This window comes from Oceanicaulis sp. (genome assembly GCF_051859625.1).
Classification (GTDB): Bacteria; Pseudomonadota; Alphaproteobacteria; order Caulobacterales; family Maricaulaceae; genus Oceanicaulis.
Genome location: NZ_JBHYFH010000003.1, coordinates 441,015 through 486,880, shown reverse-complemented (window position 1 = coordinate 486,880; position 45,866 = coordinate 441,015). Strand labels below are relative to the sequence as shown.

Genomic DNA, 45,866 nt, shown 5'->3' with positions numbered 1-45,866 from the left:
GGGCGCGACGACGTTTTCCGGATCGTCGACATGACCCCGGTCGAGGCGGGGGAATGATGGTGCGCACTCTTACCGCTGCGGTCGCCCTGGTGAGTTTCACTGCGGCCGCCCACGCCCATGCCGGCCTCAGGTCCTCCTCGATCGAGGATGGCGCGACGCTGGTAACGGCGCCGAGCGAGATCACACTTGAATTCACCACGGAGGTCGGGTTGGCGTCGGTGCAGTTGGAGACCGCCGACGGCAGTTCGCTTGAAACCGGGTTTTCGCCAGACCGGTCGTTTGCGGCGGAGCACGCCGCGCCGCTTCCTGAACTGCCCGAAGGCGCATACGTCCTTGAATGGCGAGCGCTTGCACGAGACGGCCACGTCATGACAGGAGAGATCAGCTTCTCCGTGACCGGCGGCGATGCCTGACGCGTTTACGCTGGCTGTCTTCGCGGCGAAGCTCTGCGTCCTCGCCGCTGCGCTGACAGCGGCGGGGCTGGGCTGGGCGATCGCGCTCGGCGGCGATCTAAGCCGCCGCGTGAGGTCGAGCGTTGTCGCCGGCTCCGCCCTGGCGGCAGCTCTTTGCTACGCGGTCCTCCTTCTTACGACCAACGCCCAGCTCGGCGGCGCGTGGGCCTCTGCGCTCGATCCTATGACGTTCGCCTGGATATGGCCTGGCCGGCAAGCTCAGGTTCTGGTGCTCAGCCTTGGACTTGTGGCGGCGGTCGCGGCCTCCCTCGCCAAGCTGCGCTTGCTCGGTCTCACCGCGGCGGTACTTATCGGCGTGTCGTTCTCCCTGAGTGGCCATGCCGCGGGTCTGGAAGATGGGCTCTCCGCCCAGATCGGCGTGGCGATTCATGGGCTCGCCGCGTCGTTCTGGTTCATCGCCCCGCTGCTCCTTTGGCCTCGGGGCGATGGCTACGACGCGAGCGTCGTCAGCCGCTTCAGCGAAGCGGCGGTCTGGATCGTCTCGATGGTCTTCGCTGCAGGCGGATATCTCGTCTGGCGCCTCGCCAGTGGGCTGGCCGAACTCTTCACCACCGCGTACGGCCAGCTCCTGACCGCCAAACTCGCTGTCGCCTTGGTCGCGCTCGCACTCGGCGCCGTCAACAAGCATCTAGTGAGCCGAATACTCGCCGCCGATCTGCCTCGTGGACGCCGTCTGCTGCAAATCACGCTTGGTGCTGACGCAGTGCTGTTCCTGTCAGCGCTCGCCCTCGTCACGTGGGTGACGACGGTCAGCGGTCCAGCTTCCTAGCTCGAGCTTTCATCTTCCGGCCTACCCTCAGCTTGAACGCGGCGCAGGAACCAACTTTCAAATGCGAAGATCGCGACGATGCCTCCGAGCGAGATCAAGATGATCAGCGGGTCGTTCAGCGCCTTCACCACGATGAAAGCGGTTAGAGCGACGGCGTCGAGAATGATTGCGCTGACCAGGATGACCGGGTTCGCGTCGACCTCCTCGCGCATGCGCCGGAGCACGCCCCAATGGATGATGATGTCCATCACCAGATAGAAGATCGCCCCCATCGACGCGATGCGGCCCAAGTCGAAGAAGGCGGCCAGGACGCCCGCAGCGACCACTGTATAGACCAAGGTATGCTTCTGGATGTCGCCGGGCATCCCGAAATGCTTGTGCGGTACCAGCTTCATGTCGGTCAGCATGGCGATCATGCGCGAGACGGCGAAGATGCTTGCGATGACGCCGGACGCGGTCGCAATGATGGCGAGCGCCACGGTGAACTGGACCCCGAGATCCCCCACAGCCGGCCGAGCAGCTTCAGCCAGCGAATAGTCTCGCGCGGCGATGATTTCCTCAATGGAAAGCGTCGAGCCGACCGCCCAGGCGACCAGCATGTAGACCACGAGGCAGATAGCGAGCGCGATGATGATCGCGCGGCCAACATTGCGGTGCGGATTTTTAAGCTCCGAGCCGCTGTTGGTGATAGTCGTGAAGCCCTTGTAGGCGAGAATGGCGAGAGCGACGCTGGCGAGAAAGCCGCCGATCGAACCCGCTTGCGCCGGTTCATCGCTTGTCGCCGGCTCGAAATTGAATCCGGCCGCGGCCAGCGCGACGATTGCGAAGATCAGAATGCCGCCGATCTTCACCACCGCTGCGACCTTGGAAAGGCCTCCAACGAACCGGTTGCCGGCGACGTTCACGATGAAGGCGAACATGATGAGTCCGACCGCCAGAACCGGAATGAGCACAGACGGCGTGTCACCTTGAAAGAGCTGCAGCGTGTAGGTGGCGAACGTGCGCGCCACGAGGCTCTCGTTGATGATCATGGAGAAGGCCATGAGCAGAGCTGATCCGCCGGTCACGGCGACAGGACCATAGGCCTTGTTGAGGATCATCGCGATGCCACCCGCCGAAGGGTAGCGGTTGGACACCTTGATATAGGTGTAGGCGCTGAAGCCGCTGATGATGGCGGCCACGAGGAAGGCGAGAGGGAACCAGGGACCGGCGAACTCGGCGATCTGGCCGGTCAGTGCGAATATCCCCGCGCCTATCATAACCCCGGTTCCCATCGCCACTGCGCCGGCGAGGGTCAGACTGTTTGCAACGTATCTCGCCGAGCGTTCGTCGTTCTTCAAGGGAAGGCCTCCTGCTTCTGCCTAGAGCCGAACGCTGCGAAGACGCAGCGCGTTGCCGATCACGGAGACCGAAGACAGGCTCATCGCCGCGGCTGCTATCATCGGGCTGAGGAGAACGCCGAAGACGGGATATAGGAGCCCAGCAGCCACCGGTACGCCGGCCGCGTTGTATATGAAGGCGAAGAATAGATTCTGGCGGATATTGGCCATCGTGGCGCGGCTAAGGCGGACTGCTTTCGCGACACCGCGCAAGTCACCGCTCATCAGGGTGACGCTCGCGCTTTCCATCGCGACGTCAGCGCCGGTGCCCATGGCGATGCCCACATTCGCACCGGCGAGCGCAGGTGCGTCGTTCACGCCGTCGCCAGCCATGGCGACGATGAAGCCCTTCGCCTGAAACTCTTTGACGATGCGGCTCTTGTCCTGAGGCAAGACATCGGCGTGAATTTCGTCAATACCGAGCTTGGCGCCGATGGCTTCGGCTGTGCGCCGGTTGTCGCCTGTCAGCATCACCACACGGATATCCGCGCCATGGAGGTCGGCAAGCGCCTCGCTCGTCGTTTCCTTGATCGGATCGGCGACGCCTATCATTCCGGCGACCGTGCCGTCGATGGCGGCGAACATCACTGTCTGGCCCTCTGCTCGCCAGGAGTCGGCCTCTGCAGCGATTTCGGCGGACATTCCGCCGAACGCCTCCATCATCGCCGCATTGCCAACCGCGACCGTATGCTCACGAACCTCGCCGGCCACACCCTTGCCGGTTGTGGACTGAAACCCAGAAACATCGCTGATAGAGGCGCCACGCGCTTGGGCGCCAGCAACGATCGCGGCGGCGAGCGGGTGCTCGCTGCCTTGCTCGAGTGAGGCGACAAGGCCCAATACTTCATCCTCTGAAAGCTCGCTGAAACACTTGATCGAGGTGAGCTTGGGGCGGCCTTCTGTCAGGGTGCCGGTCTTGTCGACGACGAGAAGGTCAACCTTCTCCAGAGTTTCAAGGGCCTCTGCGTTCTTCACAAGGACGCCGCGCTTCGCCCCCTGACCGGTCGCCACCATGATCGACATGGGTGTAGCGAGCCCGAGTGCGCACGGACAGGCGATGATGAGGACGGCGACTGCGTTGACCAGCGCATAGGTCATCGCGGGTTCAGGGCCGAAGGTCGACCAAGCAATGAAGGAGATCACTGCGACTCCGATAACAGCTGGAACGAACCAGCCCGATACCGTATCGGCCAGTCTCTGGATCGGTGCACGGCTTCGCTGTGCTTCGGCGACCATCTGAACGATCTGTGAGAGGGTTGAGTCTTCGCCAACCCTTGTAGCTTTGATGATCAGCCCACCGGTCTGGTTCACGGTGCCTCCCGTGACTGCATCGCCATTCTGCTTGGCCACAGGTATGGCTTCGCCGGTGATCATGGATTCGTCGACCGTGCTGGAGCCGTCCTCGACTGTCGCGTCCACCGGAATTTTCTCGCCAGGGCGCACCCGCAGCCGGTCGCCCTCCGCTAGTTCGTCGAGAGACACTTCCGCTTCCGATCCGTCTGTTTCGATCCGCCGCGCGGTCGGCGGTGCAAGTTCCAGGAGCGCGCGGATCGCCCCCGAAGTCGCGTTGCGTGCTCGAAGCTCAAGCACTTGCCCAAGGAGAACCAGCGTCGTGATGACCGCTGCGGCCTCGAAATAGACCCCGACCTCGCCGTTGGCGTGACGGAACGCGTCTGGAAACAAGCCTGGCGCCACGGTGGCGACGACGCTGTAAATATAGGCGACAGAAACACCCAGCCCTATGAGGGTGAACATGTTCAGGTTCATGGTGCGAACCGACTGCGTTCCGCGCACCAGGAAGGGCCAGCCGCCCCACAGGACGACGGGAGAGGCCAGAAGAAGCTGTAGCCATTGGGCTGACGCGCCCCTGATCAGCGCGTGTAACGGGCTGCCTGGCACCATTTCGGCCATAGTGTAGAGGAACAAGGGAAGTGTGAACGCCGCGCTGACCCAGAAGCGCCGGGTCATGTCAGCCAATTCCTCGCTGTCCTGCTCGCCCCCGGCGACCGCGCTCTCGGGCTCAAGCGCCATACCGCAGATCGGGCAGGGTCCCGGTTTCTGCTCACGAACGCCTGGATGCATGGGACAGGTGTAGACCACGCCGTCAAAGTCGTTGGGGATGCGATCGTACTTCCCGCCGGGCTGCTGCCCCGGATCGCGCTTGTCAGACGGGGCGTCGTGCTCATGACATTGATGATCCAACTTTCCCTCCCATGGGCGTGCAGCGCTCTTATCCTTCATACGCGGCGCAACCGGCCCTCCCTCAGGATTGCTGAAACGCCTATCCGGCAGGCTCTCTGCGTTGCCGCTGGCCCGTGAAACGAAAACAGGCAGAGGAAAGGCGCGTCATGCAAACCGCACCCGGACCCTGTCGGCTTGAGGACAGAGCCAATAACTTCACCGCCATGCGGATCGGGTTCGCCGTCCTGCTTCTCTACGGGCACGCGCTCATGCTGCCGCAGGGACTGCCCACGACCGGGGCTTGCGCCCCGGTCTGGACGGTGTGCTCGCGCTGCGCCGCGCCCGCTCGCTTCAGAGCTGAACCCCGAAGCGTGACACGATTGCGGCTGTGATCAGGTAGAGGACGACCGTGAGCGCAAGCCCGGCGCCGAGGGAGGGATAGAAGTCCACGCCCCGCCGGATCAGGGCCGGGATCAGCAGGAACATGGGAAGGCTCGGCAGGACGTACCAGAAGGTCGCCTCGGCATGGGCGGCCATGCGCTGAGGGTCGGGGGCGTCACGCCACAGCCAGATCATGCCCAGAACCGAAATAAGCGGGAGCGAGGCGAGGAGCGCCGCCATGGCCGGGCTACGCTTGGCCAGTTCGGATACGGCGACGATGATCAGGGCCGAAATGACCGCTTTGACCGCCAGATAGACCATGGCGTGCGCTCCTTTATCGCTACTCCGCGACGACGAGCGTGAAGGGTGCGGTCACCAGCTCGCCGTCATGGCGGATTTCGACGAAGAGACGATGCACGCCCCGCTCTTCGAACCCGACTTCGAAGGCCAGGTCCGGCCCCGCGCGCTCGTCCGCGCTCAGCGGCGCGTCGCCCAGGGGATGGGCGTGGGCCATGCTCGTCGCGGCCGGACCGAATCCGACAATGTGGGCGTATGCGCCGAGATGAGGCTCGAGGCTTCCGTCCGCACCGGCGACCGACAGCGCCATTGAAACCGTCCCCCCGGCGCGGGCATCGCTCTGCGGGGACAGGGTGAAGGCGAGGCCGCCGGCGTCCGCGGTCAGCACGTCTGCAGGGATGATGAAGGGCGCGGCTTCATCGCCGACCCGGACCCAGTCGGTGGCGCGCACCGCACCCTCGCCATGGGCTTCATGATCACCGTGGCCGTCTTCATGCCCATGATCCTCATCGCCGTGATCGGCGTGGTGGTCACCGCCATGATCATCATGGCCGTGCCCGTGATCGTCGTCGTGTCCGGCGTCGTCATGATGGTCGGACTGCGCGGCCGTCATGTCGAACGGTTCGGCGAGCCGGCCGTCCACCCAGACCCGGTAGATACGGGCATGAGCGGGCGTGAAGCTGAGCGTAGTGCGCCCCTCGGCGTCCGGCTCTACATGCAGGTGGTGGAAGTCCTCAAGACCTTCATCAACGATCAGCACGTGAACCAGGCGCTCATGACTGTCCACGAAGTCCGCGGCAGTCACCGGCGCGCCATCAGGACCAGAAAGCTGCAAGCTCAACGTCGCCGAACGGCCTGGGACGAGATCGCCGGCCGGTTCCACATCGAGACGAAGCCCGCTCGGGTGATGCTCGTCTTCATGGGCGTGAGCGCCATGGCCCTGATCATCGTGGGCGTGGCCATGATCATCATGCTGGTGTCCGTGATCGTCGTGATCATGGCCATGCTCCTGAGCGATGGCCGGAGCCGCGAGAAGCGCTGTGCTAAGAGCGGCGAGGCTGATGAGAGAAAGACGCATGGGGTTTAGCTCCGTGAGGGATCAGGGATCGGGTCAGACGGCATGTCGCGCGTGTCGGCGCCGAGATGGCGCACGGCGCCGAAGCGGGCGTAGAGCGCAGGCAGGACGATCATGTTGAGCAATGTGGAGGATACAAGGCCGAATAGGATCACCACCGCCATGGGGGCCTGGATTTCGCTGCCCGGTTCACCGCCGCGCAGAGCGAGCGGCACGAGCGCAAGCGCCGTGGCGAGCGCGGTCATCAGGATCGGCACCAGCCGCTCCATTGCGCCGCGGCGCACAGCCTCATCGAAGCTCTTCGCTTCTCCGCTCAGGGTGAGATGCCGGATATGGGAGACCATCATCACGCCATTTCGGGTGGCGATGCCGAACAGGGTGATGAAGCCGATGATCGAGGCGACCGACAGCACGCCGCCGGCTGCAAAGACGCCGACCACGCCGCCGATGAGAGCGAACGGCAGGTTCGCCATGACAAGTGCGGCGTCACGACCTGAACTGAACGCCATATAGAGCAGCAGGAAAACGCCCACCACCACCCCGGCTGACAGGATTGAGAGCCGGGCCGTGGCTTCATTGGCGCTCTCGAACTGACCTCCGTACTCGATAAAATAGCCCTGCGGCAGGGTCAGGTTGGTCGCGACATTGTCCTGAATGTCGCCCACCACACCGAGCAGGTCGCGCCCTGCTACGTTGGACATGATGACGATCTTGCGCTGGACGTTTTCACGGCTGATCGTGTTCGGTCCGCGGTCGCGGCGAATATCCGCAAGGGCTCTTAAAGGCACTTCCGCTCCGGATGGCGTGAGGAAGCGCGTATCACCCACCGCCTGGAGGTCTTCCCGATTTTCCTGGGCATAGCGCACGACGAGATCGTAGGCGGCTCCGGCTTCAAGCACCTGGCTGACCTCGGCTCCGGCGAAGGCGGCTTCCACAGCCTCAGCGACATCGCGGACCTGCAGCCCGTGCCGGGCGATTGCGTCGCGCCGGAAATCTACCGTCAAAACGGGCACATCGGCCTGCTGTTCGACCGACAGGTCGACAACGCCGTCCACGTTTTCCATCTGCGCGCGGACCTGCTCGGCGATCCGGCGCAGCTCGTAGAGGTCCGGGCCGAAGAGTTTCACAGCGATATTGGCTCGGGTGCCCGAGAGCATGTGGTCGATCCGGTGAGAGATCGGCTGGCCAATGGTGATGTTCATGCCCGGAAGGACGCTGAGCGAGGCGCGCAAATCTTCAAGGAAGGCGTCCTTGGAACGGTCTCCCATAGAGAGGGTCACTTCGATTTCCGACGCGCTCACCGCCTGAGCGTGTTCGTCCAGCTCTGCGCGGCCGGTGCGTCGGGCGGTCGCCACGACTTCCGGCTGGTCAAGCAGGATGCGTTCCACCATGGCGCCCAACGCGTCAGATTGCTCGAGCGATGTGCCGGGCAGGGTGACGGCGCTGACGGTCAGGCTGCCCTCGTTGAAGTCGGGCAGGAAGGCGCGCCCCGCGCTCGCCAGCAAGGCCAACGCCCCTAGAAGAGCGACCAGCGACAGCCCGCCAAGGGTCGCCCAGCGCTGGAGAGAAACGTCTAGGACCGGCCGGTAGGCCGCCTGGGTCATGCGCGCCAGCCAGGGTTCGCGCTCGGATCGGATAGTCTTCGAGCCCGGCATCAGGATGGCGGCAAGCGCAGGCGTGACCGTAACTGCGACGAGCAGCGAAGCTGCAAGGGCGATTACATACGCGAGACCCAGGGGCTGTAGCAGGCGGCCCTCCACGCCCGACAGGAAGAAAAGCGGCAGGAAGACCAGCATGATGATCAGGGTCGCAAACACGATTGACCCTTGAATTTCACGTGTGGCCTCTTCGACTACCTTCAGGACCGGTTGCGGTTCGGATTTCACGAGATTGCCGCGCAGGCGGCGCACCACGTTTTCCACCACGATGATAGCATCGTCCACCAGAGCGCCGAGCGCGATCGCCATGCCACCGAGCGTCATCGTGTTGATGCTCGCGCCCAGCAGGCGCAAAGTCAGGATGGAGACGACCAGCGAGAGCGGAATGGCCAGTAGCGAGATTAATGTCGCCCGCCCGCTCATGAGGAAGGCGAAGACAATCACTACGACGAGGATCGCCCCGTCGCGCAAGGCGTGGAGCACATTGGTGACCGCCACCTCGATGAAGTTCGCCTGACGGAACAGATTAGTCTCGATGAACATGCCGTCGGGCAGGCCCGCCTCGACCTCGCCGATGACGCGGTCCAGCTCTTCAGTGAGGGTGAGCGTATTGGTGTCTGGTTGCTTCTGTATGCCGATGACTACAGCCGGGTCGCCGTTCTGAGAACCTGTCCCGCGCGTGATCGCTGCGCCCATGCGCACCTCGGCCACGTCGCGCACCAGAACGGGCACGCCGTCCACCTGACCCACCGCAGTAGCGGCGATGTCGTCCAGGGATTCAATACGCCCCAATCCCCGGATCAGGTATTCTTGCCCGCCTTGGGAGACGAAGCCGGCTGCAGAGTTGGCGTTCGTCTCGGACACCGCCTCTATCACCGCTTCCAGGGTGACGCCAAAAGCGGCGAGGCGTTCGGGGCGGACATCCACTTGATACTGACGCACTTCGCCGCCGATGGGGATGACCTGGGCGACGCCTGGAACGGCTAGCAGCCTTCTGCGCAAATTCCAGTCCGCTGCGGTGCGTATGTCCATCTCGCTATGCCGGTCTGAGCCGAGCGCAATGAACATGACCTCGCCCATGATCGACGAGACTGGGGCCAGCACCGGGGCGGGTACATCAGGGGGCAAAGTCTCGCGCACCAGCTGAAGCTTCTCTGCAACGATCTGGCGGGCGCGGTAGATGTCTGTTCCCCATTCGAAATCGGCCCAGACCACCGCGCTGCCCACTGAGGTGGACGACCGGACGCGGCGCACTCCCGATGCGCCGTTCAGCGCGGTTTCGATGGGAAGGGTGATGAGGGTCTCTACCTCCTCAGGGGCCATGCCGTGCGCTTCGGCGACCACCGTCACGGTGGGTGCAGTCAGATCGGGAAATACGTCCACCGGCATGCGCGTGGCTTCCCATGCGCCCCATAGCAGCATTGCGAGGCCGCCGATTAGCACGAAGGCGCGGTTCAGAAGCGAGAAGCGTATGGTCTGATGTATCATGATCGTCCCGGTTCAGTGTGCATGGCCGTGGCCGGCTTCCGCCGGACCACTGGCGGCCAGGTGAACCAGGTAAGCGCCCTGGCTGACGACCCTGTCTCCAGGCTCAACGCCGGACGCCACACCGATGAGGTCACCGTCTCTGACGGAAATGCGGATGGGCTGGCGGCGCCAGTTCTCTCCATCCTCCATCACGAAGACAACGCTCACGCCGGCCTCGTCCACGATGGCGCTCGCTGGAATGACCGGTCCGTCAAAACGCCGAGATGTGCGTACGCGCGCGGAGGCCAAGGCCCCCGCGGCGAAGCCGGACGCGTTCTCGAACTCGAAAATCACGGGCATGGTGCGTCGGACCGTGTCCACCGCGCCGCCAGCCGCGACCAAACGGCCGCCATAATCAGCTAGGTCATAAGCGGCGTCTTGTCCAAGTAGGGTGAACCACGCGCCTTGCGGCTGGCCAAGGTTGGGCGCGTCTATTTCAGCGACCTGGGCAACAAGCCGCATACGGCTCGGATCGACAATCCGGAACAGCTGTTCGCCTGCCTGAGCGTAGCTTCCGGGGCCCACATTGACCCTTGCGATGCGTCCGGCGACAGGGGCGCGCACGGCGACGCCGCCTTCCAGGCTACCCTGCGAACCTTCCAGACGAGCCTGCGCGGCGGACAGGCGCGCGCGCGTTGTTTCGAGATCGGCGCTGGCTTGTTCGACCCTGCTTTGCGCCACCGCACCCGCCTCGAACAGGCCTTCAACACGTTCAAACTCGGCCTGAGCCACCGAATAGGCGGCACGCGCAGCGTCGCGCTCGGCGAGAAGGCTCGCGAAGTCGCGCTCGCCGCCCAGATTTGGGGCGATGCGTGCAATCACTTGACCGGGCTCGACGCTGTCACCGATTTCAGGAAACCCGTCTTCTGCGGCCAGCACGCCCCCCTCGGCCTGTGCGGTGAGTGTGGCGTCGCCGCCGGGGGCGGGCTCAAGAGTGGCTGGCGCGCGGACAGAGTGGAATAGGACGGCCTCACGCACAGGGGCGGTCGCGAAACCGACCTGCCATTGCTGCTCTTTCAGGAAGGCGATCAGGCCTTCTCCCGCCGCCTCGTCCGGCAAAGAAGCGTCTGCGTCTGCGACCGTTTCAAAAACCTGAAAGTTCCCAAGCTGATGCACGGATACCAGGTCGCCTGACTGAAGGATCACGGTCACTTCGCGCATGGCGGCATGTCTTGGCCTCGCGATTGGTCTAAATATGCCCGCCGTGGGCGAGGGGCCTGCGGTGAAGATTTCCTCTGGCGCGCCTCCTCCCGCCAGTCGAATCATGACGCTTCCTTCGGCTACAGGCGTGAAGTCATTCAGCCGTGTGAAGTGGGCCGCAAAAGGCGACTCTCGTCCCACAGCGAATGGCGGAAACTCGACGAACAGCTCGGTCGCATCGGTGAAGTCAGTGACGACAACGCCGCCACCATGGCCGTGCTCGTCATCTCCATGGTCGCCATCGCCATGACCATGATCGTCCGCGCCATGGCTGTGCCCGCCATCTTCGTGATTATGTGTCTCGCCGGAACCATTGCAGCCGGCGAGGAGGCCGGAGAGAAGTCCCGTCAAAAGCAAAAAGTCGCGGCGCATCATTCGGTCTCCGCAAGAAGGGCGTGAAGCGCAATTTCAGCTTCGCGCATGCGATGTTTAAGGGAAATGGCCTGCCGCTCGGCTTCAAATGCCGCGCGCATGGCGTCTATGGCTTCAAGCGCGCCTATCTCGCCGGCGCTGTAGGAAACAAGCGCGATCCGGCGCAGCTCGCGTGCCGAGGTCAGCGCTTCAGCTTCATAGTTCTGCGCAGTCTCATGCAATGCGAGGGATCGGCGGGCAAGAAGCGCGGCCTCCGCCTCCAGGCGACGGCGCTCGCGGCGCAGACGAGCTTCGGCCAGCCTAGCGTCAGCCGCACGCGCGTGTTGCTCGCCCCGGTTCCTGTTGAACAAGGGAAGCGGAACGCTGGCGCTCATAAGGACGCCGGTCTCCTCGCCCATGCCTTCAATATGACGCACGCCCACACCCAGCGTTACCTCAGGGGCGATCCTAGAAGCCGCGTCTTCTCGGGCCTCAGCCGCTGCGACTTCGGCTTCCAGCACGCTAAGCCGCGCCGAGCCGTCCAGCGAGGACAGTGCTTCAGCTGAAACCGTTTCCGGCAGTAAGTCGCCGACCGGATTAGCTGTAGTGACGAGGTCCGCTCCGGTCGCCACGAAAAGCGCGTCGCGCGCCGCCTGCACGGCGAGCCGCGCCTCTGCGGTCAAAGCCGGAAGGCGCAGTGTCTCCTGACGCACTCGCTCAAGCTCCAGACGTGACGCGTCGCCCGCATCGACCCTGCGCCGCGTTGCGTCTTCAAGGGCGGACAGCTGGTCGATAAGCGCAGTGACCGCCGCCTGTTCGGCTTCGGCCGCGAGTACGGCATAGAACGCGGTGAGCGTTTCGGCCCGAAGCTCTGCGAGCGTGATCCGCCCTGCATTTCGTGCGGCGAGCAGTTCAGCCTGGGCGCTGCGGATTTCCAGAGTGCGACGACCTGAAAAGTCGAAATCGCGTTCAATGGACACTGAAGTCTCCGACCCGTCACCGCCAAAGCCGTCCTCGCCTTCCCGGTCCACAGATAGCACCGGATTGCGCCAGGTCTCTGCGGAGATTACCGCACCCTGCGCTGCTTCAGCCGGGGCTTCTGCGAACACTCGGTTCTCTGCATTCTCTAGGGCCAGCTGAACGGCCTGCTCGGCGGTCAGCGTCTGGGCCGTGGCGACGCTCGTCCAGATGAGCGTCACCGCTGTAGCAGCGAAACACCGAGCCAGGATCGGCCTTTTCAACACGGGTTGTCGGTCTGGGGAACGCACGGCTTAGCCTCCAAGCATGAGGAAAAGGGCTTCGATCTTGTGGTGAAGCGGCTCCAGCGCCACAAAAACTGCTGCGATCAAGACGGCGCTGATCGCGCTGGTGCGCATCATCGAGCGATTGAGAGGTTCGAAATCCGGCTCAAGCAATGCGCGGACTCGCAGGGCGATGTCCGCATCCTGAAAGCCGGCGCAAAGATGAGAGCGCACACCCCGGTTCCGCTCCATGCGCACAAGCGTTTCTGCGATCTCCAGACGCGAATGGCTGTTCGAGATGGCGGCGTCACAGGCCTGTTCCTGGGCCAGGATCAACGCTTGCTGGAGCGTGGCCACGACCCGGTCGGGATACAGCCCGCAGACCACGGTCATCGCGAAGCGCGCCCAGAGGTCGCCGCGGGCAAGGTGGGCCCGCTCATGTGCTTCAACGATTTCGCATCCATCAGGACCCAGGTGCTCCGCCACGGCGTTGCTGATGAAGATAGAGGGCCGAAACAGACCGACGGCTAGCGCGATAGGCTCAGCGTAAGGCACATTCCAGCGCCCCGAAGCAGTTCGGGTCGCGCTACGCTCCAGGAGCCGCCTGATGCGGCGCATCGCAAGAATGCTCTCGGTGGTCACCTGCACAAGACGCAGCATCAACAGGGACGCCGTGATCAGCGTAACCCATGCGATCACGCCAGAGCCGGTGAATGCCCGATGGGTCGACCAACCTGCGAGGCTGTCGTGTCGATGGACCGGGGCGAGGTCCAGGGGAGATGCATGCGGGAACAGAATGACGCCCACCAGTCCGAACGCGCCGAACAGGAAGGGGGTTGTGGCCAGAAGGAGCACCATGACGGCCCGGAGATCAGGGCGGGTACGGGTCAAATTCCGCGTCACAGGTTCGGCCATAATCGACACCGCACCCCATCAGACCGCGAAGACAAACATGCCTGCGGCAAGCGCTATGATCGCCTCGCCGCCGGTCACCGGTCTTCTCCAGCGATCATGCGCTTATGTTTCGCTATGAGCGCCTCAAGCTCGTCGAGCAGATCGGGGTCGGCCTGCGAGGCGTAGCCGGCGAACGCCGCCATAAGCCCGCCCTCATGTCCGCTGCTGAAACGGCTGAGCGAACCCTCTATGAGGCGCGCCATGACCGCCTCGCGGGTTTCTGTCGACCGATACACATAGGCATGGCTGACCCGCTCACGTGCCAGCAGTCCCTTGCGATGCAAGCGCTCCAACGTCGATTGAATCGTCTGAAGCGAGTTGCCGCGCTGCGTTCCTATGCGTCTGTGAAGATCGCGCGCTTCGACCTCGTCATGGCGCCAGATATCCTCTAGCACCGCAACTTCCAGCTCACCCAGATTCAACTCCGAACACGACATGCCGGTCTCCTTGAAGTCTAGGGGATACCCGCTGAAAGACCGACTGGCAATCGGTGTTTCGCTCAAATCCGAAACTCATATGGGTCAAATCGATTTCTGGGGTGGTTTACACCCGAAGGACCCGGGTTATTGAGCCGGTTTTTTTCTAAGACTTCTCTGTTCTGGGCGCGCGGTCATCAGGAACAGACCCGGCACGGGCCGGGAACAGGGCTGGCGGGAGCATGCTGCACGTATGCTGCATGGAACAGTTAAGGTGTTGAAATTATTGTCTTGAAGTCAGACTGCGAATCTGGGGGTCGGGAGTTCGAATCTTCCCCGGCGCGCCATCTCTCCCAAAACCCATATCTATAATCTTTGATCTTCCCGTTCGCCATCAGCTGACGGGCTCAATGCCGTTAGAGCCTGTGCAGTCTGTTTGCCCCGCCTTGCCCGAGCGCGCACCTCTGTCTAGTTTCCTGATCATGATGGTTCGTGCGCTCAAACTGGTGTTCGTGTCGCTGGCGCTGATGTTGCTCAGCGCCCAGCTGGCGTGTGCGGCGGACGATGCGGTGACCGAAGCGGGAACCGGGCATTCCATCCATCACGCCGAAGAAGAGCATGACGCGGATGGGCCGTGCGCGGATGTGTGAGCCACGCACCATCTGGTGATTTTTCCCGATCTGGCCGCCACGGAAGCGCGCGCGGCTCTGCCGATCCGTCGGGTTTTGAAGCCTATGGCGTTCACTTCCATCCCCGCTGCGCCGCCATTCTCACCGCCCCGGAGCGTCGTCGTCTGATCCGTTTGAAGACGCACTGACCTCCAGGGACTGACATGACATTGACTTATGAACGGGGGCGCTTGGCCCTCTTCCTCGCCGCGTGCAGCGCAGCGTGGAGCCTGGCTTTGACCGGTTGCAGCGATGCGGCGCCGGGCGAGCTGTCACATTCGCATGCGACTGAGAATGATCACGCCGATGGCCATGCTGACGACGATCATGATGGCGGCGAGCATGACGGTGAGGCGGGGGAGTCTGATCCGTCCGGCCGCGCTGACTCTCACACCGAAATCGCGCTTACCGACGCCGAGCGCGACGCGCTGGGCGTGGTGCTGGGCGCGGTCAGCCGCGGGCCGGTCGACGGCTGGGTCGAGCTGCCCGGCGAGGTGCGCTTTGATGAGAACCGCATCGCTCTGGTCTCGGCGCCGGTTGAGGGCGTGATCCGGGACGTGTTCGCCAGCGTCGGCGATCAGGTGCGGCAAGGCGATGTGCTGGCGGTGCTCGACAGCCGCGAGCTGGCCGAAGCTAAGGCGGCCTATCTGTCCACTTTGGCGTCGATGGAGCTGGTGCGCCCCGAGTTTGAGCGCGAGCGCGCCTTGTTTGATCGCGGCGTGTCCACCGAAAGCCGCTTCCAGACCGCGCGCCGGGAACTGGAAGAAGCCCGCATCGCCGTCAGGAGCGCGCAATACCAGCTCGACGCGCTGGGCGTGGATGAGACCGCCCGCGACGCCTTGGCGGATACCGAGACGGGGGCGCTCAGCCGTTACGCCTTGATCGCGCCCATGGACGGCGTGATCACCGAGCGCCATGCGGTGCGCGGTGAATTCGCCGAGGCTGGCGATGTGGAGCCGACCTTTGTCATCGCCGATTCCCGTCAGGTCTGGGTGGATGCGGCGATCTACGGACCGGACATGTTGCGGGTCCGCCAGGGCGCCCGCGCCCGCATCCGGCTCAATGACGCCGGGCTGATCCGTTCAGAGGTCAGTTTCGTGGCGCCCCAGATCGGCGAGGCGACCCGGACCGGTCTGGCGCGCCTGATCGTGGACAATGAGGACGGGCGGCTGATGCCCGGCGCCTTCGTGACGGTCGAGCTTGAGGACGCGGCGGCGGCGCAAAGCCTGCGGGCGCCGGCGAGCGCCATCCAGATGCTGGAGGGCGAGACGGTGGTGTTCATCCCTGAGGGCGACAGGTTTGAGGCGCGCCCGGTCCGTCTGGGCCGGCGCGGGCCGGACTATGTCGAGATCGTTGCCGGGCTCGCTGTGGGCGATGCGCTTGTGGTGGAGGGCGCCTTTGCGCTCAAGGCCGAACTTCAAAAAGGGGAGTTTGGTGATGGCCACGCCCATTAACGCCGCGCCTTCGGCGGCTTTCAGCCTGGTTCGAAACATTGTCTCGGCGCGCAGCCTTGCGGCGCTGGTTTTCCTCGCCGTGCTGGCGGCGGGCGTCTGGGCCTGGCGCACCACGCCGGTGGACGCCTTTCCCGACATCACCCCGCCGTTGGTGCAGGTCTTCACGACGACGGACGGGCTGTCGCCTCAGGAGGTGGAACGCTATGTGACCTTCCCGGTGGAGACCGTGATGAGCGGCCTGCCGGGCGTGCGGCAGGTGCGCTCCAATTCCAGCTTCGGCCTGTCCGTGGTGACTGTGTATTTCGAGGATGGGACGGATTTGTATCTGGCGCGCCAGCTGGTGTCTGAACGCCTGTCCGCCGCCCGCGACGCCATTCCTGACGGCTTTGGCGAGCCCGAACTCGGGCCCATCGCTTCGGGGCTGGGCCAGGTTCTGTTTTACTATCTCGACAGCGAGGACGGCGATCTGATCGGGTTGCGGACTTTGCAGGACTGGCTGGTGAAGCTTGACCTTCAAACCGTGCCGGGGGTCGCTGAAGTCTTGTCGCTGGGCGGGTTTGAACGCCAGTACCAGGTCAATGTGCGCCCCCAGGCGCTGGTTCAGTACGATCTGAGCATGAGCGAAGTCGTATCCGCGCTCGAACGCGCGAACCTGAACGCCGGCGCGCAATACATCGTGGAGAATGACGAGCAATACACGGTGCGCGCCGAAGGCCTGTTGCGGGGCGAGGCGGATTTGCGCCAGGTGGTCGTCAAGGCTGTGGACGGCGTGCCGGTGCTGATGAGCGAGATCGCCGAGATCGCCGTGGGCGGCGCGCCCCGGCAAGGGCTCGCCACCATGAATGGCGAGGGCGAGATCGTCGCCGGGCTGGTGCTCAAATTGATCGGCGCCAATACGACCGCCGTCATCGAGGGCGTTCAGGCGCGCCTCGACGCGGTCAATGCGGCCTTGCCCGACGGTGTCGTGGCGCGGCCCTATTATGACCAGTCCGAACTGGTCGGGCAGGCGGTCTCCACCATGACGACGGCGCTCTGGCAGGGCGCATTGCTGGTGGGTCTGGTCCTCATGCTGTCCATGGGCGGTTGGCGGCCTGGACTCATTGTCGCCGCCTCGATCCCGTTTTCCGTCGCCTTCGCCCTGATCGCCATGCGGGGTTTCGGCGTGTCGGTGAACCTGATGTCTCTGGGCGGGATCGCCATCGCCATCGGCATGATGGTGGATGGCGCCGTGGTGATCGTCGAGAACGCCCGACGGCATGTGTCCGAGACGGCGCACAGCGATCGCGCGGGCGTCATCGCCGGTGCGGTGACAGAGGTGCTCAAACCCTTGAGCGTCTCCATCGCCATTGTGATGCTGGTCTTCCTGCCGATCCTCACCTTGCAGGGGGTGGAGGGTAAAACCTTCCGGCCGCTGGCCTTCGCTGTCATTCTCGCCATGGCGGGGTCTTTGGTGTTTGCGCTGGTGATCGCGCCGTCCGCATCGCGGTTTTTGAAAGTATCGCGCTCTCAGGCGGTCCGCGCAGGACGGATCGACCGGCTGATGGGACGGGCGATCGGGTTTTTCGTGGGACGGCGCGGTCTGGCCGCCGGCTTGGCGGCGGTGATGCTGCTCATGGGCGGTGCGGCGTACACCCGGCTCGGCTCGGAGTTCTCGCCGCGTCTGAACGAGGGCGACATCCTGGTGCGTCTGACCATGGCGCCGTCGATTTCACTGGAAGCGGCGGGCGAGACGGTCACGCGGTTTGAACGGCAAGTGCTTGAGCGCTTTCCCGAGGTCGAGCGTGTGGTGACGCGCGTGGGCCGCGGCGAAGTGGGCGCCCATGCCGATCCGGTCAACAACGCCGAGGCCTTTCTGGCGCTCAAACCGCGGTCAGACTGGGTGACGGCCCGCAATCAGGCCCAGCTGCTTGATGTGATGAGTGAAGCGTTCGAGGATTTCCCCGGCGCCCAGTTCAACTTCACCCAGCCGATCGCCGCCGCGACCGATGAGCTGTTGACGGGATCGCGCGCCGAGATCGCCATCAAGCTCTTTGGCCCTGATACGGACGTGCTGGCGCGTCAGGCGAGCCGCATCGCTTCGGTGGTGGGCGGCGTGCGCGGCGCGGCGGATGTGCAGGTTGAACAGGTCACCGGCGCGCCGCAGATCAGCATCGTGGTGGATCGCGCAGCCATCGCCCGCTACGGACTGCAAGTCGCAGACGTGCTGGAGACGGTGCGTGACGCGGTCGGCGGCGCCCGGGCCGGGCAGGTCTATGACGGCGTGCGCCGGTTCGACATTGTCGCCCGCTATGCCGAAGCTGATCGGGACACGCCCGAACGCATCGCGCGCACCTTGATTGAAGGGCCCGATGGCGCGCGCATGCCGCTGGGCGCCCTGGCGCGGGTGGAGCGGATCGAAGGCCCTCGTCAGGTGACGCGCGAGAACGGACGGCGTTTCATCACCATTCAGAGCAATGTGCGGGCGCGTGATATCGGTTCCTTCGTCGAGGAGGCGCGCGCCGCCGTAAAGCAAGAGGTGGATCTGCCGCCCGGCTATCTCGTGGAATGGGGCGGCCAGTTCGAGCTGCAGCAACAGGCGAACGCCCGGTTCGCCATGATCATTCCGGTGACTTTGGCGCTGGTCCTTGTCCTGCTGATGCTGGCGTTCAATCGCCTCAAAAGCGCGGTGCTGATCGTGCTGAACATCCCGCTGGCGCTGGTCGGCGGGCTGGTGGCGCTGTGGCTGTCGGGGCTGAATTTGTCGGTGCCGGCCTCTGTGGGCTTCATCGCCCTGTTCGGCATCGCGCTGGGCAACGCCATGGTCCTGGTGTCCTTCCTGGACCGTCTGGCGGTCACGCAGCGCGATCGGAGCGCGCTGAGCGTGTCGGGCGCGCTGTTGCGGGTGCGGCCCGTTCTGATGACGGCGTCCACCACCTTGCTGGGATTGGCGCCGTTACTGTTCGCCGACGGCGTGGGCTCGGAGGTGCAGCGCCCGTTGGCGGTTGTTGTGATCGGCGGGCTGGTCAGCTCGACGCTGGTGACGCTCTTCATCCTGCCGGCGGTTTATGCCTGGTTTGCGCCAAGCTATCGCGAAAACCCGCAAGATGTTGAAACACAAGGGAGGTCGACAGGATCGCAAAAAACCGCGCCAGAATTAGGGTAAATCTGGTATTCTGGCGTCGGGAGGCGCGCATGTCTGACGGGCGCAGTCGAGGATTGGGGGCCATGATGGCGGGGCTAAGTCTCGCCATGTTCTCTGTTTGCGCAGCGCAGGCTCAAACGGCCCAGACCGCTCAAACGGCACAGCCCGCCCGTCTCGCCCAGCCCCAGCCTGTGAGGCGGACGCCTCAGCCTGATCAGCCGGTCGCGGCCGAGGTGGATTGGGAGGCCGTGCGCGCCGATGTCGCCCGAAGCCAGAGCGCCGGGCGGTTGACGGCGGCGCGAGCTGTGAGCTTTCCGGTGCTGCCGCGCAATCTTGAGGCTGGCCAATCCATCGAGACTGAGGTTCCGATCCTGACGCCGGGCACAACGGTGTTGGGATTTGAGAGTCAGGCCGAGGTCTTGCTGTTCGCGCGCGGAGACTTTTACACGCTCGTCATCCAGGGCGAGGGCGTCATCATCGAGGTGTTCGGCACTCGTCTGGCCCATGCGCAGGTCGAGGATGCGAGAACCGCGCGCTTCTTGCGTGGATCAGGTCCTGAGGGCTACCGGACGACGCGCACGCGTTCGGGGCGAGAGCTGACCTTCAACCGCTATAACGTGGCCTATTCCATCATGATCGAGTGTGATGCTCCCGAGCAGGACGTGCGCTGCGTCGAGCCGGAGTATGGCGAGCGTTTGATGCAATCGCTGCAAGTCATGCCGGGAACACGAGGACGGGAGGGCGCGGGATGAACCGGCGTTCGGTCGACTATGTGCTCGCCCTTCTGGTCGCTCTATGCGGCGGTGCAGTGCTGGTGTTCTGGCCGCACGCTTCAGACGCGCCGTCACCGGAAACGCCGCCCGAACAGGACACGCCAGCAGAGCCTGCAGACACGTCGGACGATGTGCCTGCGGTGGAGGACCAGCCGCCCGCAGAAGAGGCCGAGCCGCCCGAGGACGAGACTGAACCTCCCGCCGAGCCGCTGGAAGAGCCTGAACCAGAGCCGGAAGGGCCTCTTGTTGATGCGTCCGGGGACCCGGTTTCTTTCATGCCGCCAGGCGATCTGACGCCGGGCAGCGGGGCGGGGCAAACCCAGCAGATCAATTATGCCCCGGGCATGCGCTTTCCGCTGGAGGCCGGACAGGCCTACGCCAATTCCCAGGTCCATGGGCATGGCGGTTATCTGGGCCCCGGCGGCGGGCAATGCGACGCCGCGAATTATTCGTATGCCTGGCGCGATAATTTTTGCGAAACGCGATCATACTCCGCGCCGCTCTGTCCGTCAGGCACGGGGCACCAGGGGCAGGATATCCGCCCCGCCAGCTGTCAGGACGCCGTGCACTGGGCCGTGGCCGCCGATGACGGCGTGATCACGTCTGTGGGCAGTTATTCCGTGCGGCTGATGAGCCCGGACGGCGTTCGCTACACCTATCTGCATCTTGAGCGCGACAGCTTGCAGGTGGCGCCGGGAGACACCGTCAGCAAAGGCGAGCGGTTGGGGTTCGTGTCGAACGAGTTTGGCGGCACGCCTACCACCATTCACCTGCACTTCGAGATCAAGATGGCGATCGAGACGCCTCAGGGCCTGCAGAACGTCAATGTCCCGCCCTATCTCGCGCTTGTGGAGAGCTATCAGCAGCTCTTGTCAGAGGGCGAGTCTGGTCACGGATAAGCGCCTGACGCGTATGATTAACGCATCCACAAGTGGAATGGTGGTCCGCTCCAAGCCTCTGTGACCAGGAGGTAAAGATGGCGGCGGCGCTCTCAAGTCAGGCTATTACGAATCCGGACCCGAAAGGGGATGCGGCGTCGGGACGGCAATTACTGAGCTTTCTGGACAAGGCCGACCCCAATGGGAGGCGGGCCAAGGCGATCTGGTCGCAACTGGAACCAGCCTTGCCGCGCATTCTGGATCATTTTTACGCCCATATTCAGAACCAGCCGCATCTGAGCGCGATCCTGCAAGGGTCCCAGCAGGGCGTGGCCAAGCTCAAGGCGTCACAGACCGAGCACTGGCGCGCCATGTTCTGCAGTCCGGTCGATGACGCCTTTGACGCGCGCGCCCGCAAGGTCGGTGAAGCGCATGTGCGCATCGGACTGACCTCAGACTGGTTCATCGCCGGCTACGGCGTGGTGCTGATGGAGGCGATCCCGGCGATCTTGCAGGCGCACCGCTTTACGCCGCAGCGTGCGGCGGGCGATTTGCAGATCCTGATTTCGCGCATGTTCCTGGACATGGGGGTGGCGGACGCGACCTATTCCATGGGCGTCAATCAGCAAGAAAGCCAAAGCTGGCGCGAAGAGAACGACTATACGAGCCTGAGAACCGTCGCCAGCACGATTGTCGAACTCAATGAGGTGATGCTCAACCTGGCGGTGCTCAGCAGCTCGACCGCGAAAACCACCACGGGAAGTCATGCGATTTCAGACTCGGTGGGGCAGCTGGTCCAAGCCATGCAGCAGATCGCGGAGACCTCGCAATCGGCTTCCAGCGAGGCTGAGCAGACCCATGAAGCGCTCCGCGAAGGCGTGCAGAGCATGATGCAGGCCAAGTCCGCCATCACAAGCGTGACGGGCGCGGCGCAACGATCCACTGAGAGCCTCAAGGCGCTGCAACAAGCCTCCCAGGAGATCACCGACTTTCTGGGCGTGATCCAGTCGATTTCTGATCAGACCAATCTTCTGGCGTTGAACGCCACGATCGAGGCCGCGCGCGCTGGTGAAGCGGGCAAGGGCTTTGCGGTCGTGGCCAGCGAGGTCAAGGCGCTCGCCAGCCAGGCCGCGTCCGCCACCGAGGATATCGGCGGCAAGATCGAAGCGCTCCAGCGCGGCATTGAAGCGATCAGCGCCGGATTTGCTGAAACCCATGAGGCCTTGCAGACCGGCGAGAGCACGCTGGATGAAACCAGCGTGCAGATCGAGGAAGCGGGCAGCCGCATGGGATCTGTGACCCGCGGGATGAGTGAAGTCGCCGGCATTCTTGATCAGCAAAAGGATTCAAGCACCCAGATTTCTGAACATGCGGAACAGATGTCTGACCTGACCGAGGATAACGCCGAGCGCCTGTCCGCCATTGCAGAGGCCTTGCGGGCGAGCAATTCGCGCTTCGCCGGCACCGCGGCTCAATGGCACCGCAACGCCTCTGACCGGTCCTTGTGCGAAATGGCGAAAATCGACCATGTCCTGTTCAAGAAGCGTGTGGTCGAGGTCGTGCTCGGCAAGGAGACCTGGCCGTCAGCCGATGTACCGGACCACCATAGCTGCCGGTTGGGTCGGTGGTTTGATACGGCCGCGGATGAGGCGCTGAAGCGGATCGCGCCCATGCAGGCGCTCGAGGCGCCGCACGCCAAGGTCCATGAAACGGCGCGGTCGGCCCTGAAGGCCTATGAAGCCGGCGATCAGGATCGCGCCATTGAAGAGCTCAAAGCGCTTGAGAGCGCCAGCAGCGAGGTGGTTCGCTTGCTTGAAGAGGTGGCGAAACATCTCAGCGCAGGCGAGACCCGGACAGACCGTCGCAAGGCTGACCGGACGCCCGCAACCGGCGACACAGTGGTGCTGATCAATGGCGATGAACGGCGTGACGTGAAGCTGGTGGATCAGAGCGAAGGCGGGTTCAAGGTCAAAGGTTTGACATCGGCCGATATCGGACGCCATTTCCAGCTGGAATATAAAGGAAAAACAATGTCTTGCCAGGTGCGCTGGTCAGACGGCAAAGGCGGCGGATTACAATTACGGTTTTAGCGATACACGCTTAGGTAAATTTATTCACGAGCCTCGGAAACACCCGTTTCCGGGGTTTTTTGTACTTAATTCAAAGGCTTGGGCGAGGTCTTAGAGTTATTTGCATATAACTCAGGAATCGTGGAAATAGTTCATTAAGACAATTCGGCGAATCTATTTAATAGATGAACTCAATATATGCATTCAATGTTGAGCATCGCTTGGATAAATAGGGGGCAGACATGCCAGCTTTCGCCGAACGGACGGACTTTACCCTGCGTGACCCTGCGTGACCCTGGTGCTCTGGGGGCGTTGCTCGTTTATGATTGGCGTTTGCGAAAACTGCTCACAGATGACGAAGTGATCACCGAAGCGGTGGATCGGCCTGTCTCGACCGGCGTGCTGCGTCATCTTCAACGCCTGGGGTTCATCAAAGCTGTGCACGGCGTACGCCCCCATGGCGGACGCATGCGGCTGTGGCCGATCGTGGAAGTGCTCAAGCTTCAGATTGTTCTGGATTTGCGTCACCTCACTGGCGCGCGATTGTCCGCCTGTGTGGATGCGCTCAATCTGGACCCGACCGCCATTGAACTGGCGATTGATGATTGGGAGCGCCATGTCGGCGCGACTGCCGATGAGCGCAGCGCTGTCAGCCGATCGTCCGCCGGCGCGCACCCGCTCGCCGATCAGGCTTTCATCACGGGCCTGGCGGCCGCATCCGTTCAGGCGTTTATCAGCCGCAGTGGTTTTGACACCGTCTCTGAACCTGCGTTTCTTTTATAGCTTAAGTAGCTTGCGCGGCGCCGCAGCAATTGCTTTCCTGATCAAAACCGGTTCGCATGAGCGAAAAGACCGATTGATCAGGGAGGCATATTGCCATGAGCGATATTCGTTTTGACGGACGCGTAGCGATCGTCACGGGCGCGGGCGCGGGTCTGGGCCGTTCTCATGCTCTGGAGCTGGCGCGTCGCGGCGCCAAAGTCGTCGTCAATGATCTGGGCGGCGCGGTGGATGGGACGGGATCGTCCCTCAGCGCAGCGGAAACCGTCGTCGAAGAGATCAAGGCCGCCGGCGGCGAGGCCATCGCCAATGGCGCGAACGTCACCAAGCCTGACGAAGTCGCCGCCATGGTCGACGCCGCGCGCGAAAGCTGGGGCAAGGTCGACATCCTGGTCAACAATGCCGGGATCTTGCGCGACAAGAGCTTCACCAAAATGAGTCTGGACGACTTTCGCGCCGTGATGGAGGTCCATCTGTGGGGCGCGGTCGTGTGCACCAAGGCAGTCTGGGATCACATGAAAGAGGCCGGTTATGGCCGAATCGTGATGACCAGCTCATCCTCTGGAATCTATGGCAATTTCGGCCAATCCAACTATGGCGCCGCCAAGATGGGGGTTGTGGGCCTGATGAACGTCCTCCATCTGGAAGGACGCAAGAACAACATCAAGGTCAACACCCTGTCGCCCACCGCTCATACCCGCATGACCGAAGGGCTGATCCCCGAAGAGGCCGCCAAGCTGATGACGCCCGAAAGCGTCACCGCGGGCCTGATCGCCTTGTGCGCCGAGAACGCGCCCGAACGCACCATTCTGTGCGCCGGCGCCGGCGGATACGCCGCCACCAAGATTTATGAGACGCCGGGCGTCTATCTGCCGCCTGAAGACCAGACGGCGGAGAACGTCATGGCCAATATGGACAAGATCACGTCTGAACACGGCCAGGAAGAGTTTGAAGAAGGCGCGCGCCAGACCTTCAAGTTCATCCAGTACGCCGCCAAGCATTTCGACCTCGCCCTGGGCTAGGTCAAACCCCTTAACGCCAGCAAAGGAGCCTCACCATGCGTGAAGCGCTTATCGTCTCCACCGCCCGTACGCCGATCGGCAAGGCCTATCGCGGCGCCTTTAACGACACCCAGGCCCAGGAACTGGGCGGCCACGCCATCAAGCACGCCGTCGAGCGTTCAAAAGTCGCACCCGACGAGATCGAGGATGTGATCATCGGCGCCGCCATGCAGCAGGGCTCGACCTTCCAGAATATCGGTCGCCAGGCCGCCATTCGCGCCGGTCTGCCCACCGCTGTGTCCGGCATGAGCATGGACCGTCAGTGCGCCTCGGGCATGATGGCGATCGCCACCGCCGCCAAGCAGATCATCTCGGACGGCATGAACGTCACCGTCGGCGGGGGCCTTGAGTCCATTTCGCTCGTTCAGAACGAGCATATGAACCTGCACAAGGCGTTTGATCCGTGGATCAACGAGCATCGCCCCGACCTGTACATGTCCATGCTGGAAACCGCCGAGATCGTCGCCGAGCGCTATGGCGTGTCCCGCGAAGCCCAGGACGAGTACGCCCTGCAATCGCAACAGCGCACCGCCGCCGCTCAGGCTGCGGGCAAGTTTGACGACGAGATCGTGCCGCTGCCTTCCACCATGCTGGTTAAGGACAAGGCGACGGGCGAAATCTCCAAGCAGCAGGTCACGCTTGAGAAAGACGAGGGCAACCGGCCTTCGACGACGCTGGAAAGCCTGCAGGGTTTGAACCCGGTCTTCGCGCATGGTCAGCAGATCAAGGAAGGCAAGTTCATCACCGCGGGCAACGCGTCCCAGCTTTCAGACGGCGGCTCTGCTGCGGTTCTGATGGAAGGCAAGGAAGCGGAGAAACGCGGGCTGGAGCCGCTGGGCGCCTATCGCGGCATCGCGGTGGCCGGTCTGGACCCCGATGAAATGGGCATTGGCCCGGTCTACGCCGTGCCGAAGCTTCTGAAAGCCAATGGCCTGACCATGGATGATATCGGCCTGTGGGAGCTCAATGAAGCGTTCGCCGTGCAGGTTCTGTACTGCCGCGACAAGCTGGGCATCCCCAATGAGAACCTGAACGTCAATGGCGGCGCGATCTCGGTGGGTCACCCCTATGGCATGTCCGGCGCCCGCATGGTCGGCCACGCCCTGATCGAGGGCAAACGCCGCGGCGCGAAATACGTCGTCTGCACCATGTGCGTGGGCGGCGGCATGGGCGCAGCCGGCCTGTTTGAAGTGCTGTAAGGCGCTTCAACATCCCAAAGTGTTAAAGGCCGGCCTGGTGATCCAGGCCGGCCTTTTGCTAACTGCAAATAGAAAGCTACGCGAACACAAGGGGAATGGAAGGGGAACGCCCTGTTGCGGCTATCGGTCTGATGGTGTATTGATCATGCAGCTGACCCACACGATATGGTTATAGGTGGCCCCCTGAGTGACAAATTCTAGTACGCAGCACCTGAGCAGACGCGCGATAACCAACGCTTTCCATGGTGAGAGGTACGCAAGGTCCATTTCAGCGCCGATGAACTTAATGGTGACGTTGAACTTCTCGGCTCTGATGCTGGAGGGTAGCGATGCTGAGAACAGGTTCGTCGAAGTCAGGAAGCGGGTAATTCGTGCGTGGAAGTACCGTCAGTCTAAATCTGGGGATTTGCCTGATTTGCGGTGGGTGTTCGTGCATGAAAGCCCTGGCGGGAAAAGCCACGTTCATTGGTTAGTGAATGTGCCTGAGCACGCTCAGGAAATGTTTCGGTTTCTCGTTGAGAGTCGGGCGGAGAAGGTCCTAGGGCGAATACCTTCTCATGACTCGATTCACTTCATGGATATAAACAACCCATCCGAGATGATGAAGTATCTTGCGAAAGGAGTTCAGCCAATATTCAAGTCTTACTTTCATCTCAAGAGAGTGTCAGACCAAGGTTTGGTGTCTAGCCGAAGGGTGCAAACGAGTAGAAATGTAAGCGCCACGGCAAGGGCGATGGCAGGGTGGTCATCTAAAAAACCGAGGAACGTCCCAAAGTGTTAAAGGCCGGCCTGGTGATCCAGACCGGCCTTTTTAACGGCGTCTCAGGGTCTGCAGTTCCCGGGACGCCGTATTGTCAAACTGGGATTAGACGGCGTTCAGCGCATAGCCGGCTGACCGCACAGTGCGGATCGGGTCGAGTTCGCCCCCGATGCTCAACGCCTTGCGCAGGCGTCCAATATGCACGTCGACGGTGCGCGCCTCTACATAAACATCAGAGCCCCACACAGCGTCTAGCAGTTGCTCGCGCGAGAACACCCGGCCGGGGTGCTGCATAAGATAGTCGAGCAGCCTGAACTCGGTCGGGCCAAGATGGATCTCCGTCTCGGCGCGCACGACGCGGTGGGCCACCCGGTCGATGGTGATGTCGCCGACATTGACGGTGTCTTCAGCCAGGCCTGGACGGATGCGGCGCAGCACGGCGCGGACCCGCGCAAACAGCTCTTTCATCAAGAAGGGTTTGACGATGTAGTCGTCCGCCCCGGTGTCGAGCCCGCGAATGCGATCCGCTTCCTCGCCGCGCGCCGTCAGCATGATGATCGGCAGGTTGCGCGTCTCATGTCGGCTGCGCAGCCGGCGGCAGACTTCAATGCCCGAGATTTTCGGCAGCATCCAGTCGAGCACCACCACATCGGGTTGGCGCTCTTCGACCAGCATCATCGCCTCTTCGCCATCGGCGGCGAGGGAGACCCGGAAGCCTTCTTTTTTCAGATTGTACTGAAGCAGCTCGGACAGAGCGTCTTCGTCTTCTACGACCAGGACATGCGGTTGCATGGCGATCCCCTTCGCTAGGACGTTTCAGGACGAGGGCCGCGCGGCCGATCGGCCGTCAGCTCTTGCCCGGTAACCAGGTAATGGACCACTTCGGCGATATTGGTTGCGTGATCGCCGATACGTTCGAGATTCTTGGCAATAAACAGAAGGTGCGCGCCGGGCTCGATCATCGAGCCGTCTTCACGCATGGCGGTGACGAGGTCGCGGAACAGCGCATTGTAATGCTCGTCCACATCGTCATCGCGTTCCCAGACCGCCACGGCCCGGCTGGCTTCGCCGGTCGCGTAAGCGTCCAGAACCTGATGCAGATGGCTTTGCACCACCCGCCCCATCCGCTCCACGGCGCTGTTGAGGGCGGTGGGTTCAGACGCGTTCAGCGTATGCACCCGGCGGGCGATGGATTTGGCCAGATCGCCGACGCGCTCCAGATCCGCGACGATTTTCAACGCCGCGATACAGACGCGCAAATCCTGCGCGATGGGCTGACGCAAGGCGAGCAGGCGAATGATCTTCTTCTCGATATCGCGCTGCATCTGGTCCACCTGCGCGTCGCGCTGGCGCACCTCGTCGGCCAGGTCGCCGTCACGACTGGTCGCGGCGTGCAGCGCATCCCTGACCATGCTTTCGGCCAGACCGCCCATGGCCGCCACGTCGGCGGTCAATTGCTCAAGCTCTTCAGAGAAGGCTTTGACGATGTGCGGCGCGTTATGCGTCGTGTTCATTGCGATGGCCTTTCAAAGGTCCGTTGCCGCGTGAGGCTTATCCAAAACGTCCGGTGATGTAGTCCTGCGTGCGTTGGTCGAGCGGGTTGGTGAAAATCTCCTCGGTCGGCCCGTATTCGACGAGCTTTCCAAGGTGGAAGAAGGCGGTCATTTGCGACACCCGCGCGGCCTGGGCCATGGAGTGGGTGACGATGATCAGCGTGTAGTTCTCGCGCAGTTCATCGATCAGTTCCTCGATGCGCGCGGTGGCGATCGGATCGAGCGCCGAGCACGGCTCGTCCATCAAGATGACTTCGGGATTCACCGCGATGGCGCGCGCGATCACCAGGCGCTGCTGCTGACCGCCTGACAATGAGGTGCCGGGGTGGTGCAGACGGTCCGAGACTTCATTCCAGAGTCCGGCCTTGATCAGGCTGGTCTCGACAATGTCGTCCAGCTCGCTCTTGGTCTCCGCCAGACCGTGAATGCGTGCGCCATAGGCCACGTTTTCAAAGATCGATTTGGGGAAGGGGTTGGGTTTTTGAAACACCATGCCCACCCGGGCGCGCAGGACCACCGGGTCCACATCGCGGCCGTTCACCTCTTCTGAATCAATGCGGATTGATCCGGTTACGCGCGCATTGTCGATGGTGTCGTTCATCCGGTTCAGACAGCGCAGGAAAGTGGATTTGCCGCAGCCTGACGGCCCGATGCAGGCGGTGACCGCCCGATCAGGAATTTCCAGCGACACGCCCTCAAGGGCGGGCTTGTCGCCATAGCGCACGCTGACGTCTTGCGTCGCCACCTTGATCGGGAGCTGCGCTGTCAGCGGGTGATAGCGCGTCGGCTCGCCCTGAGCTTGGAAGTCGGTTTTCATTCGTATGTTCACCTTACCAGCGTCTCTCAAAGCGGCGCCGCAGATAGATGGCGACGGCGTTGAAGCTGATCAGCAGCGTCAAAAGCGCCAGGATGGCTGCGGCGGTGCGCGCTTCGAAGGCGCGCTCGGCGCTTGAAGACCAGATATAGATCTGAACCGGCATGACCGTGGCCGGTTCCGTGAATCCCGCGAGCCCCAGCGTCGGCGGGTCAGCGATGAACGCGACCATGCCGATCATAAGCAAGGGCGCGGTTTCACCCAAGGCTTGCGCCAGGCCGATGATCGAACCGGTGAGAATGCCCGGCATCGCCAATGGCAGCACATGGTGGAAGACCGCCTGGGTGCGTGAAGCGCCGACGCCCAGCGCCGCTTCGCGAATGGAGGGCGGGACCGCTTTCAGCGAGGCGCGCGCGGAGATGATCACCGTGGGCAGCGTCATCAGGGCCAGCACCATGCCGCCCACCAGCGGCGCGGAGCGCGGCAGGCCGAACAGATTGATGAAGACCGCCAGTCCCAACAGACCGAAGACGATGGAAGGGACAGCGGCCAGATTGTTGATGTTCACCTCGATGAAATCGGTCAGCCGGTTCTTCGGCGCGAATTCTTCCAGATAGATCGCCGCGCCCACCCCGATCGGCACCGCCAGGAACATGGTGATGATCATGGTCAGCACCGAGCCGGCCAGCGCGCCGGCCACGCCCGCCAGTTCAGGTTCGCGACTGTCGGCGCTGGTGAACAAGGTGGTGTTCAGCCCGTTCCTGACCAGGCCGCGTTCTTTCAGGGCGCGAGCCCAGACGATCTGCCGGTCACTGATGCGGCGGGCGAAGGCGGGCGTTTCGATGAGCCAGAGCGACCAGCTCTCGACGCTGCGGTCTGCGGCATCCGGTTCGATCAGCCATTCCCCGGACGCCTGACGGGCGTCGGCGCGGATATCATTGACCCTGAGAACCCCGCCTTGCGCGCGCAGCATCAAGGAGGCGGTCTGCGGGCCGAGGGTGATGACGTTGTCCGACCGGGCTTCGGCGCTCAGTCGCTCGGCCAGCGCCTCGGCCCGCCGGGCTTCAAAGTCCAGGCTGTCACGGGCGTCGGCGTCAAGCTCGCTCTGCGCGGCCTCGCGCGCACGTCGGGCGCGCTGGCGGGCCTCATCGGCGGCCTCTTCAAGACGCAGGCGCACAATATCGACGAACTCGGCGAAGACCGGGGCGGAGGTTTCAGACCGGATTTCGACGCGCCCGTCTGCAGACGGAGCGAGCGTGATCGGCGCCGCGCCGGGCAGGCGGCGTTCATCGGTGGCCAGCCCTTTGAGATACAGGTCCGCGTCGTCAGACAGCGGGAAGGAGAAGGGAACGCGCTCACCGACCAGCTCGGGGGCGGAGACCACCTGGTTGAGCAAGCGAGCGGCGTTGACGGCGCTATAAAGCCCGTACAGTTCACGCAGCTCGCTGACCGTGTCCGCTTCGGGGAATTGCTCGCGCAGGCTGTTCTGGATCAAGGTGTTGTATGCGCCGCGCCGCAAAGAGGCTTCGCTGCGATCACCGCGCGGATCAGCGATTTCGGCGCGGATATCAACGTCCAGCGTCATGCGGTGCGCGGTGAAGGCGGGCAGCGATTGCACGATGATCGAGCCCAGCAGCAGGCACAAGAACAACACGGCTGCGCTGATCGCCGCCAGTCCGTAGAACTGGAAACGCTGCTCGGCGCGATGCCGGCGGGCCAGGCGCGCCTGAACCGCGTCGCGTATGGACGGCGCGTTACTCATAGCGTTCCCGGAAGCGTTGCACCACGCGCAGCGCGATGATGTTCAAGATCAAGGTCATCACGAACAGCACCAGGCCCAGCGCAAAGGCGGAGAGGGTTTTGGGGCTGTCAAATTCCTGGTCGCCCGTCAGCAGCATGACGATCTGCACGGTGATGGTGGTCACCGATTCCAGCGGGTTCGCGGTCAGGTTCGCGCCCTGTCCGGCGGCCATCACGACGATCATGGTTTCGCCCACGGCGCGTGACACCGCCAGCAGCAGCGCGCCGACAATGCCGGGCAGGGCGGCGGGAAAAACCACATGGCGCACGGTTTCGGACTTGGTCGCGCCCATGGCGTAGCTGCCGTCGCGCAGCGCCTGGGGCACGGCGTTGATGACGTCGTCAGACAGCGAGGAGACGAAGGGGATGATCATCACGCCCATCACCAGGCCCGCCGACAGGGCGGACTGGGTGACCGCGTCTTCATAGCCCAGCATCATGGCGAACTGGCGCAGGAACGGTCCCACGGTCAAAAGCGCGAAAAAGCCGTAGACCACTGTGGGCACGCCGGCGAGAATCTCGAGCGCAGGCTTGGCCCAGGCGCGCATGCGCGGGCTGGCGTATTCTGACAGATAGATCGCTGACAAGAGGCCGATCGGCGCAGCGACCATCATCGCGATCAGGGTGATCAGCGCAGTGCCGGCGAACAGCGGCACAGCGCCGAAGGCTCCGGACTGGCCCACCTGACCGGCGCGAATGGCGATCTGCGGGCTCCAGTGCAATCCGAACAGAAATTCGTGAATCCGCCAGTCGATGGAGGCGAAGAAGCGGATGGATTCAAACAAGAGCGAGAAGACGATGCCCAAGGTCGTCAAGATTGCGATGGCCGACGTCAACATCAGCGCCAGGCCGACCACGCCTTCCACCCGGTCGCGGGCGCGAAAGTCCGCCCGGATACGGGTGCGGGCGAACGCCAGACCGGCCAGCGCCAGAGACAGCGCGACGCCCGCCGCGCTCCAGCGGAACAGGTCTTCCCAGGGGCGCAGCGCCAATGCGGCGGCGCGCACGTCTTCGGTGTTGCGGCTGGCGAGGCCTTCATTGAAAGCCAGGGCGCGGGCGTCGGCGATGAACAACTCGCGCCGTTCGCGCGGCGCCCGCCAGTATTCAAACCCGGCGCGGGCCCGGACGCCCGGAACAGTGTGCGGCGCACGGGCGGCGACTGAGGCTGCGGTCATGGCCCGGCGGGCCTCGCGCTCAGCGGCGATTTCATTGCGTTCAGCCGTCAGCGACCCGAGCATGCGCAAATAGCGCTCCGCATCCCCGCCCTCACGTTCGGCGCGGAACATGTCATCGCGGGCGGCTTGCGCTTCGGCCTCGATCCGCACTGTTTGTTGCGCCAGCGCCTGATAGTCGGCGTCTGCGGCGATCTGGGCTTCGTATTCACGGATCAGCGGCGCTGCTTCGCGCTCCAGTTCGCCCATGGCGAGCGTATTGACCAGGCTGGCGCCGAACAGGCCATAGAGCGCCAGCAGAATGAAAGCGGGCAGGCCGGTCCACAGCGCGAGATAATAGCCATAGTAATTGGGTAGGGAATGCAACCAGGACGCACGACCGTTCGACGCCGCGACAGCGCGACGACGACCGACCAGAAATCCGACCGCTGTCAGCACCAAAAGCGCCAGGACAGCAAAGAGAGACGATTGCATGAACCCACCGGGTGAGGCATCGGTCCGCACGACGGCGGCTCAGGCCCTATTCAGACTGATTGATCCGGGAACATGGTCGGGATCGATCAATTCAATATGAAGGAACGATGACAGTTTCGTGACGCAGGCGGTCAGGCTATTGCGCCGCGCTGTCTTCCGTGCGGCGAAGATCGGGGTGCGAAACCGTGTTTGAGGCGGTCGCCACCGGGAAAAACACCGTGAAAACAGAACCGGTCTCGGGCGCGCTTTCAACGGTGAAGCCGCCGCGATGACGATTGACGATATGCTTGACGATGGCCAGGCCCAGCCCGGTGCCCGAGGTCGGTCCGCTTTTCTGTCCGTCCACGCGAAAGAAGCGTTCCGCCAGCCGCGGCAGGTAGCGCCGTTCGATTCCGCCGCCCTGATCGAGCACCCGCACCACGCCAAACCGGGCGTCGGGGTCCAGCGCAGGAGCGGTCAGGGTCAGCCGGCCGGACTCCGGATTGATGCGCGTGCCCAGATGCTCGGCGGCGTCGCGGGAGACGCCATGGCTGACGCTGATGTCGACCTGAGAGCCGTCGGGCGAATACTTGATGGCGTTCTGCACCAGGTTTTCGATCACTTCGTACAGCTGGTCGCGTTCGCCGCGCACCGGCGCTGTCTCGCTGTCTGCTTCCACAAGCTTGAGGGTGATGTTGCGCCGCGTCGCCACAGGGGCGAGCGCCTCGGCGACGTCGGCGGTCAACGCGTTGAGATCGACCTGGCCGGTGGGCGGCATGTGCTCGTTCATCTCAACCCGGCTGAGCGACAGCAGGTCATTGATCAGACGACGCATGCGCTCGGTCTGGACGGTCATGATCCCCAGGAACCGGTCGCGCGCCTCCTCATCATCGCGGGCGGGGCCGGACAGGGTCTCGATGAAACCCGCCAGCGAGGCGAGCGGCGTGCGTAATTCATGGCTGGCGTTGGCCAGAAAGTCCGCGCGCATCCGTTCCGCGCGTTTGGAATTCGTGTCGTCGGCCAGCACCAGCATGGCGCGAAACGGCATCGGGCCGGGCGCGGACAGGCGGATCGGCTCCACAAAAGCGCGCACATGGCTTTCGAGCGGCGCCAGGGTGGAATACTCGACCGTCGACCCGCGATCGCCCCGCAGGGCTGCGCTCACCGCTTCCAGCACGCGCGGCTGCCGCAGCACGGTGGAGAGCAGTCCGCGTTCCGATCCCAGGCCCAGAAAGGTGCGCGCTGCGGGATTGGCGCGCTCGATTCGCCCGCCTGCGCCGATCAGCAGAACCGGGATGGGCAGACGCTCCAGCATGGTGACGCTGGCTTCGCCCTCAAGGTCGCGCGGCGCGTTCACCGCGGTAGGGCGCGGATGCGGTTCAGCTGTGGTCAGGGCGGTGAGATAATAGATTAAACCCAAGGCGATAAAGGCCAGCCCGCCGCCCAGAAAGGCGCCCGCCGACAGCTCGCCCGCCATCGTCAGAACCAGCATGACGCTGAGTCCGATTGACGCCGTCAGGGCGATATCGCGCCGGCGCGGACGGTCACCTTTCAGGCGCTTTTGAGAGGAGGAACGGTCATCAGCCATGTCCTTTCGTAGCACGGGAATGTGACACCTCGGAAACCCTTGTTGTTTTATGGATTCAGCGGGTCGCGATGTGGCGGCAGACGTCTAAATTTTTTGTAATTCGAGAAACTTTTAGCGTTTTTCGATAATCTTTGATTGACTTTCGAGAGCGCGCTTATAGGGTGCAATTCAGGTTTTGTACTTTTTGTTCGGGGGAGGGCCCGTGTCCCTTTTGCGTATTTCACCGTTTTTTGCGCCTTTGTTGCTGGGCGCTTGCGCCAGCGTCGTCACGCCTGGCGCATCGGACCTTGTCGTTTCTCCTGAAACGTTTTCAGCAATCCCGTCGGAGATGGATGCGTCCGCGTCTGACTGGGTCGCGGCGTTTGAGGATCCTGTCTTGCAGGCTCTGGTCTCTGAAGCGCTCGACGCCAATCCCAGTGTCGCAGCGGCGCTCGCCAACTATGATGCGGCGCAGGCCGGGGCGCGGGTTTCCGGCGCCGCGCGTTTGCCGTCTCTGGACGCGTCTGGCGGATATACCGACCAGACGCCGGGCAATACGGGTTGGTCATCCGGTCTTGAAGCCAGCTGGCAGGCGGATGTCTGGGGCCGGTTGAGCGATCAGGCCCGCTCCGGCGCGCTGTCCGCTGACGCTGCTCGTGCAGACTGGTACGGGGCGCGGCTGTCGATCGCCGCCTCCGTGGCGCGGTCCTGGTACGCCCTGATCGGCGCCAGCCAGCAGGCTGCGCTCGCCCAGGCCGATGTCGAGGCGCGCACCAATCAGCTTGAAATCGTCGAGCGTCGCTTCCAGCGCGGTGTTGTCCGTTCCTCGGACGTGCGCACGGCGCGCTCTGCGCTGGCGTCGTCTGAAGCCACTTTGGCTTCGCGTCAGCGGGCGCTGTCCAATGCGGCGCGCGTGCTGGAAGTGACTCTGGGCCGGTATCCCTCCGCCCAGATCCTGCCGGCTGAAGATCTGCCGACGCTGGGCGCATTGCCCAATCCGGGTCGTCCTGAAGCCATGCTGTCACGCCGTCCCGACGTGGTGGCGGCGCAGGCGCGACTGGCGGCGGCGGGCTATTCCGCCTCGGCGGCGCAAAAAGCGCTCTATCCCGGTCTGAGCCTGCGGGCCAGCCTGGGGGATGGCGGCGCGGATCTCGCCGATGCGCTCGATTTTGACGATCTGGTCCGCACTGTCGCGGGCTCCATCACTGCGCCGATCTTTCAGGGCGGCCGTTTGCGCGCGCAACGCGATCAGGCGGACGCCCAGGCCGAGCAGCTCTCCGCCCGGCTGGTGAGCACGGCGCTGACGGCGCTGCGTGAAGCGGAGGACGCCATCGAGGCGGATCGCCGACTGGACCAGCGCGTCCAGGCGCTGACCGTGGCGGCGGATGAAGCCCGCGAAGCTCTGGCTCTGGTCGAGCGGCAGTACGCCTCGGGTCTTTCGACGATTTTTGAACTGATTGACGCGCAGACCCGACAGATCTCCGCGCAATCGCAACTCATCACAGCGCGCAATGACCGGGTCGACAACCGGATCGCGCTGCATCTGGCCATTGCGGGCGATTTTCGCGCCGGCGGCGGCGTCACTGCATCCAATATCGATAACTAGGACATCATAAGACCGGCATACCGGTCAGGGGACAAAAGAGGTTGGTCATGAGCAAGTTTGTTGGTCGTTTGTTGATTTTAGGTCTGCCCGCCGCAGTCCTGGGCGCGTTTATCGTCATCTATATCGTTCTCGCAGCGGCGGCGCCGCAAGCCGAGCGCGCTGAAGTTGTTGCGCGGCCGTCCGCGGTGTTCGTCACAGAAGCCGAGCTGAGCCCGGTGCAATTGTCGGTCACCACTCAGGGCGAGGTCACCCCGCTCACCGAGATCGACCTGACGGCGCAAGTGTCGGGTCGGATCACTTATGTGAATCCCAATTTCGTGGATGGCGGGTTCTTTGAAGCGGGCGAAGTGCTCGTTCGCCTGGAAGACGCTGATTATCGCCTCGCGGTCACCCGCGCCGAAGCTCTGGTCGCCCAGAGCCGTCAGGCGCTGGTCCGCGAACAGGCCGAAGCCGAGCTGGCCCGTGAAGAATGGGCGTCTCTGGGCGAGGGCGAAGCCAGCGCACTGACCTTGCGCGAACCGCAAATGGCCGAAGCGCGCGCCCAGCTGGCCTCCGCTCAGGCCACTCTGGATGAAGCCCGGCTCAATCTGAGCCGCACGCGCATCACCGCCCCGTTCGAAGGCCGCGTGCGCGCCAAATCCGCCGATCTGGGCCAGTATGTGGGGCCTGGCGCGCAATTGGGCCGCGTCTTCGCCACCAATCGGGTGCAGGTGCGTCTGCCGCTGACGAACGCCGAGCTGGCCACCTTGAATCTGCCGCTGGCGTTTCAGGCCAGCGAGGCCAATCCGGGCCGCCCGGCGCATCTGAGCGCCAATGTGGCCGGTCAGGTGCGAAACTGGGAAGGCCTGCTGGTGCGGTCTGAAAGCGCCATTGATCCGCAGACCCGCACCATGAGCGCCATCATCGAGGTGGAAGACCCTTACGGCGAAGCGGCTGAAGCGGCAGGCGCGCCGCTGGCGGTGGGTCTGTTCGTCACCGCGCGTATTGACGGTCGCGAACTGGACAACGCCATCGTGCTGCCGCGCAGCGCCTTGCGCGGCGCGGACCAGGTCTATGTGGCGCAGCTGGACGGCACCTTGGCCATCCATCGGGTGACGGTGATCGACACCAATGCGGAACGTGTTGTTGTGACCACTGGCATTGAGCCGGGCGACCGCATCGTCACCTCGCCGCTCCGCGGCGCTGCGAACGGCATGCTGGTGCGCGCGCTGGACGCCGATGGCGAGCCGCTCGACCCCGAGCCCGACGCGCAAGACGAGTCCGAAGATGAACCCGCTACCGACGCCATGGTCGAACAGACCGCCACCGCGTCGCGGGCCAATTAATCAGGATTGAGGAGAACGATCATGGTTCATAATCCTGAACATGACCAACACACCGGCATCCTGGCCTGGTGGGCCAAGAATTCGGTGGCCGCCAACCTGTTGATGCTGATCGCGCTGATCGGCGGCGTTGTGGGGTATTTCTCCATGCAACGCGAGAACAACCCCGGCGCCGTGTTCCCCGGCGCGTCGATCTCGGTCGCCTGGCCGGGCGCGTCGCCCCAGGAAATCGAAGAGCAGATCATCGTGCGCATCGAGGAAGCGCTGAGCGATCTGGACGGGGTGGACGAATTGTCCGCTGTCGCCCGCGAAGGCTCAGGCTCGGTCTATGTGTCCGGCCTGCCCAGCCAGGAAGCCTCGTCTTTCATTGACGAGATCAAGCTGCGCGTTGACTCCATCAACAATCTGCCGCGCGAATCCTATCGCCCGCAGGTTTCGCGCTGGCAGAACTCCGACCAGATCGCCGGCTTCGCTTTGCATGGCGAGGTGTCGCGCCGCGATCTGCAACGGATCGCCCGCGAAATCCGCAACGAGATTTCCTCCACCATTCCCGGCGCCTCATTGGTTGAGGTCAACGGGGTGCTGGGCGAAGAGGTGGCCATTGAAGTCTCTGAAGAAGCCATGCGCCGCTATGGCGTGGGTTTCGCCGAGATCGCCCAGGCGATCGCCAATACCTCCATCAACACGTCGGCGGGCTCGGTCCGCACCGATCTGGGTGATGTGCGCATCGCCTCGCGCGAGCTGGCGGACACCGCCTATGACTTTGAAAACATCATTGTGCGTCAGACGCCCGATGGCGGCGTTGTGCGTGTGAGTGATGTGGCGACCGTCATTGACGGTCTGGTGGACGCCAATCTGAACGCGACGTTCAATGGCGAGCAGATGGTGATCATCGCGATCCGCTCCACCGGCAGCTCGGACATCATCGACGTGTCCAACGCCATGAAAGCCTATCAGGAGCGCAAGAACGCCGAACTGCCCTCGACCGTCCAGTTGTCGGTCTGGTGGGACGGCGCGGACCAGTTCAATTCGCAATTGCAGGTGATCGGCTCGTCCGCCCTGCTGGGTCTGGTGCTGGTGCTGGGCATTCTGGTGCTCTTCCTGCGGCCCATCGTGGCCTTCTGGGTGACCATCGGCATCGCCACGGCCTTCGCCGGCGCGTTCCTGGTCTTGCCGATGATCGGCCTGACGCTGAACTTCCTGTCGCTGTTCGCCTTCCTGATCGTGATCGGGGTGGTCGTCGACGACGCGATCATTGTGGGCGAGAACATTCACGCCCGCGTCGAACGTGGCGAAACGGGGCTGACGGCCGCGGTCGTGGGCACCCAGATGGTGGCCAAGCCGGTGGTGTTCGCCGTGATCACCACGATGATGGCGTTCGCGCCCTGGATGATGCTGTCGGGGCCGGAGGTTCAGTTCACCCGGCAGATCTCACTGGTGATCATTGCGGCGCTCAGCTTCTCGCTGATTGAATCCCTGCTGATCCTGCCCGCTCACCTGGCGCATATCAAACCCCAGCGCACGGACGGGTTCTTCGGGCCTTTCATCAAGTTCCAGGCGATGATCGCCGACAGCCTGCTCGGCTTTGCACACGCTGTGTACGGTCCGGTCCTGGCGACGGCGATCCGCTTGCGCTACGCCACTTTGACGTTCTTCATCGGGGTCTTCGGCCTGGCCATCGCCCTGCAGATGAACGGCTATGTGAAGTCCGCCTTCATGCCTGAAATCGAGAGCGACCTGATCCGGGTCAACATCCAGCTGGCTGAAGGCACGCCCTGGTCGCGCACTGATGAAATCCGGGCGCGTCTGGACGAGGCCGAACTGGAAGTCCAGCAGGCCTATCGTGAAGAATTCCCCGACGAGGCCGACATGATCCGCTCGCGCTCCACCCTCGCCACCGATGGCGCGGTGCGGGCCTGGATCAACATCGCGCCGCCTGAAAACCGTCCGGGACGGATCCCGACCGCGGATGTGGCGCAGCGGCTGCGGGACGCTCTGGGTCCGGTGCCGGACGCCGAGGAAATCCGCTTCGAAGCCACGCTGAACGGCAATGGTCCGGCGATCCAGTTTGCGATCAACCACCCCGATCTCGACGTACTTCGGTCTGCGGCGGCGGAGCTGCGCCAGCACCTGGCGACGTTTGAGACCACCTATGACATCGTCGACAATCTGCAATCCTCCGCTGACGAGCTGCGCCTGACCCTGCGTCCCGACGCCCGGGCGCTGGGCCTGACGCTGGCGGATGTCACGCGCCAGGTCGGCCAGGCCTTCTATGGCTATGAAGTCCAGCGCCTGCCGCGCGACGGCGAGGATGTGCGGGTGATGGTTCGTTATCCCCGGGAGGCTCGTAACAGCCTGGATGCGGTGAACAATCTGCGTATCCGCACCAATGACGGCCGGGAAGTGCCGTTGGCGGCTGTGGTCGACGCCGAGTTCGCGCCGGGGATCAACCAGATCCGTCGCCGTGAGCGTCAGCGCACCGTGACCGTCAGCGCCGAGCTGACCGATAATGACGCGGCGGCCAGCATCCGCGAGGAGCTGGAGGAAGAGTTCTTCCCGCAGTGGGAAGAGCGCTATCCCGGCATCTCCACCGGCGCCATCGGCGAGGCGGAGGGCGAAGCCCAGTTCCTGGCCGAAGTCATCAAGTATCAGCTGATGATGTTGGTGATGATGTATGTGCTGCTGGCGGTGGCGTTCCGGTCCTACGCCCAGCCCATCATGATCATGACCGCCATCCCCATGGCCTATGCCGGGGCGGTGTTCGGTCACCTGATCCTGGGCGAGCCCTTCGCGCTGTTCTCCATGTTCGGCATTGGGGCGGCGGCCGGGATCGTGATCAACGACAACCTGGTTCTGGTGGACTTCGTGAACCGGCTGCGTGAACGCGGCGTGGGGGCCATGCAGGCCCTGGTGGATGCGGGCGTGCAGCGTTTCCGTCCGATCCTGCTGACCACGGTCACCACGTTTATCGGCATTCTGCCGATGATCGCGGAACGCTCCACCGCGGCGCAGTTCCTGAAGCCGATGGTGATTTCACTGGGCTTCGCGGTGATCTTCGCCCTGTTCCTGACCCTGCTGATGGTGCCGGCGCTCTATGCGATCGGCGCGGATATCGGCCGCTTCTTCAAAGGTCTGTGGACAGGCGAGAAACAGCCGCGGGTCGGCGACAGCTATATCGGCCATGACTCTGGCTCTGAAGGGGTTGATGTCGGCCATCCTGAAGAGGGTGCGGCTCCGGCTGAATAAAACCCTCACCTGACTGCCGCGCGGGGCTCCGCCTCACAGGTTCCGCGCGGCAGCTTTCTACTCAGACGCCACGCTTTTTCAGGCGTCCGCAGCAAAAATCTCAAAGGGGAATAGTATGAAACACCTCATGACCGGCGCCGCGTTCATCGCGCTCGCCGCCGCGGCGCCCGCCTTCGCTGTTCAGGACCCGGTTCTGGGCGATTTCGGCTTTGACGCCACCGGCATGAACGCCGCGCTCGATCCGGGCGACGACTTCTTCCAGTTCGCCAACCAGGCCTGGCTCGAGCGCACCGAAATTCCGGCGGACCGCTCCAATTACGGCATGTTCACCAAGCTCGCCATCGAAGCGGATGAGCATGTGCGTGAGATTGTCGACGAAGCCGCCGCCACCGACGCCGCCATGGGCTCGAACGCCCAGCTGGTCGGCGATCTGTTCAAGTCCTGGATGGATGCGGATGCGATCAATGCGCGCGGCCTGGCCCCGGCCCAGCCGTATCTCGACGAGATCAACGCGTCGTCCAGCTGGGAGGATTTCGCCCGGCTCTTCGCCACGGTCCATTATGCCTCGCCCTGGGGCGTGGGCGTGATCCCTGATCCCGCCGACACCAGCCGCTACACCCTCTATATGGGCCAGGGCGGTCTGGGGCTGCCCGATCGCGATTACTATCTGGAAGACGATGAGTCCTCCGCCCGCTATCGCGAGGCTTATCTCGCCTATATCGAGCGCATTTTCGATCTGGCCGGCATTGACGGCGGCGCCGACAAGGCCCAGGCGATCATGGCGCTGGAAACCGCGCTGGCGGACGTCCACTGGACCCAGGAGCGCACCCGCGAGATCACCGAGATCTACAATGTGATGACGCTGGATGAAGTGGTCGAGCTCGCGCCGCAATTTGATTTCCGCGCCAATCTCGAGCGTTTCGGCCTGGGCGGTCAGGAAAGCTTCATGGTCGCCACGCCGAGCGCCATCGCGGATGCGGGTGAGATCTTCTCCAACACGGATCTGGACACGCTGAAGGCCTATATGACCTTCCACTTCCTGTCTGACCGGGCCAGCTGGCTGGGCGATGACTTTGATCAGGCCAGTTTCGAGTTCTTCTCGCGCACCCTCAATGGCGTGGAAGAACAGCGCGACCGCGACAAGCGCGGCGTGGATCTGATCGGCGGCTCGCTGGGCCATGCCGTGGGCCAGATCTATGTGGAGCGTCACTTCCCGCCGGAATCCAAAACCCAGATGGACGAGCTGGTGCTGGGCCTGCGCGACGCGTTCCGCATTCGCCTTGAAAATCTGAGCTGGATGGATGACGAAACCCGCGAGCAGGCGCTGGAGAAACTCTCCACCTTTGAATCGCGCGTCGGCTATCCGGAAGTCTGGGACACGTATGAGGGTCTCGTGATTTCAGCGGATGATTATTTCGGCAACCGCATTCGCATGGCGGAGCTGGGCTGGGCGGAGCAGCTTGAAGACCTCGCCGGTCCCGTGGATCGCCGCGAATGGAGCTGGCCGCCGCAAATCGTGAACGCCAGCTATAATCCGCTGCTGAACCAGATCACCTTCCCGGCCGGCATCCTGCAGGCGCCGTTCTTTGACCCGAACGCCGACATGGCGGTCAATTTCGGCGGCATCGGCGCGGTGATCGGGCACGAGATCGGCCACGGCTTTGACGACCAGGGCCGTCGCTTTGACGCCCAGGGCCGTATCCGCGACTGGTGGACGGCTGAAACCAATGAGCGCTTTGTCGAACGCTCAGACGCTCTGGTCGCCCAGTATGACCAGTTCGAACCGCTTGAGGGCCACACCGTCAATGGCCGTTTCACCCTGGGTGAAAACATCGGCGATCTGGGCGGGATGGAAATGGCCTATTCGGCCTGGCGCGCCTATGTGGATGAGCATTATGACGGCGAAGCGCCGGTCATTGACGGCTTCACCGGCGATCAGCGCTTCTTCCTGGGCTGGGCCCAGGTCTGGCGCCGCCTGTATCGCGAAGACAATCTGATCAGCCGTCTGCGCACGGATCCTCACAGCCCGTCCGAGTATCGGGTCAATGGCGTGGTGCGCAATATCGACGCCTGGTACGCCGCCTTCGATGTGGATGAGAGCGATGATCTCTATCTGCCGCCCGAACAACGCGTTTCGATCTGGTAGACCAACCTCTGATCGGAACCGTTGAAGCCCGGCGCCTTGGCGCCGGGCTTTTTCATGGGGTTAGCCCAGACTTTCAGCAATTTCACTTGTCATCCACCTTGGCGACCATGAGGGTGTGCCACAATTCTGACATCGTCCGGCGAACCGGGCAGGCGTCAGCTATGACGACCAAGGGGAAATACATATGAAGCAAATGCTTTTGTCGTGCTCGGCGCTTGCCGTGCTCAGCCTTGCGGCGTGCGGTCCGGCCGATACGTCAGCAAACAATACGGCAGCGTCTTCTGGCGCCGCTCAGACCGAAACCGCCAGCCCTGTCGCGTCTGCGCCCGTTTATGGCGAGTTCGGCTTTGACGTCGCAGGCATGAACACCGACATCAATCCAGGTGATGATTTCAACCATTACGCCAACGGCGGATGGATCGACGGCACCGAGCTGCCGGGTGATCGGTCACGCTTCGGCATGTTCACGGTTCTCTCTGAAGAAGCGGAAGAACAGGTTCAGGAGATCATCTTCGAAGCCGGTGAAGCGGACGCTGCGACAGGGACCAACAACCAGCTCGTGGGCGATCTTTACGCCAGCTACATGAACGAGGCCGCCATTGAAGCTGCGGGCGTGACGCCGCTGCAGCCATACCTGGCCGAAATCAATGCGGTGCAAACCCTTGATGACGCCGCGGCGCTGTTCGCCACCGTGCATCAGCAATCGCCCTATGGTTTCGCCGTCTGGGCCGATCCGGCTGATCCGACCATGAACGCGCTGCGCCTGTTCCAGGGCGGCCTCGGGATGGGCAATCGGGATTACTATCTCGATGAGGGCGAGCGTTTTCAGCAATATCGTGACGCCTACACCACCTTCATCGCGCGTATTTTCGAACTCTCCGGTATTGAAGGCGGTGAAGAGAAGGCGCAAGCCATCCTCGCTTTTGAAACGCGTCTCGCAGAGGCTCACTGGACCCGTGAAGACAGCCGTGACGTCACCCAGACCTACAATGTGATGAGCGTGGCCGAACTTGATGAGCTGGCCCCGGCGCTGAACTTCCCTGAAGGCATGGCCAATCTGGGTCTGACCGTGGACGAGCTGATCGTGGTTCAGCCCACTGCGATCGCCCAGACCTCCGAAATTCTGCAAGACACCGACATTCAGACCCTCAAGGACTGGATGGCGTTCAACTTCATCGCGGACCGCGCGAACTGGCTGAACTCTGATTTTGAAGAAGCCAATTTCGATTTCTTCGGCCGCACCCTGCGTGGTCAGACCGAACAGCGTCCGCGTGATCGCCGTGCGGTCAATCTGGTGGGCGGCGCCCTGGGCCATGCTGTGGGCCAGATCTATGTGGAGCGTCATTTCCCGCCGAGTTCCAAAACCCAGATGGAAGACCTGGTCGCACGTCTGACCACGGCCTTTGAATCGCGTCTGGAAAACCTGGAGTGGATGGATGACGAGACCCGCGCTGAAGCGCTGACCAAACTGGCCGGTTTCGAAGCGCGCATCGGCTATCCGGAAATCTGGGATTCCTATGAAGGCCTTGAGATTTCCGGCGATGACTATTTCGGCAACCGCACCCGGATGGCCGAATTCAACTGGGCCGAGCAGATCGAAGATCTTTCAAGCCCGGTCGATCCGCGTGAATGGGGCTGGCCGCCGCAAATCGTCAATGCGAGCTATTCGCCGCTGGCCAACCAGATCACCTTCCCCGCCGGCATCTTGCAGGCGCCCTTCTTTGACCCGAACGCCGACATGGCGATCAATTTCGGCGGCATTGGCGGGGTGATCGGCCATGAAATCGGTCACGGCTTTGACGATAACGGTCGTCGCTACGACGCCGAAGGGCGTCTGCGCGACTGGTGGACCGATGAGACCAATGAAGGCTTTGAAGAGCGTGCGGCCCAGCTGGGCGCTCAATACGAAGCGTTCTGTCCGGTTGAGGGCCAATGCGTCAGCGGTCGTTTGACCATGGGTGAGAACATTGGCGATCTGGGCGGCCTGCAGATGGCCTACACCGCCTGGCGTCAATATGTGGATGAGGTTCATGGCGGTGAAGCCCCGGTGATCGACGGCCTGACCGGCGATCAACGTTTCTTCCTGGGCTGGGCCCAGGTGTGGCGCAGCCTGATCACCGAAGATGCGCTGCGGGCGCAGCTGTTGGGCGATCCGCACAGCCCGGCGCAGTACCGCATCAACGGCGTCGTTCGCAATCTCGACGCCTGGTATGACGCTTTCGGCGTGACCGAAGAGGACGCGCTTTATCTGCCGCCAGAACAGCGCGTGCGCATCTGGTAAGCGCACTGCGTGCATCATTAAGACTGACGACCCCGGGTGGCTCGCCGCCCGGGGTTATTTTTTGCCCCGTCATGGGGGCAGCCGGGATCGGGTCTTGAAAGAAGGAAGAGACGAATGCCAAGCATGTTGCGCGCCGGACTATCCGCCGTCGCCCTTATGGGCGTGGGCTTCAACGCAGGTTTTGCTCAAGCCGCCCCCGCACCGGACTGGGCCGATCAGGCTGACGCCCTCATTGACGCGCACTGGACGGCGCAAACGCCGGGCGTTTCGGTTCTGGTGAGCCAGAACGGCGATGTCGTCTATGCGCGCGGGGCCGGGCTGGCGAACATGGAAACGGGCGAACACGTTACGCCAGACACCGTCTTTCGTCTGGCCTCCATCACCAAACAATTCACCGCCGCGGTGATCTTGCAGCTGGTGGATGAAGGCGCACTCTCTCTCGACGATACGATCGGCGACCTGTTTGAGGGCTTTGACGAACCGGGCGCCAGCGCAACCGTCCGCCAGCTTCTCAACCACACCTCCGGCATCCAGTCCTACACAAACATTCCAGGCTGGATGGTCGAGGCCAACACCAACAGGGCGTATACGACCGACGCGCTGATCGCCGAGTTTTCCGGCCTTCCGTCACCCAACGCCCCTGGCGAGACCTATGCGTATAACAATTCAGGCTATGTCCTGCTGGGCGCGATCATCGAGATGAAGACCGGCTTGGCCTGGCACGAAGCCATCAAGGCGCGCATCGCGGATCCGCTGGGTCTTGAGACGCTGCGGTATGGCGAGGACAGTGCGTCCACGGCGAATATGGCCAACGGCTACACGGTCAATGACGAGGGCGCGATCGAGGCCGCCACCCCCATCCATATGAGCGTGCCTCACGCCGCAGGGGGGCTGATCGCAAACACGCAAGACCTGGCGCACTGGCTTGAAGCGCTCCATGGCGGCGAGATCGTTTCACCGGCGCTGTATCAGCAAATGACGGCGCCGACCGAGATGGCTGACGGGACGGAGATTCCCTATGGCTTTGGCCTGTCTGTGGACGATGTGCGCGGTCATCCTGCGATCGGCCATAGCGGCGGAATTTTCGGGTTCAACACTGACAGCGTCTATGTGCCGGACGACAATCTGTACGTCGCCGTGCTGGCCAATTCAGATCAGCCGCCGCTTGATGCGGGCGTCTTGATGCGGCGGCTCGCCAGCTATGCGCTGAATGATCCCTATCCGCTGTTTGAAGAAGTCGA

The 45,866-nt window shown here is 63.2% G+C and carries 32 protein-coding genes and 1 pseudogene (1 of these 33 only partly in view); 18 read left to right on the top strand and 15 right to left on the bottom strand.

The window, feature by feature from the left end:
* Both ACTIGF_RS15530 and ACTIGF_RS15525 read left to right on the top strand, forming a co-directional pair.
* A partial coding sequence (locus ACTIGF_RS15530; protein ID WP_439637725.1) for a copper resistance CopC family protein occupies positions 1 to 413 on the top strand: 413 nt, incomplete at its 5' end.
* A complete protein-coding gene (locus ACTIGF_RS15525; RefSeq protein WP_439637724.1) occupies positions 406 to 1,242 on the top strand; it encodes a CopD family protein in 837 nt (278 codons plus the stop codon). The genes ACTIGF_RS15530 and ACTIGF_RS15525, both read left to right, overlap by 8 nt.
* Here the strand turns inward: ACTIGF_RS15525 and ACTIGF_RS15520 are convergent.
* From ACTIGF_RS15520 to ACTIGF_RS15495, 6 genes are all read right to left on the bottom strand, one after another.
* Positions 1,239 to 2,582 (bottom strand): APC family permease, encoded by a 1,344-nt coding sequence (locus ACTIGF_RS15520; RefSeq protein WP_439637723.1) that lies wholly within the window; start codon positions 2,580 to 2,582, stop codon positions 1,239 to 1,241. The genes ACTIGF_RS15525 and ACTIGF_RS15520 overlap by 4 nt on opposite strands.
* 21 nt (positions 2,583 to 2,603) lie before the next feature.
* Positions 2,604 to 4,862: a copper-transporting P-type ATPase gene (locus ACTIGF_RS15515; RefSeq protein ID WP_273019455.1), complete on the bottom strand. Its 2,259-nt coding sequence runs from the start codon at positions 4,860 to 4,862 to the stop codon at positions 2,604 to 2,606.
* Positions 4,863 to 5,153: 291 nt separating this feature from the next.
* Entirely contained in the window at positions 5,154 to 5,504 is a 351-nt protein-coding gene (locus tag ACTIGF_RS15510) for a DUF3147 family protein (RefSeq protein WP_273019453.1), read from the bottom strand.
* A gap of 19 nt (positions 5,505 to 5,523) precedes the next feature.
* On the bottom strand, positions 5,524 to 6,558 hold the full coding sequence (locus ACTIGF_RS15505; protein WP_420331955.1) for a hypothetical protein: 1,035 nt from the start codon (positions 6,556 to 6,558) through the stop codon (positions 5,524 to 5,526).
* Between the two features lie 5 nt (positions 6,559 to 6,563).
* Entirely contained in the window at positions 6,564 to 9,701 is a 3,138-nt protein-coding gene (locus tag ACTIGF_RS15500; RefSeq protein WP_439637722.1) for an efflux RND transporter permease subunit, read from the bottom strand.
* Positions 9,702 to 9,713: 12 nt separating this feature from the next.
* Positions 9,714 to 10,901, bottom strand: a complete 1,188-nt coding sequence (locus tag ACTIGF_RS15495; protein WP_439637721.1) for an efflux RND transporter periplasmic adaptor subunit — start codon at positions 10,899 to 10,901, stop codon at positions 9,714 to 9,716.
* A 6-nt stretch (positions 10,902 to 10,907) separates the two neighbouring features.
* On the opposite strand from ACTIGF_RS15495, the gene ACTIGF_RS15490 reads away from it, so the two are divergent.
* The gene (locus ACTIGF_RS15490; protein WP_439637720.1) at positions 10,908 to 11,339 is read left to right on the top strand and encodes a hypothetical protein; all 432 of its coding nucleotides are present in this window, start codon (positions 10,908 to 10,910) and stop codon (positions 11,337 to 11,339) included.
* Here the strand turns inward: ACTIGF_RS15490 and ACTIGF_RS15485 are convergent.
* From ACTIGF_RS15485 to ACTIGF_RS15475, 3 genes are all read right to left on the bottom strand, one after another.
* On the bottom strand, positions 11,312 to 12,490 hold the full coding sequence (locus tag ACTIGF_RS15485; RefSeq protein ID WP_439637719.1) for a TolC family protein: 1,179 nt from the start codon (positions 12,488 to 12,490) through the stop codon (positions 11,312 to 11,314). The genes ACTIGF_RS15490 and ACTIGF_RS15485 overlap by 28 nt on opposite strands.
* A 72-nt stretch (positions 12,491 to 12,562) precedes the next feature.
* On the bottom strand, positions 12,563 to 13,423 hold the full coding sequence (locus tag ACTIGF_RS15480; RefSeq protein WP_439637718.1) for a M56 family metallopeptidase: 861 nt from the start codon (positions 13,421 to 13,423) through the stop codon (positions 12,563 to 12,565).
* Positions 13,424 to 13,521: 98 nt separating this feature from the next.
* Entirely contained in the window at positions 13,522 to 13,923 is a 402-nt protein-coding gene (locus ACTIGF_RS15475; protein ID WP_273145869.1) for a BlaI/MecI/CopY family transcriptional regulator, read from the bottom strand.
* A gap of 461 nt (positions 13,924 to 14,384) precedes the next feature.
* On the opposite strand from ACTIGF_RS15475, the gene ACTIGF_RS15470 reads away from it, so the two are divergent.
* From ACTIGF_RS15470 to ACTIGF_RS15430, 9 genes are all read left to right on the top strand, one after another.
* Positions 14,385 to 14,552, top strand: coding sequence for a hypothetical protein (locus ACTIGF_RS15470; RefSeq protein ID WP_439637717.1), 168 nt, complete (start codon positions 14,385 to 14,387; stop codon positions 14,550 to 14,552).
* Positions 14,553 to 14,734: 182 nt separating this feature from the next.
* Complete coding sequence (locus ACTIGF_RS15465) at positions 14,735 to 16,024, top strand: efflux RND transporter periplasmic adaptor subunit (protein WP_439637716.1); 1,290 nt, start codon at positions 14,735 to 14,737, stop codon at positions 16,022 to 16,024.
* On the top strand, positions 16,008 to 19,166 hold the full coding sequence (locus ACTIGF_RS15460; protein WP_439637715.1) for an efflux RND transporter permease subunit: 3,159 nt from the start codon (positions 16,008 to 16,010) through the stop codon (positions 19,164 to 19,166). The genes ACTIGF_RS15465 and ACTIGF_RS15460 overlap by 17 nt, the downstream gene beginning before the upstream one ends.
* Positions 19,167 to 19,195: 29 nt before the next feature.
* Positions 19,196 to 19,897, top strand: coding sequence for a hypothetical protein (locus ACTIGF_RS15455; RefSeq protein ID WP_439637714.1), 702 nt, complete (start codon positions 19,196 to 19,198; stop codon positions 19,895 to 19,897).
* A complete protein-coding gene (locus tag ACTIGF_RS15450) occupies positions 19,894 to 20,817 on the top strand; it encodes a M23 family metallopeptidase (protein ID WP_439637713.1) in 924 nt (307 codons plus the stop codon). The genes ACTIGF_RS15455 and ACTIGF_RS15450 overlap by 4 nt, the downstream gene beginning before the upstream one ends.
* Before the next feature lie 77 nt (positions 20,818 to 20,894).
* A complete protein-coding gene (locus ACTIGF_RS15445) occupies positions 20,895 to 22,886 on the top strand; it encodes a methyl-accepting chemotaxis protein (RefSeq protein WP_439637712.1) in 1,992 nt (663 codons plus the stop codon).
* A 312-nt stretch (positions 22,887 to 23,198) separates the two neighbouring features.
* The gene (locus ACTIGF_RS15440; RefSeq protein WP_439637711.1) at positions 23,199 to 23,648 is read left to right on the top strand and encodes a hypothetical protein; all 450 of its coding nucleotides are present in this window, start codon (positions 23,199 to 23,201) and stop codon (positions 23,646 to 23,648) included.
* Between the two features lie 95 nt (positions 23,649 to 23,743).
* Positions 23,744 to 24,667 carry an SDR family NAD(P)-dependent oxidoreductase gene (locus ACTIGF_RS15435; protein ID WP_439637710.1) on the top strand — a complete coding sequence of 308 codons (924 nt, stop codon included), beginning with the start codon at positions 23,744 to 23,746 and terminating at the stop codon, positions 24,665 to 24,667.
* A 35-nt stretch (positions 24,668 to 24,702) separates the two neighbouring features.
* Positions 24,703 to 25,905, top strand: a complete 1,203-nt coding sequence (locus ACTIGF_RS15430; RefSeq protein ID WP_375549894.1) for an acetyl-CoA C-acyltransferase — start codon at positions 24,703 to 24,705, stop codon at positions 25,903 to 25,905.
* 865 nt (positions 25,906 to 26,770) lie between these two features.
* Here ACTIGF_RS15430 and phoB read toward each other — a convergent pair.
* The 6 genes and pseudogenes from phoB to ACTIGF_RS15400 form a co-directional block, all read right to left on the bottom strand.
* Entirely contained in the window at positions 26,771 to 27,457 is a 687-nt protein-coding gene (phoB, locus tag ACTIGF_RS15425) for a phosphate regulon transcriptional regulator PhoB (RefSeq protein ID WP_375549893.1), read from the bottom strand.
* A gap of 14 nt (positions 27,458 to 27,471) precedes the next feature.
* Positions 27,472 to 28,179: a phosphate signaling complex protein PhoU gene (gene phoU / locus ACTIGF_RS15420; RefSeq protein WP_439637709.1), complete on the bottom strand. Its 708-nt coding sequence runs from the start codon at positions 28,177 to 28,179 to the stop codon at positions 27,472 to 27,474.
* A gap of 37 nt (positions 28,180 to 28,216) precedes the next feature.
* Positions 28,217 to 29,015 (bottom strand): annotated as a pseudogene (pstB, locus tag ACTIGF_RS15415) (phosphate ABC transporter ATP-binding protein PstB); the annotation flags it as partial.
* Between the two features lie 33 nt (positions 29,016 to 29,048).
* Positions 29,049 to 30,794 (bottom strand): phosphate ABC transporter permease PstA, encoded by a 1,746-nt coding sequence (gene pstA / locus ACTIGF_RS15410; RefSeq protein WP_439637708.1) that lies wholly within the window; start codon positions 30,792 to 30,794, stop codon positions 29,049 to 29,051.
* Positions 30,787 to 32,478 carry a phosphate ABC transporter permease subunit PstC gene (gene pstC, locus ACTIGF_RS15405; RefSeq protein ID WP_439637707.1) on the bottom strand — a complete coding sequence of 564 codons (1,692 nt, stop codon included), beginning with the start codon at positions 32,476 to 32,478 and terminating at the stop codon, positions 30,787 to 30,789. The genes pstA and pstC overlap by 8 nt, the downstream gene beginning before the upstream one ends.
* Before the next feature lie 136 nt (positions 32,479 to 32,614).
* Positions 32,615 to 34,045, bottom strand: coding sequence for a sensor histidine kinase (locus ACTIGF_RS15400; protein WP_439637706.1), 1,431 nt, complete (start codon positions 34,043 to 34,045; stop codon positions 32,615 to 32,617).
* A gap of 202 nt (positions 34,046 to 34,247) precedes the next feature.
* Between ACTIGF_RS15400 and ACTIGF_RS15395 the strand changes: the two genes are divergently transcribed.
* The 6 genes from ACTIGF_RS15395 to ACTIGF_RS15370 all read left to right on the top strand — a co-directional run.
* On the top strand, positions 34,248 to 35,630 hold the full coding sequence (locus ACTIGF_RS15395) for an efflux transporter outer membrane subunit (protein WP_439637705.1): 1,383 nt from the start codon (positions 34,248 to 34,250) through the stop codon (positions 35,628 to 35,630).
* Positions 35,631 to 35,677: 47 nt separating this feature from the next.
* Entirely contained in the window at positions 35,678 to 36,955 is a 1,278-nt protein-coding gene (locus ACTIGF_RS15390) for an efflux RND transporter periplasmic adaptor subunit (RefSeq protein ID WP_439637704.1), read from the top strand.
* Between the two features lie 21 nt (positions 36,956 to 36,976).
* Complete coding sequence (locus ACTIGF_RS15385; protein WP_439637703.1) at positions 36,977 to 40,198, top strand: efflux RND transporter permease subunit; 3,222 nt, start codon at positions 36,977 to 36,979, stop codon at positions 40,196 to 40,198.
* Positions 40,199 to 40,313: 115 nt separating this feature from the next.
* Complete coding sequence (locus ACTIGF_RS15380; protein WP_439637702.1) at positions 40,314 to 42,344, top strand: M13 family metallopeptidase; 2,031 nt, start codon at positions 40,314 to 40,316, stop codon at positions 42,342 to 42,344.
* Between the two features lie 184 nt (positions 42,345 to 42,528).
* A complete protein-coding gene (locus ACTIGF_RS15375) occupies positions 42,529 to 44,625 on the top strand; it encodes a M13 family metallopeptidase (RefSeq protein WP_439637701.1) in 2,097 nt (698 codons plus the stop codon).
* Positions 44,626 to 44,739: 114 nt separating this feature from the next.
* Positions 44,740 to 45,866 carry the 5' portion of a serine hydrolase domain-containing protein gene (locus tag ACTIGF_RS15370; RefSeq protein ID WP_439637700.1) on the top strand. Its footprint extends 562 nt past the window's final position, so only the first 1,127 of its 1,689 coding nucleotides appear in the window; its start codon is at positions 44,740 to 44,742; its stop codon lies off the right edge, out of view.

Excerpts from the sequence above, each read along its gene's own strand:
- ACTIGF_RS15525 (WP_439637724.1), top strand. The coding sequence starts at position 406 with ATGCCTGACGCGTTTACGCTGGCTGTCTTCGCGGCGAAGCTCTGCGTC.
- ACTIGF_RS15515 (WP_273019455.1), bottom strand. The coding sequence starts at position 4,862 with ATGAAGGATAAGAGCGCTGCACGCCCATGGGAGGGAAAGTTGGATCAT.
- ACTIGF_RS15510 (WP_273019453.1), bottom strand. The coding sequence starts at position 5,504 with ATGGTCTATCTGGCGGTCAAAGCGGTCATTTCGGCCCTGATCATCGTC.
- ACTIGF_RS15505 (WP_420331955.1), bottom strand. The coding sequence starts at position 6,558 with ATGCGTCTTTCTCTCATCAGCCTCGCCGCTCTTAGCACAGCGCTTCTC.
- ACTIGF_RS15500 (WP_439637722.1), bottom strand. The coding sequence starts at position 9,701 with ATGATACATCAGACCATACGCTTCTCGCTTCTGAACCGCGCCTTCGTG.
- ACTIGF_RS15495 (WP_439637721.1), bottom strand. The coding sequence starts at position 10,901 with ATGCGCGAAGTGACCGTGATCCTTCAGTCAGGCGACCTGGTATCCGTG.
- ACTIGF_RS15490 (WP_439637720.1), top strand. The coding sequence starts at position 10,908 with ATGTCTTGGCCTCGCGATTGGTCTAAATATGCCCGCCGTGGGCGAGGG.
- ACTIGF_RS15475 (WP_273145869.1), bottom strand. The coding sequence starts at position 13,923 with ATGTCGTGTTCGGAGTTGAATCTGGGTGAGCTGGAAGTTGCGGTGCTA.
- ACTIGF_RS15470 (WP_439637717.1), top strand. The coding sequence starts at position 14,385 with ATGATGGTTCGTGCGCTCAAACTGGTGTTCGTGTCGCTGGCGCTGATG.
- ACTIGF_RS15465 (WP_439637716.1), top strand. The coding sequence starts at position 14,735 with ATGACATTGACTTATGAACGGGGGCGCTTGGCCCTCTTCCTCGCCGCG.
- ACTIGF_RS15460 (WP_439637715.1), top strand. The coding sequence starts at position 16,008 with ATGGCCACGCCCATTAACGCCGCGCCTTCGGCGGCTTTCAGCCTGGTT.
- ACTIGF_RS15455 (WP_439637714.1), top strand. The coding sequence starts at position 19,196 with ATGTCTGACGGGCGCAGTCGAGGATTGGGGGCCATGATGGCGGGGCTA.
- ACTIGF_RS15450 (WP_439637713.1), top strand. The coding sequence starts at position 19,894 with ATGAACCGGCGTTCGGTCGACTATGTGCTCGCCCTTCTGGTCGCTCTA.
- ACTIGF_RS15445 (WP_439637712.1), top strand. The coding sequence starts at position 20,895 with ATGGCGGCGGCGCTCTCAAGTCAGGCTATTACGAATCCGGACCCGAAA.
- ACTIGF_RS15435 (WP_439637710.1), top strand. The coding sequence starts at position 23,744 with ATGAGCGATATTCGTTTTGACGGACGCGTAGCGATCGTCACGGGCGCG.
- ACTIGF_RS15430 (WP_375549894.1), top strand. The coding sequence starts at position 24,703 with ATGCGTGAAGCGCTTATCGTCTCCACCGCCCGTACGCCGATCGGCAAG.
- phoB (WP_375549893.1), bottom strand. The coding sequence starts at position 27,457 with ATGCAACCGCATGTCCTGGTCGTAGAAGACGAAGACGCTCTGTCCGAG.
- phoU (WP_439637709.1), bottom strand. The coding sequence starts at position 28,179 with ATGAACACGACGCATAACGCGCCGCACATCGTCAAAGCCTTCTCTGAA.
- pstA (WP_439637708.1), bottom strand. The coding sequence starts at position 30,794 with ATGAGTAACGCGCCGTCCATACGCGACGCGGTTCAGGCGCGCCTGGCC.
- pstC (WP_439637707.1), bottom strand. The coding sequence starts at position 32,478 with ATGCAATCGTCTCTCTTTGCTGTCCTGGCGCTTTTGGTGCTGACAGCG.
- ACTIGF_RS15400 (WP_439637706.1), bottom strand. The coding sequence starts at position 34,045 with ATGGCTGATGACCGTTCCTCCTCTCAAAAGCGCCTGAAAGGTGACCGT.
- ACTIGF_RS15390 (WP_439637704.1), top strand. The coding sequence starts at position 35,678 with ATGAGCAAGTTTGTTGGTCGTTTGTTGATTTTAGGTCTGCCCGCCGCA.
- ACTIGF_RS15385 (WP_439637703.1), top strand. The coding sequence starts at position 36,977 with ATGGTTCATAATCCTGAACATGACCAACACACCGGCATCCTGGCCTGG.
- ACTIGF_RS15380 (WP_439637702.1), top strand. The coding sequence starts at position 40,314 with ATGAAACACCTCATGACCGGCGCCGCGTTCATCGCGCTCGCCGCCGCG.
- ACTIGF_RS15375 (WP_439637701.1), top strand. The coding sequence starts at position 42,529 with ATGAAGCAAATGCTTTTGTCGTGCTCGGCGCTTGCCGTGCTCAGCCTT.